Annotated in this window: 48 protein-coding genes, 1 tRNA gene and 1 pseudogene (1 of these 50 running past the window's edge); 27 read left to right on the forward strand and 23 right to left on the reverse strand. The window is 58.7% G+C overall.

All coding sequences use genetic code 11. The annotated features are described in order from the left end of the window. On the forward strand, positions 1-870 hold an 870-nt coding region (gene rfbA, locus ACYU8T_RS16965; protein ID WP_461160407.1), incomplete at its 5' end, for a glucose-1-phosphate thymidylyltransferase RfbA. An 89-nt stretch (positions 871-959) separates the two neighbouring features. Further along, on the forward strand, positions 960-1,241 hold the full coding sequence (locus ACYU8T_RS16970) for a hypothetical protein (RefSeq protein WP_461160408.1): 282 nt from the start codon (positions 960-962) through the stop codon (positions 1,239-1,241). A 207-nt stretch (positions 1,242-1,448) separates the two neighbouring features. Here the strand turns inward: ACYU8T_RS16970 and ACYU8T_RS16975 are convergent, their stop codons facing one another. The 3 genes and pseudogenes from ACYU8T_RS16975 to ACYU8T_RS16985 all read right to left on the reverse strand — a co-directional run. After that, positions 1,449-3,005: a type IV secretory system conjugative DNA transfer family protein gene (locus tag ACYU8T_RS16975; RefSeq protein ID WP_461160409.1), complete on the reverse strand. Its 1,557-nt coding sequence runs from the start codon at positions 3,003-3,005 to the stop codon at positions 1,449-1,451. A gap of 36 nt (positions 3,006-3,041) precedes the next feature. After that, positions 3,042-3,260, reverse strand: a complete 219-nt coding sequence (locus ACYU8T_RS16980) for a conjugal transfer protein TraD (protein WP_461160458.1) — start codon at positions 3,258-3,260, stop codon at positions 3,042-3,044. A gap of 94 nt (positions 3,261-3,354) precedes the next feature. Further along, positions 3,355-3,540 (reverse strand): annotated as a pseudogene (locus tag ACYU8T_RS16985) (conjugal transfer protein TraD); the annotation flags it as partial. A gap of 28 nt (positions 3,541-3,568) precedes the next feature. Between ACYU8T_RS16985 and traA the strand changes: the two are divergent. Next, positions 3,569-6,442, forward strand: coding sequence for a Ti-type conjugative transfer relaxase TraA (gene traA, locus ACYU8T_RS16990; RefSeq protein WP_461160410.1), 2,874 nt, complete (start codon positions 3,569-3,571; stop codon positions 6,440-6,442). 8 nt (positions 6,443-6,450) lie between these two features. After that, complete coding sequence (locus ACYU8T_RS16995) at positions 6,451-7,146, forward strand: DUF6118 family protein (protein WP_461160411.1); 696 nt, start codon at positions 6,451-6,453, stop codon at positions 7,144-7,146. Positions 7,147-7,153: 7 nt separating this feature from the next. Here the strand turns inward: ACYU8T_RS16995 and ACYU8T_RS17000 are convergent, their stop codons facing one another. From ACYU8T_RS17000 to ACYU8T_RS17010, 3 genes are all read right to left on the reverse strand, one after another. Beyond that, positions 7,154-8,293, reverse strand: coding sequence for an ATP-binding protein (locus tag ACYU8T_RS17000; protein WP_461160412.1), 1,140 nt, complete (start codon positions 8,291-8,293; stop codon positions 7,154-7,156). 45 nt (positions 8,294-8,338) lie between these two features. Further along, positions 8,339-9,589, reverse strand: a complete 1,251-nt coding sequence (locus tag ACYU8T_RS17005) for a Fic family protein (protein ID WP_461160413.1) — start codon at positions 9,587-9,589, stop codon at positions 8,339-8,341. 95 nt (positions 9,590-9,684) lie between these two features. Continuing rightward, complete coding sequence (locus tag ACYU8T_RS17010) at positions 9,685-10,632, reverse strand: tyrosine-type recombinase/integrase (protein WP_461160414.1); 948 nt, start codon at positions 10,630-10,632, stop codon at positions 9,685-9,687. 202 nt (positions 10,633-10,834) lie between these two features. Here ACYU8T_RS17010 and ACYU8T_RS17015 point away from each other — a divergent pair, with 202 nt between their 5' ends. The 6 genes from ACYU8T_RS17015 (at position 10,835) to ACYU8T_RS17040 (ending at position 13,452) form a co-directional block, all read left to right on the forward strand. Continuing rightward, entirely contained in the window at positions 10,835-11,080 is a 246-nt protein-coding gene (locus ACYU8T_RS17015) for an AbrB/MazE/SpoVT family DNA-binding domain-containing protein (protein ID WP_461160415.1), read from the forward strand. Continuing rightward, positions 11,077-11,487, forward strand: a complete 411-nt coding sequence (locus ACYU8T_RS17020) for a type II toxin-antitoxin system VapC family toxin (RefSeq protein ID WP_461160416.1) — start codon at positions 11,077-11,079, stop codon at positions 11,485-11,487. Before ACYU8T_RS17015 ends, ACYU8T_RS17020 begins: the two co-directional genes overlap by 4 nt. 138 nt (positions 11,488-11,625) lie before the next feature. Next, positions 11,626-11,868 carry an AbrB/MazE/SpoVT family DNA-binding domain-containing protein gene (locus tag ACYU8T_RS17025; RefSeq protein WP_201516681.1) on the forward strand — a complete coding sequence of 81 codons (243 nt, stop codon included), beginning with the start codon at positions 11,626-11,628 and terminating at the stop codon, positions 11,866-11,868. After that, on the forward strand, positions 11,868-12,200 hold the full coding sequence (gene mazF / locus ACYU8T_RS17030; RefSeq protein ID WP_201516682.1) for an endoribonuclease MazF: 333 nt from the start codon (positions 11,868-11,870) through the stop codon (positions 12,198-12,200). Before ACYU8T_RS17025 ends, mazF begins: the two co-directional genes overlap by 1 nt. Positions 12,201-12,265: 65 nt before the next feature. Then, on the forward strand, positions 12,266-12,781 hold the full coding sequence (locus tag ACYU8T_RS17035; protein WP_461160417.1) for an MbcA/ParS/Xre antitoxin family protein: 516 nt from the start codon (positions 12,266-12,268) through the stop codon (positions 12,779-12,781). Further along, the gene (locus ACYU8T_RS17040; RefSeq protein ID WP_461160418.1) at positions 12,778-13,452 is read left to right on the forward strand and encodes an RES family NAD+ phosphorylase; all 675 of its coding nucleotides are present in this window, start codon (positions 12,778-12,780) and stop codon (positions 13,450-13,452) included. Before ACYU8T_RS17035 ends, ACYU8T_RS17040 begins: the two co-directional genes overlap by 4 nt. Positions 13,453-13,466: 14 nt before the next feature. On the opposite strand, the gene ACYU8T_RS17045 is transcribed toward ACYU8T_RS17040, so the two are convergent. Further along, entirely contained in the window at positions 13,467-13,754 is a 288-nt protein-coding gene (locus ACYU8T_RS17045; protein WP_461160419.1) for a WGR domain-containing protein, read from the reverse strand. A gap of 142 nt (positions 13,755-13,896) precedes the next feature. Here ACYU8T_RS17045 and ACYU8T_RS17050 point away from each other — a divergent pair. After that, a tRNA-Gly gene (locus tag ACYU8T_RS17050) sits at positions 13,897-13,970 on the forward strand. Positions 13,971-14,011: 41 nt separating this feature from the next. Here the strand turns inward: ACYU8T_RS17050 and ACYU8T_RS17055 are convergent. Together ACYU8T_RS17055 and ACYU8T_RS17060 are read right to left on the reverse strand one after the other, a co-directional pair. Continuing rightward, on the reverse strand, positions 14,012-14,200 hold the full coding sequence (locus ACYU8T_RS17055; protein ID WP_461160420.1) for a hypothetical protein: 189 nt from the start codon (positions 14,198-14,200) through the stop codon (positions 14,012-14,014). Further along, positions 14,201-14,548 carry a helix-turn-helix domain-containing protein gene (locus tag ACYU8T_RS17060; protein ID WP_461160421.1) on the reverse strand — a complete coding sequence of 116 codons (348 nt, stop codon included), beginning with the start codon at positions 14,546-14,548 and terminating at the stop codon, positions 14,201-14,203. Between the two features lie 319 nt (positions 14,549-14,867). Here ACYU8T_RS17060 and ACYU8T_RS17065 point away from each other — a divergent pair, with 319 nt between their 5' ends. Beyond that, complete coding sequence (locus tag ACYU8T_RS17065) at positions 14,868-16,070, forward strand: TIM44-like domain-containing protein (protein WP_461160422.1); 1,203 nt, start codon at positions 14,868-14,870, stop codon at positions 16,068-16,070. A 25-nt stretch (positions 16,071-16,095) separates the two neighbouring features. Here the strand turns inward: ACYU8T_RS17065 and ACYU8T_RS17070 are convergent, their stop codons facing one another. From ACYU8T_RS17070 to tnpA, 4 genes are all read right to left on the reverse strand, one after another. Further along, positions 16,096-16,269: a hypothetical protein gene (locus ACYU8T_RS17070; protein ID WP_461160423.1), complete on the reverse strand. Its 174-nt coding sequence runs from the start codon at positions 16,267-16,269 to the stop codon at positions 16,096-16,098. A 97-nt stretch (positions 16,270-16,366) separates the two neighbouring features. Then, a complete protein-coding gene (gene tnpC, locus ACYU8T_RS17075; protein ID WP_461158394.1) occupies positions 16,367-17,920 on the reverse strand; it encodes an IS66 family transposase in 1,554 nt (517 codons plus the stop codon). A gap of 61 nt (positions 17,921-17,981) precedes the next feature. After that, positions 17,982-18,329 carry an IS66 family insertion sequence element accessory protein TnpB gene (gene tnpB, locus ACYU8T_RS17080; RefSeq protein ID WP_011950829.1) on the reverse strand — a complete coding sequence of 116 codons (348 nt, stop codon included), beginning with the start codon at positions 18,327-18,329 and terminating at the stop codon, positions 17,982-17,984. Then, positions 18,326-18,709 carry an IS66-like element accessory protein TnpA gene (gene tnpA, locus ACYU8T_RS17085; protein WP_041380262.1) on the reverse strand — a complete coding sequence of 128 codons (384 nt, stop codon included), beginning with the start codon at positions 18,707-18,709 and terminating at the stop codon, positions 18,326-18,328. The genes tnpB and tnpA overlap by 4 nt, the downstream gene beginning before the upstream one ends. Positions 18,710-19,631: 922 nt before the next feature. On the opposite strand from tnpA, the gene ACYU8T_RS17090 reads away from it, so the two are divergent. Further along, on the forward strand, positions 19,632-20,780 hold the full coding sequence (locus tag ACYU8T_RS17090; RefSeq protein ID WP_461160424.1) for a hypothetical protein: 1,149 nt from the start codon (positions 19,632-19,634) through the stop codon (positions 20,778-20,780). Positions 20,781-20,791: 11 nt separating this feature from the next. Here the strand turns inward: ACYU8T_RS17090 and ACYU8T_RS17095 are convergent, their stop codons facing one another. Together ACYU8T_RS17095 and ACYU8T_RS17100 are read right to left on the reverse strand one after the other, a co-directional pair. Beyond that, entirely contained in the window at positions 20,792-21,517 is a 726-nt protein-coding gene (locus ACYU8T_RS17095) for a class I SAM-dependent methyltransferase (RefSeq protein WP_461160425.1), read from the reverse strand. Next, the gene (locus ACYU8T_RS17100) at positions 21,490-22,506 is read right to left on the reverse strand and encodes a glycosyltransferase family 2 protein (RefSeq protein ID WP_461160426.1); all 1,017 of its coding nucleotides are present in this window, start codon (positions 22,504-22,506) and stop codon (positions 21,490-21,492) included. The genes ACYU8T_RS17095 and ACYU8T_RS17100 overlap by 28 nt, the downstream gene beginning before the upstream one ends. A gap of 117 nt (positions 22,507-22,623) precedes the next feature. Between ACYU8T_RS17100 and ACYU8T_RS17105 the strand changes: the two genes are divergently transcribed. From ACYU8T_RS17105 to ACYU8T_RS17115, 3 genes are all read left to right on the forward strand, one after another. Then, the gene (locus ACYU8T_RS17105; protein ID WP_461160427.1) at positions 22,624-24,147 is read left to right on the forward strand and encodes a YfhO family protein; all 1,524 of its coding nucleotides are present in this window, start codon (positions 22,624-22,626) and stop codon (positions 24,145-24,147) included. Between the two features lie 522 nt (positions 24,148-24,669). After that, complete coding sequence (locus ACYU8T_RS17110; protein ID WP_461160428.1) at positions 24,670-25,554, forward strand: replication initiator protein A; 885 nt, start codon at positions 24,670-24,672, stop codon at positions 25,552-25,554. Between the two features lie 483 nt (positions 25,555-26,037). Then, positions 26,038-26,886, forward strand: a complete 849-nt coding sequence (locus ACYU8T_RS17115) for a helix-turn-helix domain-containing protein (RefSeq protein WP_461160429.1) — start codon at positions 26,038-26,040, stop codon at positions 26,884-26,886. Positions 26,887-27,020: 134 nt separating this feature from the next. Here ACYU8T_RS17115 and ACYU8T_RS17120 read toward each other — a convergent pair whose 3' ends face one another. Beyond that, complete coding sequence (locus tag ACYU8T_RS17120; RefSeq protein ID WP_461160430.1) at positions 27,021-28,481, reverse strand: oligosaccharide flippase family protein; 1,461 nt, start codon at positions 28,479-28,481, stop codon at positions 27,021-27,023. 6 nt (positions 28,482-28,487) lie between these two features. Next, positions 28,488-29,468, reverse strand: a complete 981-nt coding sequence (locus ACYU8T_RS17125; RefSeq protein ID WP_461160431.1) for a glycosyltransferase family 2 protein — start codon at positions 29,466-29,468, stop codon at positions 28,488-28,490. 338 nt (positions 29,469-29,806) lie between these two features. On the opposite strand from ACYU8T_RS17125, the gene ACYU8T_RS17130 reads away from it, so the two are divergent. Further along, entirely contained in the window at positions 29,807-31,054 is a 1,248-nt protein-coding gene (locus ACYU8T_RS17130; protein WP_461160432.1) for a glycosyltransferase family 2 protein, read from the forward strand. A 52-nt stretch (positions 31,055-31,106) separates the two neighbouring features. After that, complete coding sequence (locus ACYU8T_RS17135; RefSeq protein ID WP_461160433.1) at positions 31,107-32,273, forward strand: glycosyltransferase family 4 protein; 1,167 nt, start codon at positions 31,107-31,109, stop codon at positions 32,271-32,273. Between the two features lie 11 nt (positions 32,274-32,284). Here the strand turns inward: ACYU8T_RS17135 and ACYU8T_RS17140 are convergent, their stop codons facing one another. Continuing rightward, complete coding sequence (locus ACYU8T_RS17140; protein ID WP_461160434.1) at positions 32,285-34,087, reverse strand: hypothetical protein; 1,803 nt, start codon at positions 34,085-34,087, stop codon at positions 32,285-32,287. Positions 34,088-34,285: 198 nt separating this feature from the next. Between ACYU8T_RS17140 and ACYU8T_RS17145 the strand changes: the two genes are divergently transcribed. The 4 genes from ACYU8T_RS17145 (at position 34,286) to ACYU8T_RS17160 (ending at position 43,534) form a co-directional block, all read left to right on the forward strand. Continuing rightward, complete coding sequence (locus tag ACYU8T_RS17145) at positions 34,286-34,870, forward strand: hypothetical protein (RefSeq protein WP_461160435.1); 585 nt, start codon at positions 34,286-34,288, stop codon at positions 34,868-34,870. Continuing rightward, positions 34,831-40,980, forward strand: a complete 6,150-nt coding sequence (locus ACYU8T_RS17150; protein ID WP_461160436.1) for an autotransporter domain-containing protein — start codon at positions 34,831-34,833, stop codon at positions 40,978-40,980. Before ACYU8T_RS17145 ends, ACYU8T_RS17150 begins: the two co-directional genes overlap by 40 nt. A 170-nt stretch (positions 40,981-41,150) precedes the next feature. Next, positions 41,151-42,107, forward strand: coding sequence for a methyltransferase domain-containing protein (locus ACYU8T_RS17155; protein WP_461160437.1), 957 nt, complete (start codon positions 41,151-41,153; stop codon positions 42,105-42,107). Between the two features lie 455 nt (positions 42,108-42,562). Continuing rightward, positions 42,563-43,534, forward strand: coding sequence for a hypothetical protein (locus tag ACYU8T_RS17160; protein ID WP_461160438.1), 972 nt, complete (start codon positions 42,563-42,565; stop codon positions 43,532-43,534). 101 nt (positions 43,535-43,635) lie between these two features. On the opposite strand, the gene ACYU8T_RS17165 is transcribed toward ACYU8T_RS17160, so the two are convergent. Together ACYU8T_RS17165 and ACYU8T_RS17170 are read right to left on the reverse strand one after the other, a co-directional pair. Continuing rightward, positions 43,636-43,998, reverse strand: coding sequence for a hypothetical protein (locus ACYU8T_RS17165; protein ID WP_461160439.1), 363 nt, complete (start codon positions 43,996-43,998; stop codon positions 43,636-43,638). Then, positions 43,998-44,693 carry a ParA family protein gene (locus ACYU8T_RS17170; protein WP_461160440.1) on the reverse strand — a complete coding sequence of 232 codons (696 nt, stop codon included), beginning with the start codon at positions 44,691-44,693 and terminating at the stop codon, positions 43,998-44,000. The genes ACYU8T_RS17165 and ACYU8T_RS17170 overlap by 1 nt, the downstream gene beginning before the upstream one ends. A 440-nt stretch (positions 44,694-45,133) precedes the next feature. Here ACYU8T_RS17170 and ACYU8T_RS17175 point away from each other — a divergent pair, with 440 nt between their 5' ends. The 5 genes from ACYU8T_RS17175 (at position 45,134) to ACYU8T_RS17195 (ending at position 54,040) form a co-directional block, all read left to right on the forward strand. Further along, positions 45,134-46,486, forward strand: a complete 1,353-nt coding sequence (locus ACYU8T_RS17175; protein ID WP_461160441.1) for a glycosyltransferase family 2 protein — start codon at positions 45,134-45,136, stop codon at positions 46,484-46,486. 6 nt (positions 46,487-46,492) lie between these two features. Further along, a complete protein-coding gene (locus tag ACYU8T_RS17180; protein WP_461160442.1) occupies positions 46,493-47,335 on the forward strand; it encodes a DUF5672 family protein in 843 nt (280 codons plus the stop codon). A 6-nt stretch (positions 47,336-47,341) separates the two neighbouring features. Continuing rightward, positions 47,342-48,289, forward strand: a complete 948-nt coding sequence (locus tag ACYU8T_RS17185; protein WP_461160443.1) for a phytanoyl-CoA dioxygenase family protein — start codon at positions 47,342-47,344, stop codon at positions 48,287-48,289. A gap of 42 nt (positions 48,290-48,331) precedes the next feature. Then, positions 48,332-52,240, forward strand: coding sequence for a glycosyltransferase (locus ACYU8T_RS17190; protein ID WP_461160444.1), 3,909 nt, complete (start codon positions 48,332-48,334; stop codon positions 52,238-52,240). Positions 52,241-52,339: 99 nt separating this feature from the next. Further along, positions 52,340-54,040: a capsular polysaccharide synthesis protein gene (locus ACYU8T_RS17195; protein ID WP_461160445.1), complete on the forward strand. Its 1,701-nt coding sequence runs from the start codon at positions 52,340-52,342 to the stop codon at positions 54,038-54,040. 147 nt (positions 54,041-54,187) lie between these two features. On the opposite strand, the gene ACYU8T_RS17200 is transcribed toward ACYU8T_RS17195, so the two are convergent. The 3 genes in view from ACYU8T_RS17200 to ACYU8T_RS17210 are tightly spaced (at most 15 nt apart) and all read right to left on the reverse strand, a layout consistent with a single transcriptional unit that may run on beyond the window. After that, positions 54,188-55,210, reverse strand: a complete 1,023-nt coding sequence (locus ACYU8T_RS17200; protein ID WP_461160446.1) for a hypothetical protein — start codon at positions 55,208-55,210, stop codon at positions 54,188-54,190. Further along, complete coding sequence (locus tag ACYU8T_RS17205) at positions 55,207-56,979, reverse strand: glycosyltransferase family protein (RefSeq protein ID WP_461160447.1); 1,773 nt, start codon at positions 56,977-56,979, stop codon at positions 55,207-55,209. Before ACYU8T_RS17205 ends, ACYU8T_RS17200 begins: the two co-directional genes overlap by 4 nt. Positions 56,980-56,994: 15 nt before the next feature. After that, a protein-coding gene (locus ACYU8T_RS17210) for a sulfotransferase family protein (protein ID WP_461160448.1) crosses the window boundary here: on the reverse strand, positions 56,995-57,671 show its 3' end. Its footprint extends 1,306 nt past the window's final position; the window shows 677 of its 1,983 coding nt (coding positions 1,307-1,983); its start codon lies off the right edge, out of view; the stop codon is at positions 56,995-56,997.

A 57,671-nucleotide genomic window follows, 5' to 3' on the forward strand; every position in this document is an offset into this window, starting at 1 on the left:
ATGAAGGGCATTATCCTCGCCGGTGGCAGCGGCACCCGCCTTTATCCGATGACGCTGTCGATATCGAAGCAGCTCATGCCGGTCTATGACAAGCCGATGATCTATTATCCGCTGAGCACGCTGATGCTGGCGGGTATTCGCGAAGTGCTGATCATCTCCACGCCGCGCGACCTGCCCGCCTTTCAGGCGCTGCTGGGCGATGGATCGCAATGGGGCATGCGCTTCGAATTCGCCGAGCAGCCGAGCCCTGATGGCTTGGCGCAGGCCTATATCATTGGCGCGGATTTCGTGGCGGGCCAGCAGTCGGCGCTGATCCTGGGGGACAATATCTATCATGGCCACGGTCTGCCGGAACTGCTTGCTAGCGCCTCGTCGCGTAAGCAGGGGGCAAGCGTCTTTGCCTATCATGTCCACGACCCCGAACGGTATGGCGTGGTGAGCTTTGATGAATCCAAAAGGGCCATCAGCATTGAGGAGAAGCCGACGCTTCCCAAATCCAACTGCGCCGTCACCGGTCTGTATTTCTATGACGAGCAGGTGGTGGACATCGCCGCCAATTTGGAGCCGTCACCACGCGGCGAATTGGAGATCACCGACGTCAACCGCGTCTATCTCGAGCGTGGGCAGCTGAATGTAGAGATCATGGGCCGCGGGTTTGCTTGGCTTGATACGGGCACGCCTGACAGCCTGCTTGATGCGGCGGAATTCGTCCGCGTTCTGGAGAAGCGGCAAGGGTTTAAGATCGCCAGCCCGGAGGAAATCTCATTCCGGCAAGGCTTTATCGGTGCGGCTCAGCTGGAGCAGGCGATCGCCAAGCTCGGCAAGTCAGATTACGGCCGCTATTTGCAGGGGATATTGACCGAGGCCTGAAGAGCTACCAGCGGTGTGAAATAATTTAGAAGGCGTAGATCAGAGTTGCGGCTCTTGACCAAGACGCTTGCCGCTGCAACCTTCTGAGCATGACGCCGATAGAACGCGCAGCTCGCGCCCTGTGCAAACTCGATGGCCACGCCGATGATGATGAGCGCCAGGGAAAGTCCTTGTGGCGCAGCTATCTGCCACAGGCGCAGGCCGTGCTGGAAGCGATCCATGAGCCGAGCCTGCGCATGACGGAGGCGGGAGCCGCAGTTATCCGATATGTCGGTCCAGAGGAATCGCAGTCAGGCTATCAGGGCGATGCGGCGAATGTTTGGCGCTTCATGATCGACGCGATGCGTGAGGATATTTCGCCGAAGCTCTGACTGGATCAACGAATTAAATCGCAGCGGTAACCCTCAGAGCGCCAATATGGCCGCTATTTTCGATCCCAAGAGCTTGGCGATTAGAAGGCCGAACCCTGCCGCTCGGAGATGGTCTATGCTCATCTCAGCGCGCTTCATGACGTAAAGAGTCGCCCTTCCTACGGCGAAACAGGCGATTAGGCTGTTACAGACGGATCGGCTCGGGCCTTAGCTGGGATCTGCCAGTCCAGAAAATTCGCGCTGGTCGTAATATCGGATCTTCTCCACGAGCAACGGAGGCTGCCCCTGGAGCATCAGCAGTTGGTCGGTGGGCCGCATCCGCATGATTTCGTCAGCGCTCATAAGGTTGCGGGCGCTGATCTGCGTGTTGACCGAGCGGGTGAGCTTGCCGCCGTCGATCATGCTGGCCCTGGAATAACCCGCCGTCTGATATTCGAGGGTTTCCTGGCCCAGCGTCTTGGACAGCAGTTCGGCCGTGGCGAGGTCGTTCACCCCGAACGCCTGAAACACCCCGGCGTTTGACAGGAAGGTGCCCGCCCGCTCGCCATAGAGGGCACGCAACTGGTGCATGTCCTGCAAGATCGGCCAGAGCTGCACTCCATATCCGGCCATCAAGCCCATGGCGCGCTCGACAGGCTCCAGCCTGCCCAAGGCGGCAAACTCATCAAGCAGGAACAGGACGGGCCACGCCGGTTTGGCGGGCGAGCGGGCCATGTCGGTGAGCGCCTGGCCGACCAGCAGGCGTAGCCAGCGAGAATAGGCGTCGAGCCGGTCAGGAGGGAGGCACAGAAACACCGTGGAAACCCCTTCCTTCAACTCTGCGAAGGTGAAGTCCGATGCCGCTGTGCTGGCGACGATCCGGGGGCTGTCGAGAAAATGGGTGTGCCGCTGGGCCGAGGACAACACCCCTGCGGCCTCGCGATCGGACTTGCCGAGTTGGCGGTTGGCGGCACGGGCGATCAGGCCACCCGCGCCGCGGCTGTCCTGCATGAGGGTGAGCAGATCGGCGAACGCCTTAGGGGCGAGCGTCAGATAGTCCCGCACGGTCGCCAGGGTGCGATGCTCGCGCTCTTCATGGACCACGGCATAGAGGATCAACCCGGCGATCAGCGCCTTGGCTTCCTCATTCCAATGGGCATCGCCGCCTTGTCCCGCTGGATCATGCACCAGGGCGTCGGCCAGCGTCATCGCATCTTCGGCCAGGTCGAGGCTGGCGGGGTCGAGTCGGTCGAGCGGATTGTATCGGGCAGGGGGTTGCCCGGAAACTTCGAACGGGTCGAGACACCAGACCGTGCCCTTGGTGGCGCGCGCCCTGGCGGTAACGCGGGCATTCTCCCCCTTGGGATCAATGCAGATCACCGAGCGGTCGAGGGTGAGCAGATTGGGAATGATGGTGCCCACGCCCTTGCCGCTGCGTGTCGGGGCCATGGTCAGCAGATGGGCCGGACCATCATAGCGCAGCAGCTTGCCGGATTTCGCCGATCGCCCGATGAGCAGATCACCGCCGTTGGTTTCAAGGCCGCGCACATCGGCCCGCGATCCGAAGGAAGCGGAGCCGAGCAGATCGTTGCGGCGCATCCCCTGGTTGAACTTCCAGACCGCGACCCCGAAGGCGACCAGCGCGGCCCAGGCGATGGTGCTGGCGATGGATTCCGGGAGCAGCTTGCTGAGCAACCATTGCGTGCCGATCAGAACAATAATGCCGCCGCCGACCGCGAAGCCGCCGCTGATACCCCGTTCACCCCCGACCAGCGGCACCGCCATCATTCCTTCTCCTTCAATCGCTTGAGCAGAGGGCCATCAGCATGGCGCGCTCAGTTCCGCTTCCGTATCGAATGCGCGGTGGCCGCGCCGCTTCCAGAGCGCCAAAATGTTCCCATCCTCCCGCGCTTTGGCGGCCAGATCGAGCAGCGCGCCATAAAGCGTCGCCCGGTCATCATCAGCGAGATCGACAAGTCCCGCTTTCTGAACAAGCCCGCCCAGTTCAATCAGGTGGCGCGTGCGCTCCCTCCGCTGCATCACCCACTCCCGCGTATCAGTGCGGCGCTGGGCGGCTTCAGCCCGGCGAACGGCGCGCTGCGTTCGCACCATTGTCTTGTCGGTTGCCGCAATCTCATGCGCGAGCCTTCTTCCGCCGCTGTTGAAAAAAAGCTTCGCCCCTCGCGCGCCACGCCTCCCTTGTTTCCGCATCGGGCGCTTCTACCGCCGCAATGAGGGCGCCGGCGAGCACATGAACATCAAGCATATCGGCCCCGGTCACCGTCACCAGCTGGCCGAGCTGCTCGACCTTTTTCGCCTTGCTGCTAAGCTGCGAGAATCATTAGGTAATGGCGATCTACCATTTCTCAGCCAAGGTCATCAGCCGTGCCAATGGGTCAAGCGCGGTGGCGTCGGCCGCCTATCGTTCGGCGTCCGAATTGCAGGACGAGCGGCTTGGGCGTGCCCATGATTTCTCGAACAAGGCAGGCGTCGTTCATTCCGAAGTGCTGCTGCCCCAAGGGGCGCCCGAGCGCCTGACGGACCGCGCGACCTTGTGGAATGAAGTCGAGGCAGGGGAGAAGCGCAAGGATGCGCAGCTGGCGCGCGAAGTGGAGTTCGCTATCCCGCGCGAGATGAACCAGGCACAGGGCGTTCAGCTCGCCCGTGATTTCGTCGAAAAGCAGTTCGTCAAACGCGGCATGGTCGCAGACCTCAACGTGCATTGGGACATAGGCAAGGACGGTCAGCCCAAGCCGCACGCTCATGTGATGTTGTCGATGCGCGAAGTGGGGCCCGATGGCTTCGGCAAGAAGGTGCGTGAGTGGAACGGTACGGAGCTGCTGAAGGAGTGGCGGGAGGCATGGGAAGACCATGTGAACGAGCGCCTTGCCGAACTGGATATCGATGCGCGGATTGATCATCGGACGCTGGCGGCGCAGGGGATCGACCTTGAGCCGCAGCACAAGATCGGCCCTGCGGGATCGCGGCGATTGGAGCGTGGCGAGGGCGCCGAACGGGCCGAAGATCATGTCCGGATCGCGCGGGAGAATGGCGAGAAAATCATCGCCAATCCGTCGATCGCCCTGGACGCGATTACGCGGCAACAAGCCACTTTCACGACACGCGATCTCGCCATGTTCGTGCACCGGCACAGCGACGGGAAGGCGCAGTTCGATGAGGCTCTAAGAGCGGTGCGGTCCAGCCCCGAACTGGTGGCATTGGGGATCGACGGGAAGGGAAATGACCGCTTCACGTCCCGCGACATGATTGCGGCTGAGCAGCGGTTGGAAGGGGCCGCCGATCGGCTCGGAGGCCAGGCGCAACATGGCCTCGCCGATCGGCACAGCCACGACGCATTGGCGGCCGCCGAAGCGCGGGGGCTTGTCCTTTCCACGGAGCAGCGCGGAGCGCTGGAGCATATCACCGGCAGGGAGGGGCTGGCGTCTGTCGTCGGCTATGCCGGGACGGGCAAATCGGCGATGCTGGGCGTGGCGCGCGAGGCTTGGGAGGGTGCGGGCTATCAGGTCTACGGCGTGGCACTTTCGGGCATTGCGGCGGAAAATCTGGAGAGCGGTTCGGACATTGCCTCCCGCACGATCGCGAGCATGGAATATCAGTGGGAACAGGGGCGCGATCAGCTGGGTCCGCGTGACGTGCTGGTGATCGATGAGGCGGGAATGATCGGCACGCGCCAGATGGAGCGGGTGCTGTCCCATGCCGCCGACGCCGGGGCCAAGGTGGTGCTGGTCGGCGACCCTGAGCAGTTACAGGCGATCGAGGCGGGTGCGGCCTTCCGCAGCCTGGCCGAGCGCCATGGCTGGGCCGAGATTGGCGAGATACGCCGACAGCGCGATCCATGGCAGCGAGACGCGACCAAGGCGCTGGCGACAGGTCGGACGGGCGAGGCAGTCCATGCCTATGAGCAGGGCGGCATGGTCCATGCGGCGGAGACGCGTGAGCTGGCGCGGGCTGAGCTGATCGACCGCTGGGATGCACAGCGGCGCGTCGATCCCCACCAGAGCCGGATCATCCTCACCCACACAAATGCCGAGGTGCGCGACCTTAATCTCGCCGCGCGTGAGCGGCTGCGCGATGCTGGTGAACTTGGCGCGGATGTGGGCGTAGCGGCCGAGCGGGGCGCGCGCGATTTCGCCAGCGGCGACCGCATCATGTTCCTGAAGAATGAGCGCGGGCTGGGCGTGAAGAATGGCACGCTGGGGCGGATCGAAACCGTGTCGCCGGAGCGCATGGCGGTGCGGCTCGATGACGGGCGCAGGCTAGCCTTTGACTTCAAGGATTACGCCCATGTCGACCATGGCTATGCCGCCACCATCCACAAATCGCAGGGGGTGACGGTCGATCGCACCCATGTGCTGGCGACCCCCGGCATGGACCGCCATTCGGCCTATGTGGCGCTGTCGCGGCACCGCGATGGGGTGCAGCTTCATTATGGCCGTGACGATTTTGCCGACCAGCGCCAGCTTGTGCGCACGCTCGGCCGTGAGCGGACCAAGGATATGGCGTCGGATTATGCCCGCGATGCCGACGGGCTGCGTCGCGCTTTTGCTGGCCTGCGCGGGCTGTCGGGTGAGATCCGCTTGCCCGATGCGCGGCCCGAGCGGCGTGGCATGTTCGACGGCTTGCGGCTGTCGCGTGCTGCCTCACCGACGATGGAGCCACCCGCCGCTGACCGGACGCGGGTGCGGGCGGTGGAGCGTGTGGCGCGGGCCACAGAGGCCATATCCCAGGCGCAGGAGAAGGGCGCGCCCGTTCTGGAGCATCAGAAAGTCGCGCTGGAGCAGGCGCGCACAGCGCTCGATCAGGTCCAGCCCAATGCGTCACGCGACATGAGCGCGGTGATCGAGCGCAATCCTGGCTTGGTCCGCGAGGCAGCATCGGGGCGTAGCGGCCCCATGCTCGCCGCCATGACGCAGGAGGCGCGCTTGCGGGCCGATCCGCATCTGCGCGCCGCACAGTTCGTGAAACGCTGGCAGGGGCTTCAAGCAGAGTATCGCACTGGCGACAGGGCAGGCCGCGAGAAGGCAGGCGAGGCTATGGCCGGCATGGCGAAAAGCCTGGAGCGCGACCCGCAAATGGAGGCGGTGCTGCGCGGGCGGGCGCGGGAGCTGGGGCTCGAAATGGGCATGGACCGTGGGCGTAACCTCGGCCGCCAGCTGACCCAAGGATTGGGGCTGGGCCGGGATCGCGGCCTCGAACGATAGGAGGAAGAATGGACCAGTATCGCGAGGTCGAGCAGGACGACCCGGTCGCGGCGTTTGAGCAGCTGCGCGGCGAGGTGGCGTTGCTGCGCCGGGCGGTGGAAGGGCTGACGGCCGCGCGCGAGTCCATCGACATTCCCGATTATGAGCCGACCCTGGCCCGCACCGAGAAGCTGCTGGGCATACTGGTGACGCAGGTCGATGCTATGCGCAAAAGCCCCGCCATGACGCTGACGCCCGAGACGATCGGGAGCCGACTGAACACCTCCGTCAAGGAAGCGGTGAACGCGGTGCAGGGTCAGGCGCAGGCGTCGAAAGCGGCGCTGGATGGCGCGGTCGGCGATCTGCGCAGGCTGGCAGGCTCGGTGCGTCAGGCGAAAGAGCAGATGCGTTGGCTACTCATTTCCGGTGTCGTTGGACTGGCATTGGGTCTGTTGCTCTATGCTGCGCTGGCGGGGCCGATTGCGCGAATGATGCCTGCAAGCTGGCACTGGCCCGAGCGCATGGCCGCGCGGGTGCTAGGCAAAGACACAATCTGGAACGCAGGACAGCATCTCATGGCCAGTGTCTCGCAACCGAGTTGGGATGCCATCGCCGACGCCGCCAATCTCGTCCGTGACAATCGCGAAACGATCGAGAGGTGCCGCAAAGCCGCCGTCAAGGCGGAGAAGGCCGTGCGCTGCACAATCGAGGTGAAGGGCGAGTAGGTCCCTCTTACTGATCATGCCCAAGAGCATGCGCGGCCGTCGACAGCGACATCACCTCGATGCCATTTCCCAGCGGGAAAGTCTCAGATCCGGGATAAATCAGGATACGGCGGTCGGGACTCAGATCTTCGCAGGCCGAGTGGAAGCCGCGTTCGACCTTGGGCGAGAGGCTGCGCTTGACATCGAACACCCATAGGCGGCCATCGGGGTGCCGAAGGAGCAGGTCGATCTCCGCGCCGACGGATGTGCGGTAAAAATAGGTTTCCGTCCCCTCCGGCGCCGCGGCCACCAGGCTTTCAATTACAAAGCCTTCCCAACTCGCGCCTGCAACGGGGTGGCCAAGGACCGCTTCCCGATCCGTCAGGCCGAGCAAAGTATGAACAAGCCCGCTGTCCCGGACATAGACACGGGGCGACTTCACTAGGCGCTTGGCGCCGTTGCTGTGCCAGGGGGCAAGTCGGCGGACGAGCAATAGATCGACAAGCAGGTCGAGATAATTGGCGACCGTCTGGGATGTGACCCCGAGGCTGCGGGCGAATTCCGAAGCATTGAGCAGGCCGGATTGATGATGAGCCAGCATTGTCCAGAAGCGGCGCAAGGTTTCTGCCGGGATTCGCGGACCTATCGCCGGGATCTCCCGTTCGAGATAGGTTCGTATGAAATCCTGCCGCCAGCGTTGGCTCGATCGGTCCGATCCTGCCAGATAGCTGTCGGGAAACCCGCCTCTGATCCAGAGCCGTTCGATATCTGGCCCCGCTATTTCCAGCGCGTCCAGCGGCCCCATTTCCAGATAGCTGATCCGCCCGGCCAAACTTTCACCCGACTGAGCAAGAAGGTTCATGGATGCCGAGCCCAGGAGCAGGAATTGCCCCGCTCGCAATCCCTTGCGTCGCCCGCGGTCGATAAGGCCGCGCAAAAGCCGGAAAAGCTCGGGCACCCTATGCACCTCATCAAGGATGACGAGCTTGTCCTCATGGGCGGAAAGATAGAGTTCCGGTTCGGTCAATTTTGCCCTGTCAGCCTCTGATTCCAGGTCGAGATAGAGCGATGGCCGGGCTTCGCCGACCTCTTGCGCCAGCGTTGTCTTGCCCACCTGCCTTGGGCCGAGCAGCGCGACGGCAGGGCTATGGGCAAGGCGATCAACCAACTGTGTTTTGATATGACGCTCAATCATTCTTGCAATATTCAATCTTCAATTGAAATTTGGAAGGATAATGCGAAGCTCCATTCGCGGCGCTTTGGGGCTCTTAAAGGCAAGATCGCCATCGATGAACGTTTCGACGAGCCGTTCCTCAATGAGGAGCTTGTTGGGATCTGGCTTGAGGTTCCCAGATGCATTCGTGCTGATCACGAGATGATAGCGGGCATAACGGCGCTCACCAGTCCGCTGTAGCGCACCCAGTTCGACGAGTTCAGCCAGATCGCGGGTGGCGGTTGCCGATGTGGCGTCGGTGATCGTGCGATAATTATGTGCACTCAAGCCGCCAATGAAGCCGTCAGGTCCTTCGGCCAGCATGCGAATAAGCGCCTTTTCCTGTCGCGCATTGATCTTGCCGCGCAGTCGCTCAAGCAGGCGGGTCTTCTCGATCAGGAAACGGATGCTCGCGATGGTGCGGGCCTGCGCTTCCAGAACGATGCTGGCAAACCAATATAACCAGTCATCAATCTGGTTGCTCTGACTGGCTCGTTGCAGCTCGGCATAATAGGCCTTCCTGTGTCGATTGATGGTAGCAGAGAGTGCTGTCAGCGTGGGCGCTTCTAAGCTTTGAGCTAGAGCCTTCTCGGCAATGGCGCGGCCCAGGCGACCGTTACCGTCCTCGAACGGATGGATCGTCTCGAACCAGAGATGCGCAATGCCCGCGCGCGTGATCGCTGGGAGGGGAGCAGAGCCTTGCGGGGAACTATCGTTGAACCAGGCGATAAATTGCACCATCTCCCCTGATACCTGATCTGATGGCGGCGCTTCAAAATGGACGCGCGGTGCGTGGAGCGCACCGGACACGATCTGCATGGCGTCGGCATGGGTGCGATAAGCGCTGATATCGGCCAGATCGCGACGACCGTTCATCAGCATGCTATGCCATTCAAACAGAAGCTGATCGCCTAACGGCTCGGCATATCGTCTATAGAGGTCCACCATAAGCTCTGCTGCCCCGGCTTCCGCGGGGTTTGACCGGCGCTTGGCCGAAGCAAAGCCAAGCTGTCGCGCGATGGAGGACTGGACGCTTGCGCGGTCCAGCACTTCTCCTTCGACAGCAGAGCTATCGACTATTTCTTGGGAAATCAGCTCGATCGCTATGCCTTGGCGCGCCTCGCCGTCGAGATGGTGCAGCGATCCAACGATAACGCCAGCCCCTTTTATGAAACGCTCTTCTGCGGCACGCAGGGACGACTGCTCGAAGCTGAACTGAGGCCAGTCGGACAGTTGCCAATTCCAAAGCATGATCGATGAAACACCTTTCTATCGATCACAATATCGCAGAAAATGATTGATAGAAAGCAACCCTGTCGATCGAAGCCTAATCGTATCGCCTCTCATTAAATCCGCACCCGCTCGACCTCGGCAAGGCTGATCTCATCCCTTCGCCGGTCGTAGATCTGCGTGGTGCGGGTCGAACTGTGATTAGCCATGGCGGCGGCGTTTTCTAGCGTTCCGCCATTCTTCAGATAAGTGGTGATCCCGGTTGCGCGGAAGCTGTGATTGCCGATGCGGGTTGCGATGCCCGCGGCCTTGGCGCGGCGGCGGACCATGGCGTGGGCGTCGGGTTGGGATAGTGGGGTTTCGCTCAGCCGCTTCGTCTCGCGACTGATGGTGCGGAACAGGGGCGCCTTGGCTTCGGTCAGTCCGCAGGTTTCGATATAGGCGAGCAGATATTCCTCCAACTGGTGGTGGCAGGGCATTTCATGCCGCTTGCCGCCCTTTTCATGCAGGCGCAGCCAATGGCGGCGGCCTTGGACGAACACATCCTCCCGCTTCATGGCGAGCGCCGCACCGACACGCGCGAAGCTGTAGACCATGAGGCCGATCAGCGCCCGATCGCGCAGGCCTGCTTGTGTCGAAATGTCGATCGCGTCGAGTAGCGCGCGGGCTTCCTCCGCCTCCAACACGGGGGTGCGTCCGGTGCGCGCGCTATGGGCGGGGCCGCGTACGCTCGACGCTGGATTGAAGGGGATGATCTGGCCGACCACCAGCCAGTCGAACAGGTTACGCACCGCGGCGAGGCGCAGCTTGACCGTGGGCGTAGATAGCGACTGACCCAGTTCTTCGATCCAGCCCGCGACATGAAGCGGCGCAATCTCGCCCAGGTCGCGCACGCCATGGCCGAAGCACCAGTTGAGGAAGTCGCTTGCAGCTCGCGCATAAGCGCGCCGCGTGTTGAGGTTGCGGATGTTCGCCGCGAAAAATTCAAGGAAGCGCATCCGCGTGGCTTGTGAAGCCTCGGCAATGATCACCGGCGCGGAGGAAAGAGAGATGAGGCCGGTCATCAGAGGCGCTTGGCGAACGGTTTCATGGCGCGGAGCCTAACTATCCATCATCCTCTGATAAAGGACATTATCAAAGGATGATGTACATTTATGCGCAAGCTGGTAAATCGCGTCATTGAATCGGGATAATGACATAAAATGCAAAGAGAGGCATAAACAGAAAAGAGGGCAAATTTGGTGGTTAGGGGTTTGGGTAGAAATTATGACCATACAGGTAAATGTCACCGCAAATGGCCGCATGAGCCTTCCAGCTGATGTTAGGAAACGTTTGGGCCTTACAGGCGGCGGGGCGCTGATCGTGGAGGAAACGCCTGATGGCGTCATTCTGCGCACGGTTGCCCAATCCGTCGCCCATGCGCGTGCGCTGGCCCGCAAATATACTGCTGACAAGCCGGAGGCATCGGTCGATAGCTTTCTCGCTAACCGTCGCACGGAAAGCGGCGAATGACGGCGATCGTTCTGGACGCCTCGGCCTTGCTCGCCATGCTGCGCGATGAGCCGGGCGGTGACAAGGTGGCGGGTGCACTCATTGGCTCACGCATGTGCACTGTAAATCTTGCCGAGGTGATTAGCCACTTTGTGCATAATGGCATGCCTCCCCAAGAAGCGGACGCGATGTTGCGGCCCCTGCCCGTCACCTGGGTGGAGGCGGATGCGGAGCTCGCGAAAATCGCAGGCCATCTGCGCGCCGCAGCGTCCGAAGCAGGATTGTCGCTCGGTGATCGCTTCTGTCTGGCCTTGGCTATTCGTGACAGTCTGCCAGCCTGGACGGCAGACCGACAGTGGGCCTCAATTGCCGAGACAATCGGCGCCAAGGTGAAGATCGTTCGTTCTCTTAAACGATCAAGCCAATGATCCAGCAGAGCGCCTTATTCTGCTTCTGCTGGTCCGTTCGTGTGAACTCGCACGAGCAGCACCCTTAAGCATGTAGAGACAAATGTCGACACGCGAAATGTTGGGGCGTATCGTAAATGTCGATACATGGAGGTAGGAATGCGAGTTCAGGTCAAGAAGTGGGGCAACAGCGCTTCCGTTCGTATTCCGGCATCGATCATGGCTGCGACGGCGCTCCACATTGATCAGGAGGTCGATATACGAGAGGAAGAAGGGCGAATTGTAATCGAGCCTGTCCTATCACCAGCCTATGACTTGGACGCCCTTCTGGCTCGAATGACGCCAGATACTTTTCCCGAACCTGTCGAGTTCGGTTCACCTGTCGGAAATGAATTCTGGTAATGGCCGCTTATGTGCCGGATATCGGCGATATCGTTTGGCTGGAATTCGATCCGCAGGCTGGCCATGAACAGGCGGGCCATCGCCCGGCGCTTGTACTGTCGCCGGCGAAATACAACGGTTTGAGAGGAATGATGATCTGCTGTCCGATGACAACGCGGATCAAAGGATATCCCTTTGAAGTTGTTGAGAGCCGCGACCCTCCCAGCGTCGTCCTCGCCGATCAGGTGAAGCGTCTGGACTGGCGTGCTCGTCGAGCGACCAAAAAAGGCAAAGTGTCCAAGGCCACACTGGCTGATACTCAAGCTAAAATCCGTGCCCTCCTCGTCCTATAGAGATATCATTCAAATTTGAATGATTTTCCTCCAGATGTGGACTATATCCAGATCTGGAGGGAGTTATGCCGCACTTATCGCATGACGTAAGCTCGACCGAGCCTGTTCTAGACCTTTCTCGTTTCGAGCCGTCGAACCGGCGCCGCCTTAGCGCCCCTGCCCTGCGCACCTTCCTGGCAATTGCCGATCTCTGGGGCTTGAACGAGGAACAGCGACGGCTGATGCTGGGCTATCCGTCGCGCTCTACCTTCCATAGCTGGTGCAAGCAGGCGCGGGAGCATGGGTCCATTACGCTCGATGTCGATGTGCTGACCCGAATCTCAGCTGTGCTCGGCATTCACCAGGCGCTCACGGTGCTTTTCAGCGAAGAGCGTGACGCCGTTGCCTGGCTCTGTCAGCCGCATGATGCGCGCGTTTTCGGGGGCAGGCCACCGCTCACGCTCGCTACCAATGGGACGCAGGATGGCTTGATGACGGTTCGCCGCTTTCTGGATGCGGCGCGGGGCGGCCTTTATATGCCCCCCACTGCGGCAGAGGCCGACTTCGCACCTTATGAGGATGATGAGATCCTCTTTCAGTGACGGAGATATTCGCCGCAGCGCCGTACCCAAGTTATCGGCTGATCCCATCACGCTTTCCGCCGATCGGGCTGTTCGACACGGTTGCGACGGCAGCGGATGCGCAGGCTGTCATGGAGCTTGCCGGTTGGACCAACGACCGCCTTGTCGCTGATCGACTGCACCGCTTGCCACAAGCCCATTGGGTCTATGGCCGACCCAATAGCAGCGTCGTCATGGCGGCATTTTTACATACTGCGCCCGACGGCTTGCGCTTCAATGGGCCGGAACTGGGCGCATGGTATGCTTCCAAGGAAATCGAAACGGCCGCCGCTGAGGTCGGGCATCACCTCCGCCGCGAAGCCATCGCCCGCAATGTGCCAGGCATGAGCCGAACCTACAGGGCTTATTCGGCCAAGCTGGCGGGTGAGGATTATCGCGACATAAGAGGGCTACAGAGCAATCATTCCGATCTTTACCGTCCCGACAGCTATGCCGCCGCGCAGCTCTTTGGCGAACAGGTCCGATCCGAAGGAAAAGCAGGCATCATCTTTGACAGCGTGCGGCGTCGAGGCGGCACCAACATGGTGGCCTTTATTCCGCCCCAGATCACGAATGTCATGCAGACCGACCATTTCGAGATTAGCGTGGAAGCCCGCGCGCGGGCCATCAACGTCCGCCGCTTGCGCCTGTAGCAAGGACAGGCCCCCTACCCTGTTGCAACGGCCATAAGCCGGTACTCCACCCCGATCCGTCGCCGCGCGCCGCGCCGCTTCCTGACTATCGCCCGGACATGGTGCCGCGCGGAGGACGCGTCCGGAAAGCTGCGCCTTTGCCGCTGTCCCTTGGCGCCGATCCGTCCCCAGCAGGTTTCGACCACATAGTTGCCGAACAGGTCGATGCTCATCCAGATGCTATAGTCGCGCGCGATATTATGGGCCGGGTCCAAGGCGCGCAGGTGGATCAGGCGGGAAGGAAACGCGTGCTCCATCGCCATAGGATAGGCATAAGCGCCCTACCCGTCTTACGACTTGTCTGACTCAGTGCCGGTCCATTGATTCACTGTCCCGATCAGCGGAACCGCAGCAGTTGGATATTGCAGAGCCTCCGAAAAGATGGCAGGGCGCATGGCCTGACGGGCGGGTATAGCTCAATGGTAGAGCACTAGCCTTCCAAGCTTGTGATGCGGGTTCGATCCCCGCTACCCGCTCCAGTCTGAATCCGGGTTTCCAATCCCGACAGCTTTCGCCTTCATCAGCAAGTCGCTGTTTCAACTCCGATCTTGGCTACCAGCGTCATTGCGCCATGTTCGGCTTCCGGAAGTCCGCGATAGGTATCGCTCGCTACCTTGATGATGCAGTGGCCCGTGAGCGTCCCGATATTCACTGGCCCAAGCTTTGCATCGAGCAGGTGAACACCAAGGATCGCGGCAGCCTTCGCCATCTAGCGATCCTCCTCTTCGTCCTCACCAAGATCGACGAACAACTCGTCGAACGTCGAGCGCACCGGTTGATTGAAGTCGATGCCCCGCGTGCCTTCGACCTGATCACGAATGGCGCTTGCTTGAGACCTTGGCACCAAGAGGGGCACCAGATCGAGCGCATCGCAGATTTCGGCGAATAGTGTCAGGCGGTCGCGGCCTTGGCGTCCGCCGATCAGATCACGTTCCAACTCAGAAATGCGTGCGCGATCGCGACCAAGCCGCTGCGCCAAACCCAGTTGACTCATCGAGCGCCGCTCGCGGCAGCAGCGCAACTGCTCTCCCAAGAGAGCAAATATATCCTTCTGCATGCGGAATTCCGCTCGAACTACAAGACTGTGCGGAATATCGCTACATATTATCAGAAACTCAAGCGGAATTCCGCTCACTTACCGCTAAGGGCGGCATTAGGCTCAAGCATGCCTTTTATGGAGGCCTTGACGATGTGCTAAGCTGCCGGATCGGGTTTCTTTGTCGTGATGGCTGGGCACGGCTTCAGCGGACGCTGGAACAGGCGCGCCCTGTTTCCCCTCCTCCCGCAGAGCCTTGGCTACAGAACAGCGCCTGTTGCTTTTGCAGGATGCCATGCATATCCTGCACATATGCGGGCCGGGCCCCTCTGGCGATTGCTTGAACAGCGATCGTGATGTCGGACCGCATCGAGCGCGCTCGATGCTGGTCGATTACTATAGTGCCCGATCACTCAAAGCCGCTCGTTGTCTGGACTGGAACGAGGAGGCTCATGGAATGCCCGAAGATCGCGACCTTATCGTCGTTGCTCCGCTTGGGCGTCTCGCCGATCGCAAAGCGGCAAGCGTCCTCATCGGTCCTGCACCTGAGAAACTCGGCCAATGGGCAAAAGGATTTCCGATGATTGGAACTAAGTTTCGCACCGCCGGCGCGCTCGCCATGAGCCTGGCAGTCGCCGTCATGATCGCAAGCCCCGCCGATGCACGGCGCGGGGGCAGCGCCGGTAGCAGAGGCTCGCGAACTGCGATCGCGCCGCCGGTAACGAAGACCGCGCCTAATCAGGCGGCGCCGGTACAGCGGACCATGACCGATAAGCCTGCTCCCGGGCAGGCGAATGCTGCGGCCGCTCGTCCGGGAGCTACGAACAGCCCGAGCCGGTTCGGCAATATGGCAAAAGGCCTGATCGGCGGCCTCGTCATGGGCGGTCTTATCGGGATGTTGCTCGGCAACGGCTTTGGCGCCTTGGCTGGCAGCGGGATGCTGATGGCTTTGCTCCAGATCGCCCTGATAGGTGGACTCATCTGGTTCGGGATCAAAATATTCCGTCGCCGGTCCCAATTGGCCCCTGCCGGGATGCCCGCTTCTTCCCAATATTCCGCAAATGCTTTCACCGGCGCGCCGCAACAGCCGCTTTCGGCGTCGGCCTTCCCCTTGCGTCCGGTTGAACCCCAGACCCACGAGATTGCGATCACGAGGGAGGATCAGCAGAGCTTCGAACGTCTGCTGACGGATGTGCAGGATGCGTTCGGACGTGAGGATTATACGCAGCTGCGCGCCTACACCACGCCGGAAATCATGTCCTACCTTGCCGAGGAACTGAGCCAGAACGCCACAAAGGGCCAGCGGAACGAGGTGTCCGCAACCGAACTGCTTGATGCCGAAGTCGCAGAGGCCTGGAGCGAAGATGGCTCAGACTATGCGACCATAGCGATGCGCTACCAGAGCATCGACATCATGCGTGACCGGAATAGCGGCGAGGTGATTTCTGGTGATCCGCATCAGCCGAGCGTGACGACCGAGCTTTGGACCTTCGTCAGAGACGCCCGCAATCCCTGGCGTCTGTCGGCGATCCAGGAGGCGTAATTTACAGACCTGACCGTCGCGATGGTCAGGTCAAAATTTGCGTGGTGCGGCGACGCTTAGCTGGTGGCGAAATGCCGCAGGTCATCCAGTGTGCAAGCGTTCCATAGGTCGCAAGCTTTTCCAGAAGTTCGCCTGAAGCGGCTCCTTCGCCAAAGCCGAGCTGACGCCAGTATTCTGCCGCCCCTTCGACAGCAACCAATTCCACGCTGCCTAAGCGCGCGCGCGCAATGAGCTGCCGGCCGACCTTTAGCCCGCGTTTCGCTGGCGCAAAGTAAGCGTGGGCTGGAGGCCGCAGATCAGGCGGCTTCGGCGATCGGTTGCTGATCTGGTCGCCAATTCCACGGCATGAGTTCATCCCAGCGAGCGGCAGGCCAGTTGCCGGCGATCTTGGCGATAACGTCGGCAATATAGGCCTGTGGTTCGAGGCCGTTGAGCTTTGCGGTCTCGATAACGGAGTAGATGGCCGCCGCCCGATCGCCGCCTGCCTTTGATCCGGCGAACAGCCAGTTTTTACGGCCCAAGGCCACGCATCGCATGGCACGCTCCGCAATGTTGTTATCGATCTCCAGACGCCCATCATCGAGGAAGCGCGTGAGCGCCACCCAGCGCTTGCGGCCATAGGCGATCGCTTTCGCCATCTCGGACTTGGGCGAGAGGCGGCGCAGGGCATCGTCAAGTGCTTGCCGCAGATCATCGATCAACGGCTGAGTGCGGTCGTGCCGGCTTCGTCGGCGGATCTCGGGTTGCTGGCCTTGAACCTCTGCCTCGATCTCATAGAGTTGGCCGATGCGTTCTAGCAGGTCGGTGGTGAGCGGCGTCGGCTTGGTGGCGTGGATGTCGAATATCTTCCGCCGGAAATGCGCCCAGCAAGCAACCTCGGTGACGCGGTTCGTGTCGTAGAGCTTGTCATAACCGGCGTAACCATCAGCCTGCAGGTAGCCGGCGAAGTTGGCCAGCTGACGCTGGGGATGCGCACCGGTGCGATCGGTGGTGAACTCATACCAGACGAGCGAGGGGGTCGTAGCGCCCGAGCCACGATCATCGACGGCGTAAGCCCAAAGCCTGCCGGTGGCCGTCTTGCCCCGGCCCGGATCAAGCATGGGAACAGGCGTATCGTCGGTATGGATCTTTGAGGCGGTGAGGCCCACCTCGCGAATGCGACTGACGATCGGGTCGAGCAGCACGGATGCCTGTCCTACCCAGCCCGCCAGTGTCGATCGGTCGATCTCGACCCCCTGCGCAGCCATGATCTCGGCCTGGCGGTAAAGCGGCAGATGATGGTCGAACTTGGAGACGACAACGTGGGCCAGCGTGCCGAAGGTCGCCTTGCCGCGCGCTATCGCCTTTACCGGCACGGGCGCCTGGACGATCTTCTCGCAGGACCGGCAGCTATACTTGGGCCGGATGGTCCGAACGACACGCCATTGCACTGGCACGGCATCGAGCATCTCGTCGCTATCCTGCCCCAGAGGCCGCAGCGCTCCGCCGCAATCTGGACAGGTGCAACTGCCCTGTTCGGGCTCGATCCGCTGTTCCTCCCGCGGCAGATGAGCAGGCAGCGCACGAACAGGCGACGGCCGATCAACCTCTGCCGGATCGGCCCGGCGGGCGGCGGCGACGATGGCCTCGCCTTCGAGCTCTTCGAGCGCAAGCTCAAGCTGTGCGATCTGAGTGTCGAGCTTCTCGGACGACTTGCCGAACTGCATCCGCTTGAGGCGCGCGATCTGCACGCGCAGCGTGTCGATCAGGATGTCTCGGGCAGAAATATCGGCATGGGCGGCCGCCAAAGCAGCTTCGAGCTCGGCGATCCGAGCGTCTTTATCAGCGGTGGAAAGGCCTGCGTCCGACACCGCGACCCTATAGCGGAACAGACGCCGCAATGCCAGAAAAAGCGCCGGAAAATGGGCGTTTTTAGCCCGCGAGTGATGGGGTGAAAGTGCGTTCCGGCCGCCGCCAGTCGATGCCTTCCAGAAGCATGGAAAGCTGGGCCGCCGTCATCACCACCGAACCGGTCTTGGTCGATGGCCAAATGAACCGGCCTCGGTCCATCCGCTTGGAGAAAAGGCACATGCCCTGACCGTCATACCAGAGCAGCTTTACCAGATCACCGCGCTTCCCTCGAAAGGCGAACAGCGCACCGGAATGCGGGCTCTGCTCCAGAACTTGCTGCGTCATCACAGCCAAGCCGTCAAAACCCTTACGCATATCTGTTGCGCCGCAGGCCAGGAATATCCGCGTTGAGGGCGGCAGCGGGATCATTGCGTCAGGACGCCGATCACCCGCGACAGGGCATCGGCATCGACGGTGGCGTCCACGTTCACCCTGATGCCAGACGGCAGCTCGATGCCGATCACTCCCTCGCTGCGTGCTGCGACCGTTGGCCCAGGCAAGGCCAGCTGATCGCTGATCTGCACCTCCGCAAAGGCAGGCTTGATCGACTTGCGCACCCCGGCGAGCTCACCGGACATCGCCTGTCGCCGCCATGTGTAGATCGAGCCGCTGCCGACGTCATGGCGTTCACAGGCCGCGCGCACGCAGCCCTCCGGGCCGAATGCATCCTGCAGCACGGCCAGCTTCTGCTCTACCGTCCACCGCCGCCGGCCTGACACCCGGCTAACGATCTCTATCCGACTACTCATACGACCGCTCGTATGAGTAGTCGCTGCGCTGCTCGCTGAATCTTCAATCTCGTCCGACACCGGCCACCCCGCTTAAAGAGCGGCAATCATCCCGGCTAATGGGCGCTGCGCAAGGCGGTCGCCAGACCCCGCTTACGGCGCAAAATCATGTATGAAGAGCGCTTCGCGGATAGCCAGTGCCTGCTCAGCGACATTGATGCTTTCGTGGAACGCCTCGTAAGCCCGTACTACCAGAGAGAAAGATCAGGTCGGCATTACGGAGAGCTCATCCGATCAGTGTCAAAGCCGTTGCTTCCCGGAACCGCAGCGATCAGGCGTTCTCTCACTCGGGGGTCTGGAGGCGCATGACGCCTTCAACGCTGTCCGACCTAGAGCCTACTGCGCCGATTCTCTTAATCCGCCAAGCCGGAGATTACCGCATACGCCCGCACCGTAATCTAAAACGATATCCTGTGGATATCCTTTCAGTATCCTTGTTATGCAGGAACATCAGTATTTCTAATCGACCTATGGCGGCATATCTTTAAGAGCTAGAGAAATGGGGGAAACATCGATCTCGACCAGGCGCGTTGACCCATTGGTCAGCCCTAAGTCCGAAGGGGCGAGTGGTTGGCACGCCATGTCTATTCCATCAGGCTGGATCTGGACGTTCCTTGTTGCTTGGTTGGGCGGCAGCCAGCTGCTGCTGTGGCGGTTTCTCGATATCGCGCCGGCTTGGGCCTACGCTCTTGGTGGCACGGTCATAGCGGGGCTCTGCATCTTCACGGTCAGGATCATCAGGGACATAGGGCACGCCCGCATCAGCCTGGGTACGCTGCTGACCTGCTTCCTAATCGCGCTCGGTCTGCTCGTGTTGAGCGGCGAAGGCCGTTTCTTCTACGCCAATGCGGACTGGCAGGTGCGCTTTGCCGTTCTGCGGGACATGGCCGTCAATCCGTGGCCGTTCGTATACACGGCGAGGCCAGAGCCGGATCTGCTGCGCGCCCCGATCGGCATGTTCCTGGTGCCCGCGCTGGCCTTCAAGGCCTTTGGCTCCCGCGCTGGCGATATTGTCCTGCTGATGCAGAATGCAGCCTTGGTTGCGTCATTGCTCGCCTTGGGAAGCCAGCTCTTTTCAGGTCGGCGCGCCCAGTTCATCGTGCTCGCTGTCTTTCTCTGCTTTTCCGGCATGGATGCGGTTGGCAACCTGCTGCTGCAAGGAAAACTTGCCGATCACATGGAGCAATGGGCGGGGATTCAATATTCCTCAACCATCACCCTGCTTTTCTGGGTACCGCAGCACGCTGTTTCAGGATGGGTGGGCGCAATCGGTTATATGCTTTGGCGCGATGGGCGTCTGCCGTTGGCGCCCTGGCTGGCGCTGCTGCCGTTGACTGCGCTTTGGTCGCCTTTGGGGCTGATGGGCACTATGCCATTTGTAGCGTTGGCGGGGATGCGGACGTTGATGGCTCGCGCGCTGCATTGGCAGGATGTGGCGATCCCCGCGATTGCGTTTCTCTTATGTCTGCCGACGCTTGTTTATCTAGGTGCAGCAGGAGACGGTGTCGGTGTCCGCTTTTTGTCGATCCCGTTGGGGCGCTGGCAAGTTTTTCAGGCGATCGAAACGCTTCCCTTCCTCATCCCCTTGATACTCGCCGGCAAAGCAGTCCGCTTTGGCAGGGAAAGCCTGTGGCTAGCAGGTGCATGGCTGATGCTCATCCCATTCGTGCAGATCGGGTGGTCTATCGACTTCATGATGCGGGGATCAATCACAGCGCTAGCCATCGTTGCGATCATGGTAGGCGATCTACTGGTGCAGCGACATGCGATGCGGCTCTGGCTTGGTACCGTGCTGGCGATCGGCAGTCTCACAGGCCTGGCGGAGATCCGTCGCGCGCTGGTCAGACCGGCGGCACCGACAGTGCATTGCACTTTCTTCAAGGCTTGGGACCAGAACTTTTCCGCTTTCCCTAAAGGTTCCTATCTGGCCCCAATAACCAAGGTGCCGCCCCTTATCCGCCCTGCGTATCCTGCCCCTGCCCCAGCCAAGGAACCAGCACGATGCTGGGACGGGCCGTGGCCTTTACGTTAAGCTGGACGCTGTCAGGATGACAAAATGGCGTAGAGCGACAAGCCCAGTGGGAAAGAGATGCGGTTTAAAAGGTGCCGCTCTGCGGCAAATACCCGCTGGAGCGCAGCGTTGACGAGCGGCGATGGGCGCGCGTCCAACGGCGTGTTGCGCCGTAACAGCTGATGCGCTGCCCGCTGCGCGACCGCGAGTGGGAAGAGCAGGCTGTTGAAATGGCCCGAAGCCTCGATCTTCAGACCTGCACCTTCAGCAACCTTCTGCAGCCCCTCCAGCGTATAGCGGCGCTTGTGGTGGTGCAGCACGTCATGATCGGACCAGAGCCAAGGCGCGGCGGGAACCGTGAGCAGGATGCGACCCTCTGGGGAAAGCCTCGCGCCCAAGGCCTTTAGCGACGCTTCGTCGGCATCGATATGTTCCAGCACGTCGAGCAGCGCGATCATGTCGTAGCGATTGTCGCCAAAGCCGATGGCGTCAGGCAAAGCGCCTGCTTCTACCCGGCAAAGTCCGCGCGCGGCGGCCAGGGCGCGGGCCTCCGCGTCATATTCCATCGCGTCGAGCTCACCATATTGCGCCAGTAGGCTCAAATTGCCGCCCGTCCCGCAGCCTGCTTCGAGAATCCGGGCACCAGACGGCAGTCGAACATGGGAGCGAACCAGACTGTCGATGATCGCGCGCCGGGCGACGAACCACCAATGATCCTGCTCCTGTGCGCTCATGCTCGCATAGGCTGAGCGGTCCATCTTTCTTCTTCCTTCAGTTGGGGTTGGATCGCGGGCGGCGCTGCAGGCTCGCTTTCCTCGGCCACAACATAGAGCGGCCGATTGCGTACTTCCTGTGCGACACGGCCCAGATATTCGCCGATGATGCCAAGGCTCATCAGGTTAAGGCCGCCCAGCATCAGCACGGCGACCATGATAGAGGCATAGCCCGGCGTATCCACCCCAGTAAGCAGCGTGTGCAGCACCAGGAAGGCGGCATAGGCAAAGGCCATCAAGGCGATGCCACCGCCAATATAGGACCAGATGCGCAAGGGCATGGTGGTGGAGGCAGTGATACCGTCAATCGCAAGTCCCCAGAGCTTGCTGACCCGCCACTTGCTTGTTCCGGCTTCGCGAGGCGCGCGTTCATAATCGACAGTGGCGACGCGGAAACCCACCCAAGAAAAAAGCCCTTTGGTGAAGCGGGCCTGCTCGCCAAGCTGCTTGATGACATCGACGGCCTGTCGGTCGAGCAACCGGAAATCACCAACATTTTCAGGGATGGGATGCTCGGAAAGGCGATTGATCAGGCGATAAAAGCCTTGCGCGCTCCAACGCTTGAACCAGTCGTCGCTCGACCGGTCCGAGCGGCGCGCGTTGACCACCTTTGCGCCTGCCAGCCAATGTCGCGCCATCGCGACGATGACTTCGGGTGGATCCTGCAGATCGACGTCAATCGGGATAACGGCATCCCCCCTCGCCCGATCGATACCGGCGGCGAGTGCAGCTTCCTTACCGAAATTGCGAGACAAGGTGACATGGCGGACGTCGGGGTTCAGTCGTGAAAGAACCGTCAATATGTCGGCGGTCCGGTCCGTGCTGCCATCGTTGACGAACAGGAATTCGGCGCAGGCATCGGGTCCGATGAGCTCGAGAGCTTGGGCTACGGCGGGGCGCGCTACATCCAGGAACAGCGAGATGCTCTCCTGCTCATTGAAGACTGGAACGACGATCGACAGCGAAATGCGCATGATATTGCTTGGCCCCGCCCGAAAACAGCCCCTGCTATCGGCCAGAATGGTTAACGGATGGTGAGGGCCAGTCTCAGGTTAAAGGCAAAATTTACCATGAGCGTGGCATGAGAGGGCATGTCCGGTTTCAGAGTCATCATCGTCCGGCCCGTTGTCGCTCTGACGCTGACAGGCATCGCCTTGTTGCTGCCCAGCTTGCTTTGGGGGCCTGGCGCAACTCATTCCCATCTTTATAACGCCATGTGGATCAGCCATTTCGGCGATCAAATGGCGGCGGGCCACTTCTATGAGCGGTGGCTGCCCGAAAGTTTTGAGGGGCTTGGCAGCCCCACCTTCTATTTCTATCCGCCGCTTGCCTATTGGGTGGCAGGCGGGCTCCACGCGATAGGCCTTAGCATCTTTCAGGCGATAAACGGCGCGGGCTTGCTGATGCTGATCGCATCGGGCCTCGCTATGTATTGCTGGCTTTCGGCACGAGGAACGCATCCGCTGCTGGGTGCCACTCTCTACATGGCTGCCCCCTATCATCTGTGTGACTTCTATGTACGCGGCGCGCTAGCCGAGTTCGCGGCCTTCATCTGGCTGCCGCTGATCGCGCTTGGGATAGAGCGCCTACCGCAGCGGCGCGGCCTTCTCCTTCTGGCGCTGTCATATGCGGGGCTCGTCATCACCCATTTACCGCTGGCCGTGCTGACCGGTATCTTCCTGATCGCGCCGATGATGGTCCGCCGGGGCTGGCAGGAGCCGAGGGCGCTTTTGTCCGGGGCATCGGCGGGACTGATTGCGCTTGGCTTGTCCGCCTTCTTTCTGCTGCCGGCGGCGACGCTGCAGGAACATATCTCGACCGCCATCCTGTGGACCCAAGGTTATCGGGCGACCGATTGGTCGATCTGGAACGCAAGCTTCCAGCTGTTTCCCTGTCTTGCGCTAGCGCTCATCATACTGGCTTGGCCGGCGCGTTCCTTTTGGTCAGTGCTGACGGTCGTTAGTGCACTGGTGGCCGTTCGGCTCATACCATTTCTCTGGGACATCCCCCTGCTCAACAAGGCACAATTTCCTTGGCGGCTAATGTGCATCGTGGAATTTACCGCTATCACCGCACTTCTTTCCTGCCGACTGCCGCTGAGGAATTTTGCCGTTGGAGGGTTGCTGCTCGCTTTTCCCTACAGCGTGACGGCTTTGGCGACCCAGGCGATGCTTAAGCTTCCCGTCGATTATGCCCTAATCGACCGGGTGAGGCCCGATGCACCGGAATATCTGCCCAACGGCTTTGATGTCGGACTGGTGGAACCGCAATATCGCTGGACCGATCTGCAAGCCTTCCGGACCCTGCCGCGCGGCGACACAATACAGGTGAAAGAGACTGGGCGCATGACGCTCCACCATGCTGACTTCCCGATATGGCGCATTACGCAGGATGGCTCGCCTATCCCGCACCGAGGGCCCTTGATCAACTTCGATGCCCAGCCCGGCCTTTATCGGGTCGAGCGCGTGACGATCTGGCAGGAGAAGGTTGGCGCGATGATCAGTTTGCTAGCGGCGCTGCTGTTGATACTGACGCAGTTCCCAGTGCGCGCATCAATATTGCTCGTTAAGCCTGATTATAGGCGTGTTCCACCACCTCCATCCTATGGTATCTAGTAGATATCTAACAAGTATCCAGAAATAGAGCAGGTGACCGCCATAAGCATGTGTCGGGCGGGACGAGCAGTAGTGAGGGACACGTGCGCAGGAATATCCTCAGTGCCGCAATCTGCCCTAAGGTAGCTCGAGATGCGCACAAATTGACGATCTGCTATGATCCTGCTGGTGCAGGTTGCCACGCATAAGGAAGGCAGGGGAAGGCTTAAGCGGCCTACTTTCCTCGTCGTAGGTTGACGATGCCTGTGCGTAGTTGAGGAGGCTGGCGGCATTATGATGCTCATCGGTGCAAAAATGACAGCAGGCCACCTGTGTGCAAGCTATGGTGCGATCCGGTTGTAAAATTTACCGCTCACCTCCTCCTTCCGCTGAAAACGATCAGGCGATATTGGACGAAGGCGGCAAGCTACGACTGCGGGCAGTTTATTCAGGCTGGAGGCTGCCAACCTGATAGCGGCGGAACAAATTCGTGCTTTCGAGTAGAAATTGCCAGAGCGGCATAATGGGCAAGGAACGATCATAATGGGCACCCCGCAAGGCGAACTGTTCAAGCTCGACAGCCCCCTTGTCGGCGAGATCCGCGGCGAACGGTCGCTGATGGCCTTCCCCTTCTTTGCGCTCAGCAAAAATGCCTGGATGAAGCCCCTCGCCTACGCGACATCCACCGTTTCGATCGAGGTACGCCCGAGCGCACGGGGCGTGGCGACCATCTACGATAAGGAAATCGTCCTCTACATCGCCAGCCTCATGGCGTCGAAAATCGACGAAGGTGCCGCGGTCTCCCAGGATTTCACCTTCACCGCCCACGACCTGTTCAGCGTCACAGGATCCAACCACAGCGCTCGTTCCTACTCGCGTCTGGCCGATGCGCTGGAGAGGCTGCAGGGCACGCAGATCAAGACGAATATCGAGGCTGGAGGCGAAGGCGAGGACGGATTTTTCTCCTGGTTGTCCGAAGCACGGCTGCAATATGCGCGTTCGGGCAAGGGCGAAAAGCGGCTGAAGGCGGTCAAGGTTCGGCTGTGCGACTGGCTGTTCCGTGCAATCCTGCGCGACCGGCAAGTGCTTGATTATGCGTCGACTTATTTCCAGCTGGGCCCGATTGAGCGCCGCATCTACGAAGTAGCGCGCTCGACCTGCGTTGATGGCGAGCCGCTGGAAATGGACCTCCAGACGCTGAAACTGCAGATCGGTTTTCAGAACCCGCTTTCCAACTTCCGCATCGCCATGCGCCAGATCGCGGCGGCGAATGCCATCCCCGACTATGACATCAGCCTGATCGAGGACGCACCGGCAGACGACGCCCCCCGCAAGGTGGGACGTAGGCCCGCCAAGGCGCGGGTCATCCTCTCCCGTCGCCCGCAGGGTCCTGAACTGATGATCGAGGATCAGGTCGAAGAGGCCTGAAAGCTCCCTTTCCTACCATCGACTTGCAAAGGCTTTGCTCAGCCCTTCCTGATTCGCACCTGCATGCTTTTGGCGGGCTAATTCCTACTCGAAAGCACGAATTGGACCGGTCTAATTCTACTCGAAAGCACGAATTGAGGGGCAATTCCTACTCGAAAGCACGAATCAAACAGGACGAATTTTCGCTTTCCTACTCGAAAGCACGAACCGTAAAGCCTTCCACCACGCGGATATTACTGCGAATATGTTGCAGCTGGCCATGGGGGCTGAGCTGAGATGACTGAAGGGGTGGCTGTGACCACATAATAGAAAGCCCGGCACGAAGGCCGGGCATCCATTTGGGTAGTGGAGCGACGTCGCCAAACGTCGAACCGGATATAACCGTTCCTCCTCCCTACGCCAGATCGAACGCCGTTTCAAGGATGCGCGCTTCGCGCCACGGTATCTTTTTGTCTGGTGACGGCCTTCCGCATGGAGGGACGAATGGGAACGCTTGGCTTTGGCGAGGCGATGGTGTCCGCGCTTGCGCCGGTAAAAGCGCCGCGTCAGACAGGGCGCGCACGGGTGCGATCCAGTGCGCCGCATCGGACGGGTGCGCCGGTGCTGCGCGACAGTGTGGAAGCGGGAACCTTCGAACATGTCTTCTTCGTCGCCCCTGCCAAGGGTGAGACCGACCGTCTGCTGCGCGCCGCCCGCCGTATCCTGGACGCAGGCCGTCAGCTGAGGAGCGAGGCCCGGTGTAATGGGCGCGAACTGACCCCGGCGGAGCGCCTACTCACAACGCTCACCAGCGCCAGCGTCCGGGTATTCGAGGAAATCCTAACCCTTTCCCGCCTTAACAAGGGCCATGTCTTCCCAAGCTACGATCACCTCGCTCAGGCGACCAGCCTGGGCCGCGCTACGGTAGCCCGGGGCTTACGTATCCTCGAAGGCATCGGCTTCCTTGTGCGCCAGCGCCGTTTCAAGCGCGTCGAAGGCGAGGGCCCCGGACCCCGCTACGAACAGACATCCAACGCCTATCGCGCCTTCCTGCCGAAGATCGTCCAGGCCTATCTGCCGCGCTGGATGCGCCCTGCCCCAATCCCTGATGACGAGCTTCAGCGCCAGGCCGACCGGATTGAGGATCTGGGCCATATGCACGCATGCCCCTCACGCAGCGAGCGGGCCGAAGCGGCACTCAAAGGCCCTCTCGCCAAGGTCCTCGCCCGCCTCGACGCTGCGCTGGAGCGCAAAGAGCGTGAGTCTCAAAAGGACCCTCAACCGCTACTGGATTCATTTATAAGAGAGACCAGCGGAGTTGGCCTAACCGGCCAACAACGTTATTCAACCTGAAACCCCGGCTTCGCCCTCCTCCCACTCGCCAACACAAACACAATCCGGCAAGAACTGAACGCACCGCTACGCGGCGCGAATGCTCCCCAGCGGGAGCAAGCGGCTTGGGCAGTTCTCCAAATTGGAGGTCGTGCCTAAGGCACAGGACTTTCCTGCTCTGTTTTAGGTGATGGATCTCGCACCAGCTGTCTGACTTCGTCAAACAACGGATGATCTGTGGCATAGAGGGTAAGGAGCCAACACCCAACTCCGGCAATAATGGCAATTGCGACCTGAGTGATGGACGTCACAACAGACCAATCCGAAAGAACCATCAACAGAAAAGCTGGTCCGACTGCAACGACAACAAGGATGGGACTTCCCTCGTAAGCCTCTCTCAGTTCGGTCAGTGTCGCTTGCGCCATTTGAGCCATTTTGGGCCGGTACATCAGGTAACCCAAAAACGCTTCGACGATGCGGCTCGCCGTTGCGATCGGGAGACTGAACACTGCACCGATGGAGAAGAGGGAGAGCCCGATGAGCGCGCGCGCCGCTTCGGTCCGGGCCTGCCACCCGGTGCGACCGGTAAGAACGCACAATTCCCAGTTCATCGCAAAGCCAATCGCGATGAACTGGCCTGCCATGAGGAAAGCAAGCGGTAGCGCCGCCCCATCCCATCTGGCGCCATAGAGTAGATGGACGATCGGGCCCGCCAGCACGGCGATGCCGGCCATGATCGGCCACATGACTGCCGTAAGTAGTTTCGTTGCGCGCAAAAATATTTCTTTGAGCGACCCCTGTTCCCGCAGTTCGGCTGCCATCTGCACGTAAATCACGCGGGTCGACAGGCCATAGGCACCTTCCCAGACCATGGCTGCTAGGCCAGATGCCCGGGTATACAGGCCCAGTACGGCCAGCCCCAACATTTGCGCTATGATCAGTTCGGCAAGACGCGCCGCAAGGATGGAAACGCCGCCAGCAAAGACCATCTGCACGGCAAAGACGACGATAGTCCCCCCTCCCCTAAGCGACAGCCGAAGGCTGACGTGGCGCCCCCCCAAGATACTGAATCCCAATGCGCCGAAAGCGGCACCTGTTACCGTGCCAAAGACAGGGCTGAGATAACTCCATCCCGCATGGGCGAAGCCGATCATGGTAGCGGCATTGACGGTGGATTTGCCCAGCTGAAGCAGCGAAGTCGTCCCGAACCGCATGTTGCGGGTGAGCAGCGTCGCCGGGAGAAACTCGAAAATTCCTGCCAGCGGCACGAGCGCAAACCATTGGAGCACAAGAGGGATGGCTGGGTCTGTGAACAGCTGCCGACCCATCGTACCCAGAAGCCAGAGCAGGACGCTGACAGCGATGTTCAGGATAGCGTTGACGGTGAAGCCGGTCGCGATCGTGCCGTTAGAAAGCTCATTGTCGCGGATAAGGTAATTGGCCACGCCAAACAGGGAAAATGTGCTCAATATGGCCGAGATGGCGGCACCAACGCCGAAAACGCCCAGTTCGCGGGGCGTCAGCAGGCGTGACATGATGATGGCGCTGCCGAAGGTGACGGCAAAGATGAGCAGATGCGTCCCATAATTCCAGAGAAGGGATTTGCGGATCGACATTCCGGCTCAGTACCAGCCAGCCAGGATCAGACATCGCACCACCACACTGCCCAGAAGGTCGCGATGTATCACTGGACCTGATAGCGCATAGGCCAGACGGGCTGGGAAGGAACGTTTAGAATTAACGAGCCGATCAAGCCAGGCGCGCTGTCGCGGGGAAAGGCGGGCACCGAAAAGCCTGAGACATTCGGTAGCCTGCGCGTGTATCGAGTAGAAGGCGCGTCTTTGCCGTAGCAGTCGGGAAATCTGCTTCATCTTTTGCGCGGCCCAGCTGGCGTCCAGCCCGACCACGTTTCCCCCATGCTGCCGGTAGAGAATGCGGGGCTGCGGATCATAATGCACGCGTCCCAAAGCGGAGACGATGAGCGCGCACCACCAGTCATGCATCATGATGGCACCGTTCGCAGGCGGGCAATTGTTGATCAGGGCACGTGCGGCGGGATTGAGAAGGATGGTGCAGCCCGTAGCGAAATTTTCGAACAGCAGATGTTCGAACCGGAGATCGCGATGGGGCGATGGCACACCGATAATGCCGAGATCGGCGTCAACGAGTGTCATGTTCGAACAATAGAGGGCAGGTCCCTCTTCATGTGCCAGAGCCGTGACTGCGCGCGCCAGCTTGTCCGGTAGCCAGACGTCATCCTGGTCGCAAAAGGCGTAATAGTCGGCATCCGGGGCGGTCCGCAGCAGTTGAAGAAAGCTGGCGGATACGCCTAGGTTCGGGCCTGAAGAAAATTCAGCTGGCTCGCCCAAGACTTCGGGAAAACGCTGCAAGATGGCGCAAGTATCGTCGGTGGAACCGTCGTCGCGCGCATGTAGATGTACTAAAACGCCTTCTTGCGCGCGCAGGCTTTCCAGCTGCTCCTGTAGATAGGCTGCGCCATTATATGTCGACAGCAGGACGACGACGTGTGGGAGCCGTTCCGACACCGGACCAGTAGAGGCGTCTGATTGATCCTTGGTATTGTCGGCTGTGCCATCAGCCACAATTTTAATGCCCCCAAATATGTTGCCTGTGGAGTTGCTTAAGATGACGGACTCATACTGTCCATTGTGCATAGCGAAATGACATTTGTGGATATCGGATAGCTACTAGATATCCATGCTGTCACACGGGTTTGATACTCGTCCTGTTAGATCAAGGCGGAACCAATATATTCGGGCGGAAATACCGGGTAATTGTCTTTGCTGAAGATTACCAAATACCGTGCTGTTTGCATCAAGTCGAAGCAGGCGGATGCCACGAAGAGCACGGCATCTTTCTTGCCATTAATTTTTAGTTTACCACTTTTTCCTAGTGTCTGGTACTCCGGGGGAAAGCCAGAATGTTTCAGTCGCCAGAGACGGGCGGGAATAATGTCGATGTTTCGATCGTCATGCCCTGCCTCAATGAAATTCTGTCTCTTCCTCACTGCATCTCCAATGCCAGCAATGCCTTGGCCCGGATCGCCCTCGCTTACGGATTTACCGGCGAGATCGTTATAGCAGACAATGGTTCGATCGACGGAAGCCAGGCTCTGGCGGCCAGTCTTGGAGCCCGCGTCGTTCCCGTTATCCGAAAAGGCTATGGCGCGGCACTAATTGGCGGGTGCGAGAACGCGTATGGCCGCTACATCCTGATGGGGGATTGCGACGGCAGCTATGACTTCACCGATGGCGTGGAGATGATCGGCCATCTCGCCGAAGGCAGCGCCCTTTGCATGGGTTCGCGCTTTGACGGGGGAATCGCACCCGGTGCCATGCCTTGGAAGAACCGCTATATCGGCAATCCGGTGCTGACTGGCATTCTAAACCTGTTTTTTCGTTCAGGTATTGGCGATGCGCATTGCGGTCTGAGGGCTATCCGCAAGGATGTCTTTTCCCAACTGGGCCTTGCCAGCGACGGCATGGAATTCGCTAGCGAGATGATCATCAAGGCGTCTCTGCTGGGCTTCGACATTCGTCAGGTTCCAGCGACGCTGTCCCCCGACTTGCGGAATCGGCCACCCCACCTTCGCCCCTGGCGCGATGGATGGCGCCACTTGCGCTATCTTTTCATGCTTAGCCCTACATGGGTTTTCGGTGTTCCCGCGCTGTGCTCCATGATGTTGGCAGCTCTTATCTTGATGGGGGCAACCCTGCACCAGCTGCGCTTTTTGCCCGCTTTGGGGTATTTTGGCGATAGCTGGGTGATCGTCGGCGGGTTTCTGGCAACGCTGGCTCATCTCTCGATGGTTATGGCCTTGGCCACGCATCTTCATGGTGTGAACCAGGGCTATCGTCGATTACGCCCCCTGTTGGAGCGCCATGGATCGAAATTGACGCTGGAAACAGCGCTGCTGACGGGCTCTGCTTTAATTGGCCTGTCTGTGATCGGCTTTGGGTTGACGGGTTGGTATTGGGCCAAGGGTGGGTTCGTTGCGCTAGGATCGGTTCTGCCGGTGATTCTGTCGGCCGTCAGCGGCAGCATTGGCGCGCAGACCATTTTGGGCGGCTTTTTGCTGTCCATCATTGCTGGTCACAAGGCACGGGTTATCGAGACGATCATCGTTCCGTCTCTGACTGAAATTCAGGTCAGCGATTTGGCGGCGTAAGGCCGCATGCAATGCCGTCTGACCATCTGGAAGACCTTAAGGAACAGGCTGCATGCGCATCCTCATCGTCTCCCATTTTTTCCTCGCACATGGAGGAGGTATTGAACGGGTCGCTGCCCATATGGCTCGGCACCTTTCGGTTCAGGGGCATCATGTGGAATGGGCGGCAAGCATGTCAGATGATCTGCCGCTGACCCCGGATTTCACTTCGGTCCCGCTGGGCTGTGTCAATCCCACGGAAGCGCTGACCGGACTGCCCATGCCCATTCCCGGGCCGCAGGCGCTTGCGCGCATCTGGAAAGCCATTGGCCAGGCCGAAATTGTCGTCATCCACGATGCGCTTTATTGCACCTCGATTGCGGCGATGGCGATCGCCAGGATGCGGCGCAAGCCCGTAATCCTCATTCAGCATGTAGCGCAGATCGCCTTCGCGAGTGCGTTGATGCGTGGAGTGATGGCATTAGCCAACCGCATGGTCACGCGTCCAATGCTGCGCATGGCCGACCAGACCATTTTCATCAGCGAAACCGTGCGGTCCTTCTTCGCCTCGCTCCCTATGCGCCAACCGGCATTGCTCCAGTTCAACGGCGTAAACACATGTCTGTTTCGGCCCGGACTAGGGGATTACGACCACTTTGCCATGGTTGATGAGAAGGTCCCTCTGATTGCTTTTGTCGGTCGTTTCGTGGAAAAAAAGGGGCTGGAGATCATAAGGGCGCTAGCTCGCCTGCGTCCGTCTGTGCATTTCGTGCTGGTTGGTGCCGGACCGATAGACCCCCGACAATGGAATTTGCCCAATGTCCATGTGTGCGATCCTTTGCCACCCGCCGACATCGCCGCATTGTTTCGCCAAGCGGACTATTTGCTGTTGCCTAGCGTGGGCGAGGGATATCCGCTGGTAATCCAGGAAGCGATGGCAACCGGATTACCTGTGATCTGCGGCGAAGAGAGTGCCCGGGCTGACCCCGGCGCGAGCCAGTGGCTGCGCGGGATAGAGATCGACCTCCGTGATGTAGATGGGAGCGCTTTGCGTGCTGCCGAAGCGCTCGATCAACCGCCCCTTGATGCGCAGGATCGCGCAGCCATGGCTTGCCATGCGCGGGACCATTATAGCTGGGAAGCATTTGCCACACGCATCAGCGAAGTGGCAAAGTTGCTGATTGCGCCACGAGATAGGCGTCCTTCCGAGTATGGCAGCACCGGATCCCAGACGCCCTGAAGCCGAAGTAGCTAGACGCCAGCGTCGATCGGCCGAAGGCATGGCCCATCCTTGATTGAACCCATTAGTCGTATGAATTGCGGGCTGTCCAACGGGGTGTTGGGCGCAAAGCCTACCTTGCGCATGTCGTTGTGGGTCACGACGGAAACGGTGCCGCGGCGGCAGATTTCCTGAAGCATTGGTGGCGTCATATTCCTGCTGGAAAAGCGTAAGGGCACATTATCCAGATCGGGCGAATTACGGACGTGATCGATGGCGCTCGCCGCCCAGCGCCCGTTGGTACTGGAAGCTATTTCCGTATCGATGAGGACGAAACGAGTGTTCTGCCGTGCAATGAGATGCTCAAGAGACACGTGCGGAGACACAAATTCATGGGCTCTCCACAGCAGAAACGGAAGTGACAGGCATAATGTCAGACAGCTTAGGGCGATGACCATTCCGTCCGCTCTTCCGCCAATGTTCCGCGCCAGCCTCTGGTATCCAAAGCCGCCCAGCAACGCGAAACTGCCAAGAAAGCCATGGAGATAGCGATAGCCCCAGCCATGGCCCTGATAGGGCAGGATGATGGCCACAAACAGGATCAGGCCGAAAATGCCCCAAAATAGCGGTCCGGCCAATGTTCTTTCCCGCCAGCACAGCGGAAAGGCGGCGATGAGTAAAGGCAGGAGGGCAAAATTCTGCCACGCGAAAAATCGCAGCAGGTTGAGCTGCATGAGGGGAATGGTGCTGGCTTCGTGCGTAAAAAGAAGCCCCGTCACCTTGCTGATGATGTTGCCATGCTGCTCATTGCCTAGCTTCGGAGTCTCGGTGAGGTGCGCGACAAAGGGCTGATAGAGCGTCCACCAGCCAAATACGGAGAAATAGGCCGCACCATAGAGAAGAACGATCCGCCACTGCCCCTGACGCAGGCGCCAGAGGAGGAATGGAGCTGCAAAAAGCGGGTGGAAAACCAGCTGGTGCAATCCAGTGGCCAAAAACGCGACTGCTATCGCGACGGCATGACCGGCTTTCCCGCCGCGCAGAAACGCGGCCAGCCATACCAGATTGAGCACCATATGCGCTGTCATCGCATAAGCCGTCATTGCGGTCGCGAGCATCTGCGATGAAAGCCCATATATCAGCAAAACGACCCAGCGTGCGCGCATGTCCGCGCCAAATATCTGTCGCGAGAGGTCGAACAGCGCCATTCCGCCGATCAGGATCAGGCAGGGATTGAAGAATGCAGGGTCGCCGAGCCGCGAAAAAGCGAGCCGCAGCATCGCGTTCACGGGCAGATAATCAGATACCAGAGCAAGGGGGTGGCTGGAGTTGATCAGGAAGTCGGGCACAAGCGCTTGGGCGTAATCGCGCCATTCAGGTGCAAGCGGCGCCACCACCCTGCCTTTGCTGAACACGGCCATGTCGAACATCACCATATGTTCGTCACGCGAAAGCGGGAAATTGCCCATGAGCCGGTAACTCCCCCATCCTAGCAGCAGAACCAGAACCGCTCCCAACGCTAGAAGCAGCCGGGAAGGCATTTTCATTGGCAGGAACAGATGAGGTGAGAAGCGGCCCACGAAAGCCAGCAGGATCGCTAGGCAAAACAGAACCGGCAAATCTTGGCTGCGCGCCAGGTAGAGGGTCAGGGAGCCCCCTTTCGTTAATGTAGCGGACAATGTTTGCACGCCAATCAGAAGGGCAGCCCACAAAGCTTCGCGCGGAATAGGTCGACTTTGAGTCTTGGTGCTTCTGACTTGCGCTCTTTGGTGCATTTTTAAAAAAAATCCTGACCGCCGATGATGCGGCATCCCACGGAATGCAGCGGAACGCATCGCTTTTGATCGAGCATGCTAGATTTTTAGTTAAACATCCTTGGAAATGGGCACTCCCGAGACTGCCAAATAATAATACCAAAAGATACCATATAGCTATCGGATATCTTTTATCGAGGCCGGTTTTCGCGCCGTATAATTCCTTGAACTTTCTGGATTTACCCCTAACCCCAAAGCGGGGTTTAACGGGGGTGGAATATGTATCTGAAGAACTACGCGTCGAAATGGACGCTGCTTGCTGGCGCCAGTGTGATCGCTGCGCTCGCCATGAGTTCTTCCGCCCAGGCTGCCTGCACCACCGCTGTGAGCGGCAGCATCACCTGCACCGGCGATAACCAGCCTTTCACCGTCACCTTTGACGCCCAGACCACCGTTGCCGAAGGGGCGACCGTTACAGGATCGGGTTTGTCGGCAATCCGGTTGAACAGCGCTAATGCTAACTTGCGAATAGACGGCATGATCAGCGCGACCGGCGCGGCCGCCCTCACCGTTCAGAATGGGTTGCCCGTCCTGAACTATGATCCCTATGCCGGCGTTGGGTTTCCCAATGGAAATTATTCTTACCCCTATCTCTACCCCAACGGCCAGGCCACGATCGTGGTGGGAGAGCAGGGCAGGATCAGCGGCGATGTCGGGATCTGGATCGAGCGGTCGAGCAGCAATTACTTGGGCGGTTCCACGGAGAGCAGGGCAGGATCAGCGGCGATGTCGGGATCTGGATCGAGCGGTCGAGCAGCAATTACTTGGGCGGTTCCACCGCCACGCTCGACAATAGCGGCCTGATCACGGCAACATCGGGCGCTGCTATCCGTGGACCCGCGATCAATGGCATCAGCTATCCATCGATCACCAACCGGGCAAGCGGGACGATACACGGCATCGCTGCAGTGGTTGGAAGCATCGCCAATGCGGGCCTCATGGACGGACGCGATCAGGCTGCGATCACCTTTCTTCCCAGTACAAATCCTTATTTCGGAGGGTTGGATAACGCCAGCCTCACCAACAGCGGAACGATCAGTTCCGCTGCTCCCGCGACGATTCTGAGCCAGCAGAATATCCTGTCGCTCAGCAACAGCGGCACCATTGTGAACAGCAATGGGGGCCTGTCCATCGACGCGGCGAACGGACTTTATCTGGTTAATTCCGGGACGATCCAAGGCAATATCGTCGCCCACACGACGACCAGCATCGACAGCAGCCAAGGCACTATTGCTGGCGACGTGCTGTTGGGCAGCGGCGACGACATAATCGTTGCCGCTATTGGCGGTAATGGCGAACTGAGGACCGGCATTACAGGTCTTGTCTATGGCGGCGCGGGCATCAATGCCGTTGCGCTTGTGGTGAACGTCGACGCCAAGCTGACCGGCGCTCCAGTCCTCCCGACCAATTTCTCCCTGCTGCGCATGGCGTTGGATAATCAGGCGCAGTTGACGCTTGATGAGGGCTTCGCCGGAGCGGCCAAAATCTATGCCTATGGCAGCGGCACGCTGCTCAATCAGGGCCGGATCGAGACGCAAGGACGCGCTCTGGAAGCGCTGGGCTTCGGCTATCCCGCATCGCTGAACCTGATCAATGAGGGTACCGTCAGGGCAAGCCTGTCGAGCCCAACGGATGCAGCCGTGTCGATCGACGCAGCCACCCTCGCCAACAAGAGCAGTATCGATGTGACAGGCGGCGTCGGCGTCCTGCTGAAGTTCGGTTACGGCACCGCCCTTGTCAACAGCGGCAGGATCAGCGCCACCGGCGCCCCGGCAGTGCTGTTCGGCGGCGGCTACGCCAGCAGCGGCACGGTGGAAAATAAGGCGGGCGGCGTCATCCAGGGCGACACTATCGCCATCGCCATCCTGCCCGACAGCAGTCCCTATAGCTATAGCGCCACCAGCATCACCAATGCCGGGTCGATCATCGGCCATGTGGACCTTACCGGCAGCAACAGCACGGACCGCTTCCTCATGCAGCAGGGCGGCAGCGTCACGGGCGACGTCCGCCTGGGCGCAGGCAATGACAGCTATTATTTCGAAGGCCAGATGGGCTCTGATGGGTTCCTGACCGGCATTTCAGGTGTGCTCGACGGTGGCGAAGGCAATGATCAATTGCTTGCCCGGCTTACTGGCGACAGCGCGGTCACGCTTGGCAATGCCGTGAATTTCGAAACGGTCGGCCTCGATATCGCTGCAGGCAAGCTCGTCACTGTCACGGGCAGCACTGGCGGCGCGCAGCTTAGCCTCTATGGCAAGGGCAGTGTGGATCTGTCGCTGTCGATCTCCGGCCAGAATGCCAACCTGATCAACGCCTCGGGCTACGGCTTTGCCTTCCCCGGCGACAGCGCCAGCAGCTACGTCCAGACCGGCACGACGATCATCAGCCGGGGCGCGCTTACCGCCGCCTTCGACAGCAGCGTCTATGGCGGCAGCGCCGTGCAGCTCGACCAACTCGATCGCTTCACGAACGAAGGCGTCATCACGCTCACCCAGGCGACCAACCCCTATGGGGCAAGGGCAAGCGCGATCAATGGCGGGCTTGAGGTCGTCAACAAGGGCGAGATCATCCTGGATGGCGGCGCCGCGATTGCCGGCGTGCTGACGGTGGTCAACAGCGGCACGATCCGCGAAGCAACAGGTGGCGCGCCAGCGGTCGGCATCTCCAGCGTCCGCGACCTCATCAACAGCGGCTCCATCAGCACGACCGACATCGCAGTCTACACCTATGACGGGATGCCTGCCTCCATCATCAACAGCGGCACGATCCAAAGCAGCGCGGCGCAGGCGATCCGCAGCGGCTATTCCTCGCCCGCGGTGATCGTCAACCAGGCGGGCGGCACCATCACCGCAGGATCCGGGTTTGAAGCCATTGCCCTCTCCAGGGGCGGTGCGATCAGCAATGTCGGCACCATCAACGGCAATGTCAATCTTGCCTATTCGCCCTACAGCGGTCCCAACTATGCCAGCGGCGCCTATGTGGACCGGGGCGGCACGCTGAACGGCGACTTGTTGTTCGGGGCGGGTGACGATATCCTGGTCACCACCGGCGATACGCTGGGCATAACCGGCACGATCGATGCGGGTGAGGGCATGGACAGCTTCGTTCGCGCTTATGCGGCGAGCCGGACCGTCGATCTTGCCGCTCTCCCGGCCCTTCCCACCAGCTTTGAACGGCAGGGCATCGGCGCTTTGGGCAGCGGCACGGTGGTGACGCTGACGGCCGATGGCGCGTTCCGCCAGTCCCTCATCCTTGTCGGCGACGGCACGATCGTCAATCTGGCCAATATCAGCGCGGATGCGGGCGCGCCTGAAAGGCTGCTGACGCTCGGCACATCGGCTGACCCGCTCAATCTGGCTGGCGCAGGATCGACCTTGCGCTTCATCAATCGCGGGACGATTGGTGACGGCATCAGCGGCTATGCCGCCCGCTTCGAAAATGAAGGCGTGATCGCCAACAGCCTCAACGGCACTACAGCCGTTCTGCTGACCGCCAGCGGGGATGACAGCTTTGCCTTCCGCAACAGCGGCACCATCAGCTCCGCCGACAATGACCCCTATTTCTACTACACGCCCGGCGTCGCCATCTCGGGCGCGACGGGCACCCAGCTGATCGGCGCGGCCTCGATCGCCAATAGCGGCACGATCGACGGCGGCATGTCGCTATCGCTGAATGCAAAGGATTTCAGCTTCAGCAATGATGGCAGCATCAACCGTGCCAATGCGGTTTCGCCGTCCGTCGCGCTTTCGCTGGGCCAAGGTTATTATTATGACGGCACTGACCTCAATGCCGACCGCGCGACCATCGGCAACAGCGGCGCTTTGGGCAACGGCATGGTCGCCAATGTGGCGGCAAAGGCGCTGACCTTCACCAACAGCGGCACGCTTGGTTCCCCCCTCTATGGGATCGCCCTGGACCTCGCCCAATCGCCCCATCAGACCGGCGGCACGACGCAGGGCCTCTACGGCGCGATCGATCAGGAAAGCTTCTCCTTCGCCAATAGCGGAACGATCGACGGGTCGGCCTATCTTGGTTCCAATTCTGCGGCGACGTCGGCGACCAACAGCGGAACGATCAACCGCCTGTCCGTCGAAGGGAGCAGCCTTGGCAACCAGTCGATGGCCATCGCCAATAGCGGGCGAATCGGCACCGACGCTCTGGGCGCTTCTGCCCTGTCGATCAGCAGCATAGCGCTTTCAGCCGAACAACAGCTGACCGGCTTCGATCCGGCGACAGGACCGGTTGATGGCGGGCCGACGACGATGGTGACCCTCACCAACAGCGGCGCTCTGAGCGCCGATGGCGGGGCCAGCTATCGTCCGGCGAGCCCCCCACCCTTCCCCTGGTATCCCCCAATGCCGGAAAGCCTCGATTCCGTCACCGCGCTCAATATCGATGCCACGAGCGGCGGCCTTTCCAGCATCAAGGTCACGAACGAAGCTGACGGCATAATTTCCGCCATCGGCGCGACGCGAAACGCAGCCGATGTGCAAAATCCATTGGTAACCGGGCTTGAGGCGATCGGATCGACAGCCTTCGTGGGGTCAGCGAACCAGATCAGCCTGATCAATGCCGGGACGATCCGCGGACTTGAGGGCGGAATCGTGCCTGATACGCTGGCAAATGGCCTTTCCGGCCAGTTCATGGCGGGCGCGATCCAGACTTTCAACTCCGCCGACACGGTCACCAACTTGGCCAGTGGCGTCATCACAGGATCGGTGGATCTCGGCGCACGCGATGACCAGATGACCAATTATGGCACCATCAACGGTAATGTGTATCTGGGCGATGGCAATGACCGCTTCACCCATGGCCTTGGCGCAACGCTGAACGGGATTGTCGACGGCGGAGCGGGCACCGATGCGCTGATCATCGACATCACCGGCGGCGGCCTGCTGAGCCAAGCCACCTTCGACAAGTTCGTCAGCTTCGAAAGCCAATCGATCACCGGCAACGGCAGGATCAGCACCAATGGTCCGCTCAGCATCGACAGCCTGGTCCTGCGCGACGCGCAGTTGACGCTGGGTGAAGGGCAGACGCTGGAAACGGCGAGTGGGACCAGCATCGTCTTTGCCGAGGGCACCAACAGCCTCACCAATCTCGGCACGATCAAGGGCGCGCTGAGTTTCGCGGGTGGAACGAACAGCTTCGTCAATCTCGGCAGCATCGCCGGGCCGGTCACCCTGGACGGCGGCAGCAACAGCTTCACCATTGGCGCGGGTTCTTCTGTGACAGGTCCGGTCACCGCCAATGGCAGCGACGACCTGCTGATCCTGGCGACGGGCGGCACCGACGCCGCCCCCCAGGAACTGCGCCTCGCTGGCTTTACCGGGTTCGAACGTACCCGGCAGGATAGCGGTACGTTGGCCCTGTCAGGCGACTTCACCACCGGCGCGCTGACGATCGCGGGCGGTCGCTTCATCGGCCGCACCGGGTCGGTGATCACCGCGGGTTCCATCCTGGTGAATCAGGGCGCGACCTTCGGCAGCGCAGGTACGGTCAACGGCGATATCGCGGTCCAGGGCACGCTCTCGCCTGGCGCCTCGCCGGGGACGATGGTCGTCAACGGCAATGTCGCGCTGGCGGGCAGCTCGACGACCCTGTTCGAGATGACGCCGACGGTCAGCGACGCACTGGTCGTCAACGGAAGCTTGAACATCGCGCCGGGCGCCACGCTGCGCATCACTGGTAATCGCCCGCTCACCCCGGGCGTCACCTATGAGCTGATCACCACCACCAGCGGCATCGTGGGTAGCTTCACCACGATCGACAAGGCGTCGAGCGTTGTCGGCTTTGTCCGGCAGGGCAACCGCAGCATCGACCTTCTGGGCCAGTTCGTGCTTGGCAGTGGCGCCAGCAGGCAGATTACGCAGACGGTCGATTATCTGAACGGCCTGCTGATCGCGGGCACCGCCACCAGCGGCATCCTGGCCGCCGCGCCCTCGCTGCTGCTAGCTGACGGCTCGGTCAATCAGGCCGCGGTCGCTCGCCTCAATGGCGAAGCCTATGCCTCCGCCTCGCAGATCGGGATTGAGAACGGCCTCGCCATCGCGACGGCGCTGCGCACTGCCTCGACTAGCATGCAGGGCGAAGAGGCAGGCCTCTTCACCTTCGGTCAGGTGCTGGGTGGCTGGCGCCATCTGCCGGGAGACGCATCGCTTGGCACGTCGCGCGCCAATGTCTCGACCCATGGCGCGCTTGCTGGCATTGGCTTTGGCACGAAGGATGCCTTGATCGGCGCCTATGTGGGTTATATCGATGCACGGCAGCAGATTGCGGGGGTGCAGGCCCGCACCGAAGCGGACGGCATGCTCGCCGGTGTCATCGCTCAAGGCGCGGCAGGCGGGTTCCAGATCGCTGCATCACTGAGCTATGACGGCAGCAAGGCCGACACCGACCGTACCCTCTTTGGTGGCAGCAAGGTCAGCAGCCATTATCGCCTCCGCAGCTGGACCGCAGACCTCTCTCTTGGCCACGCTTTCGCCTTGGATCAGAACTGGACGATAGCGCCCGAGATCGGCATCACCCACATCTCCTCCCGCCGCAGTGGTGCGAACGAGAGCGGCGATGCAGTCTGGGCCCTCGACGTCGAAGCACGTCGGACCAAGGCGACCTTCCTGCGCGGCGCACTGGAACTGCGTGGTTCGGCAGAGGCCCAGATCAGCCCCTGGCTCTCCGCAGGCGTCTTGCATCAGCTAAGCGGCAGGCGGACCTTCTCCACCGCCGCCTATGCTGGCGTAGCTGATGGCCTGACCGTCGCAGGCGCGGGACGCAGCGAAACCCTTGCCGCCGTCGGCGCGGGAGCAAGCCTGAAGGTGTCGCCGACCGCTGCCCTCTTCTTCGGGGTAAACAGCGAATTCGGCGCAGAAAGTAGCGGCCAGAGCGGGATCGTAGGCTTCAGGGCTCGCTTCTAGCCAAAGAAGCGCCCTGTTCTGGCGGATCAGGGACTATTTCCTTTTTAGTAGATATCTTTTGGAACCCATACAGTATCCAGGGTTGAGGCGAGACAGTTGTGCAAACTCTAATTCATGGGTACGGTCATTTAATTCGCTGATGAAGCGTATCCTGCGGCAGGAGAGTGAATATGACTGTTTCGCGCGAAGAAGTGATATGGGCCTATCGCGCGTTACTGGGCAGGGAACCCGAGAATGATGAAGTAATAGAGAATCACACAGCTACGGCTAATTTCTCTACGCTCCGAAATGATTTTATATTGAGCGATGAATTCAGAGCGAGTTCTCCTATTCTCAAGGTCGGTCGGCATCGCGGCGTTGAGACCATCGACGTTGAAACAACATGTCGCCCCGCAGAACTGGAGCAGATGGCGGAGAATATCGCGCGCGAATGGCGCCACTTCGGCGAGACGGAGCCGCATTGGTCTGTGGTGACAGGCGACGAATTCAGGCCGGGCAATATCGAAAAAAATATTGATGCCTTTTATGATTTGGGCCGAAATGATATTTTTCACATTGTTGCTGCACTGAAAAGAAATGGGGCATGGAAGGCCGACGGCATCAGGGCGCTAGACTTCGGTTGCGGCGTCGGTCGTCTGAGCCTAGCGCTTGCACCGCATGTGACGCACGTTACGGGCATAGACATCTCCCCTGCCCATCTTGTTCATGCGAGACAAAGGGCGGAGCAGATGAGCGTCGGTAACGTGTCGTTCAGTCCCATCGGCATCATTCAGGACATCGACGCGCTACCGAAATTCGATCTAATAATCAGTCTGATCGTGCTTCAGCACAATCCGCCGCCTGTGATGGTCGAACTGCTCAGGAAGCTTCTGTCCCGACTAGCTCCCGACGGCACGGCAGTGATCCAGATGCCCACCTACCTCTCGGGCCAGCGCTTCACGGTTGCAGATTATCTGTCCAATGAGCAGCCCAGCATGGAGATGAACGCCGTTCCCCAGCGGGTGATTTACGAGGTAATCGATCAGACTAATTGTAAAGTCCTCGAGGTTCGGGAAGACGAATATATGGGTAGCTTTGATATCGGACTTTCCCATACCTTTGTGATCCAGCGTCGATCGGATAGGTGATCAACTGCATGCTGGCGGATAAGCAAGGTTCGCCGTAGGTTATCTAATAAACCGTAGGCGGTTTAGTTGCTGATAGATTAAGATCGGCGGACAATATTTTTTAGGGAAATCTGGCGGAATGCTAAATAGGACTGTTAGAATATTTGATATTCTTTGAAACAGTAGATAACGTTTATAGTTATTGCAGTTGCCGATGGCATTGCAGAGCGGCATCTTCCTCTGCTTTCAAGGTAAAGACATATCTGCTTGTTGATCCCTATGTTGCAGCGGATGGAATAGATCCGCCATCCTATACTGACAAATGGGAGACAACGACGATTCCAGATGATTCCTTTATGCTGCCAAAGGTGGCGAGGCGTTTTTGGCTACGCTATCCCTCGGAGCGGCTTCCAATCTTTCTTGCAAATGATCCTATCGCCGGGCATGCCGGGAAAATCTAAATATGGGATTTATAAATGACTGACAGGGCGGTGGAGCGACTTGCGGTTCTTGACGGGGTGCTCATTGCTGTCGGTTACTGCCCAGCGGACGAAACACCTGTGCTGGTCATGGCTGGCGCTGAGCTCCCCAATCAAATCTGCACCCGCGAGCCACGGCTTGATGTCGAGCATATTATGGGAACCAGTCATACGGGATACCGAGTTGCCGCCGTTACCGGACATCAACCGGACAATTCGTTGTTCGGGGTACGGTTTGGCCAAGGCGGCCCAATTCTCAGGCGCACACTTCCTAACACCGAAGACGCCCATATTATGCTAAACGAGTTCGCGGCGATAGTCGCGGCGAACCCCGGTGGCAGTATGATCGAATTAGGGTCACGGGCACGGTCAGGGAATGTTTACACCGACCTCTTCCCTTCACTCAGCCGTTACGTCGGAACGGATATCATGGCAGGGCCAAACGTCGACGTCGTAGCTGATGCGCATACGCTTTCCCGCTCCGTTGGAGAGCAGTTCGATTACGCGTTCTCGGTGTCGGTGTTCGAGCATTTGATTATGCCATGGGTTGCCGCTTACGAGTTAAACAAAACCTTGAAACTAGGCGGTTTGATCTACATGCAATCCCATCCCGCCTATCCCCTTCATGACGAGCCTTGGGATTTCTTTCGTTTTTCGGAGAACGCCTGGACCGGATTATTCAACAAGTTCACCGGCTTCGAAGTGATTAAGACAGGCTATTCCACACCCGCAACGGTTGTCCCGCAAAATGCCTCTAACGGCGCGCTTCAGGGTTTAGATATGGCCGTCACCTATCTAAATTCGGCCGTCATTGCGAAGAAGGTCGGCGATCCGGTGGTGGACTGGTCTGCTGACCCGACGATCATTGCAGACCTTAATTATTCACACGGCGAAGTTACGCCTAGAAAAGTTGCACCGTCGACCATCCGCGCCAAATCGCTTCTACGGCGGCTCGGCATTGGGCGATAGCATCCAGCTTGGCAGGACGGCAGCTATTTTTGGGAACGCCCTCTTCTGAAAAGATCATCTGGTAACTAATGGATAGCTACCAGTATAATTTCTTGGTTGCCTTATTCAGCCGTCCTTTCCCCGGTTGCTGGCCTCTGGTCGACCAATGCCGCCAAGGCGTGTTCCAAGACGGCGCCGAGCGGGAGATTCAAGTCGTCGGCAATATCGTAAAGCTTCGAGATCGTTTGTTCGGTCGCCTTGATGTTGATCTGGCGGTTCCGTCCTGTGGTGTGGCGCCGCTGCTGTCGCTTCGGCGGGGTGACCGATGTGCCCTCCCCCTCTCCTTCCTTTTTTTCCCCTCGCGCCTTGCGGCTTGGAAACCCGCTTGTTTCGGAAAGCTTATTAATCGTCTCGGCCGCAACCGGCTTCGAGGAAGCATGGGGTGCAAAATCGTCAAGATCGCTGAAAGGATTGGCCCGGCTCATTATGCGACCTCCGCCTTAATTGCTGTTGCGGTGCGGCTCTCGCGCAGCCGTTCGATGACTTCGACGGCGAATTGTTCGGCATTGGCCATCGCCTTGTGGAGATTAGGCACATCCTTCTCGTCCAGTTTTTCAAGCGTCTGTTTGAAGGAAAACATGGCTCGGAACGCCTCGCGCTCATGAAGCTGGGAGGTGAAAACGGGTACCCCCGCATCGACGAGCCCGCTTTGAATATGCCCCATGGTGCGGGTGCGAATTATCGGACTGGTGCGGGTCAGCAGCACGCCATAGGGCACCGTCCTGCCTGTCATCTTTTCATGCTGCTTGAGGACGCGGATCGCGCGACCAGCCTGTTCGGCATCGAGTTGCGACCCCTGCATGGGGATCACCACCAGATCGGACTGGCTGACTGCGAGCAGCACGATCTTGGCGGCTGTGCCTTCCAGATCGACGATGACGAAAGGCGTCCTTGCGGCGGCTTCTTCGATCCGGTCGAGAATATTATCCTCATCGACATCGGCAACGATCGAGAGATTGTCGGGAAGTTCTGTCCCTTTCGCCCAAGCCTGTATCGGATGGTTTGGATCAGCGTCGATAACCGTCACTTGCGCGCCACGCGCGATTTCCGATGCGAGCAGAAGCGTTGCGGTCGTTTTGCCGACGCCTCCCTTAGGACTGACAAATGCAATTGTGGGCATGAAATCTCCCCCGTCAGCTATCATCTAGCTATCTGGTATCCTCCAGGTCAAGGATATCATCATGATAGCGGGAGGATAGCCATGGAGCTGGCCTGACAGCCATGTTTGCCGCAGAGGACAGCGAAGGCGCTTTTCCTTTGTCGATTTCCTGCAATCCGCTAATCGGAGCGGGCATGAAATCGGCTCAGACAGATTCCTATTCCTCGAGACGTACAGGATTTTGGCTGACCCTCTCTGTCCACTCTGATGCTTTTTGCTCGTCCCCTCGTGCCTATCTCGAAGCCCTATGGTGGCGCCTTCGCCGTAAAAGGCTGCGCTCCCGCAGCCAGTTTGCCCGGTTGCTGGGTAATTCGAGAAGAGCCTATGATTTTTGGCTGTTGCAGGAACATGTCATACCGCCCACAGGAGAAGGCAGTGAAGCCGCACCGCCCATTATAGCTTTGATCGATGGCAGCGCAGGGCAGCGGGGGCTGCAGGAAACGCTAAGCAGTCTGGATGCCGAAGGAATAGCAGCGCTGCGGATCGATGAAGATCATCTGTCCGCAGCGGCCGAAATGGCCCGGCAGATCGATTGGAGTCAGGATCCATGGCTGATGCCGATCGCGGCAGGAGACAGGATCGCACCGGGCACGGCAGCAGCCTACCGCAAGGCGATGTCTGATACGGAAGTCCATCTCATCTATGCCGATGACGATCTGCTGGACAAGGCGGGTCGGCGTGTCACGCCGCACTTCAAGCCGGACTGGAACAGTGAATTATTCCTTCATTTCGACTATTTGTCAGGCGCCTGTATCCTGCGGACCGCAGGGCAAGATATGGCAGCACTGGCTTCAACGGAGGATTGGGGGCGTGAGCTTGTACTTCGCGCGGTGGGGAAGGGTACGCCGCTGCATATCCGCAAAGTGCTGCATCATCGCCGGAGGCGTCCCAGCCCGAAGGCACCTGACCTCGCTCCCGTTCAGGCGCGGGATTTGCCGCCTGTCACCGTCATCGTGCCGACGCGCAATCGTCTAGACCTGCTAGAAACATGCCTCCGGGGCCTAACGGCGACGGATTATCCCGATATTGAGGTGATCGTGGTCGATAATGACAGCGACGATCCCGCGACGCTGGAATTTCTGTCTCAACTCGATCCCAGACGCCATCGCGTTCTGCGGCATGCAGGCCCGTTCAACTATTCTGCGATCAACAATCGCGCCGTCGCAGGGGCGCGAGGCCAGTTATTATGTCTGCTGAACAACGATATTGAGGTAATAGAGCCGGGCTGGCTTGCCACCATGGCTGCTCAGGCCTTGCGCGACGATGTCGGCGCGGTGGGCGCCCGGCTTCTCTATCCCGATGGTCGTATTCAGCATGCTGGGGTCGTGATCGGCATGGGCGGAGCGGCGGGACATGCCCATCGTTTCCTCCACCCGAAGGAGGAGGGCTATTTCCAGCGTCATGCGCTGCCGCAATTTGCCTCGGCTGTCACTGCCGCCTGCCTGGTAGTGAAGCGGGATCGCTTCCTCGCCGTCGGTGGGCTGGACGAGCGCCATTTCTCGGTGGCTTTCAATGATGTGGACTTGTGCCTGCGATTGAACCGAGAGGGCTGGCAGTCGCTTTATGAACCGCGAGCAACGTTGATTCACCATGAATCGGTGTCGCGCGGTTTTGATCGCGATCCCAGAGGAGCTGCTCGCTTTGCGGGAGAATTGGCAGCGCTCCAGCAGCGGTGGGGCACGCAAGAGGCCATCGATCCATTCCATCATCCTGAGCTGAGCCGTGCCAGTGAACGCTTTGTGATAAGGCTGTAGAGAGGCATGCTGTCCCAGCGCACAACCCGTTTCTCTGACCTGCTTGCCCTGCCGCAGGTGACCCTGTGCGCGGCGACATCGGTGAATGTGAAGGCGACGGTGCGGGCGCTGGAGGCAAGCTTGGCGCAAATTGATTTCGCGGCGTGCAAGCTGTTTACGGATGCGACTATTAAGCCTGACAATTCCGCCATTTCGGTTGTGCCAATCCCCCGGCTCACTTCCTCCGCCGCCTATTCGAAATTTCTCCTGTCGCAGATGGTCGATCATGTCGACACATCCCATTGCCTGATAATACAATGGGATGGCCATGTGCTCGATGCGGGGCGATGGCGCCCTGAATTTCTCAATTACGATTATATCGGGGCGAGGTGGCCGCAGTTCGATGACGGCCAGGATGTCGGCAATGGCGGCTTTTCCTTGCGCAGCCGGCGGTTGATGGAGGCATGTCGAGACCCGCAATTCGAGGCAACGCATCCCGAAGACGTCGCCATAGGGCGAACCAACCGCTATTGGCTGGAGGGGGGGGGAATGCGCTTTGCGCCGCCCGAGCTCGCGGACCTGTTCGCAATCGAACGTACCGGCGATCTGCAGACCAGCTTTGGCTACCATGGCGTATGGAACATGCCCCGCGCCATCGGAACTGATGCTTTCTGGCGGGTTTATTGCGAACTTGATGACCGTGGCACGGTAAGCCATGATTTTTCATGCATCCTGAACGATGTAAGGCATGGCCCACGTGGATCATTGCGCATGCTCCGGATGATCGCCGACCATATGAAACATCGCTTTAGCCGGGCAAAAGGTGATAAATGCCCTAATTCCTCCCAATTGTCCTACAGAAAGGCTTGATGGGCAGTGTCCAATCTTTTTCCCGGTATGCCGCTGATTGAGTCTCCGATTTTTCCTCAACTCAAGGCTGATTGGGGACTGAGTCCGGAGGAAGAGCGGATCGCCGATGATCTGCATGAGAAGGGCTTTGCCATCTTCGATTTTCCGGACAGCAATCTGGACGGCCGCATCGACCGCATTCGGCACCATCTGGGACCACGCTATGGTATCGATTTCGATACAGCGGGTAGCGACAAGACGGTCGGTGAGCGGCGTATTCAGGATGCGTGGCAATATGACGAGGATGTCCGCGCCATCGCCGCCAACTCAGCCGTGATTAATCTGCTGAGCAAGCTCTACGGCCGCAATGCCTTTCCATTTCAGACGCTGAATTTCCCGGTTGGTACGCAGCAGGCGGCGCATTCAGATTCCGTCCATTTTTCCAGTTTGCCTGAGCGTTTCATGTGCGGCGTGTGGCTGGCGCTGGAAGATATTGGGCCGGACTCAGGACCACTCTTTTACTATCCGGGTTCCCACCGGTGGCCGATAATGACCAATGTGCTGATCGGCCGCCGAGGTCACGGTAGCGATCTGATCTCTGCTCAGGATCCCTATGCTCTGGCTTGGCGTGCCTTATGCAACGCCCATGGCGCAAGGGAGGAGATCTTCCTAGCACGCAAGGGACAAGCACTTATCTGGTGCGCGAACCTGCTGCATGGCGGCAGCAGCCAGAACAACCCGACGCTGACCCGTTGGTCCCAAGTGACGCATTATTATTTCGATGACTGCATATACTATACGCCTGCGTTTTCGGATGAGGCGTTGGGAAAGCTAGATTTGCGGAACTTAGTGTCGATCAGCGATGGTGAACGCAGATCTAACCAATATTTGGGGGAGGAGGTTAAGGAAAAACCTTCGCTTGGCGTTGCTAACAATCCATCATTTAGAAAGCGGCTGAGAAATCTATTTAGGTAAATATAGTCATATACGAGATATAATTTAAATCAGGAAGCAATTATGAGCTTGGGTGGCAACATAAAAAGGGCAATATTCCGTACAAAACGCAGAAAAATCGAAAAGCGTCGGCGGCAATTCGAGCGAATTCAATCCATTATCGCTACTGATGAAAATCTCACGAATGGTTTGTTTGATGCCAAATGGTATGAAAAAAACAATCCAGATATTAGTGCTGATAACCAGAGCGCATTACAGCATTATTTGAATCATGGATATAAGGAAGGCCGCGACCCAGGGCCGAACTTTGACACGCGATTTTACACAACGAAGTACCCGGATGTTGGCGTATCTGGACTCAATCCACTTTTGCACTATGTCCTGCATGGACGTGCCGAGGGGCGCCAGTGCAAGAGGACCGGCCCTTATAATGCGGGGCAGCCCAGAGGCTTGCGTCACGTCATCGTCAAGGAACTGAACCTTGTTCCAGGCGATGATGCGGCGATCCTTGTCACCCATGCGCCGGCAGGCCGACTGAAGCCCCATGTGTTGCCTTATATCAAGCAACTTTCTGGCACCGGCTTATCTGTTCTGCTTGTCGTCGTTGCCGATCAGCCGCTGGAATTGTTCGACAAGGAAGTGAATGCCGCTTCTGGCATCATCGTGCGCGATAATGCCGGATATGATTTCGGCGCTTGGGCGCATGCCTTCCAACTTTTTCCCACGCTGTTTGGGGCAGGCCTGCTTGTGATGACGAATGACAGCGTCATTCCCACGGCCGATGCCGACATTTTCGGAGACATGATGACCCGCGTGCGCGCATGCCCCGCCGACATCGTGGCGCTGACGGCCAGCCACGAATATGGCTGGCATGTTCAAAGCTATTTCCTAGGTTTAAAACCCAAGGCGCTGAGCTCCTGGGGGTTCCAGCATTTTATCCGTGACCTTCGCAGGATCGATGACAAGGATGAGGTCATCCGCACCTATGAAGTGCCTTTCGCCTCCCAAATGCAGACCGCAGGCCTCACTGTTCAGGCATTATATGCGGGGTCCTTTTCAGCAAATCCCACCTTCTTCAGTTGGCGCGAACTTATCGAGCAGGGATTTCCGTTCATTAAGCTCCTGATGCTGCGTGACAAATTTGCGGAAGTCACCGATCAGCTCGACGTGCTCAAGGAAGTGCGCAAGCAATGGCCGCACGTCCTGAAGAAGGCAGGCTTCGACATAGAGCTCGTACGCGCGACGCTCCGGGCCGCCGAAATATCCTCGGTGCCCCCGGGACCTAATACCGATCTTCTCGTCAATGCGCGGCAGTTCGACGCCATAACCGGCGACCATCCGCTTCGTATCGCCTTCTTTGGGCCGTGGAATTATGAAAATGGCCTAGGCACGGCCAGCCGCGAGATGCTAAGTGCGATCCGACACACCGATGCGCGTGTAAACGCCTATCCGGTCGTCAAACCTTTTCATATCCATCGGCGGATATGCCCCCCTGTCGAAACGATCGATTTCAACGGCCGTCCCGACATTGCGATCGTCCATCTGAACCCAGATTCCTGGAACGTCCTGACCGACGAACAGCGCGCCATCATCAGGTCGGCGAAGCAGCGCATCGGATATTGGGTCTGGGAAACCGATACATTGCCGGCGGCTTGGCAGCAGGAGTTGCATTCGGTTGACCGGATTTGGGCGCCAAGCACCTATTGCGCAGATATCTTCTCCGCCGAAGTGGGCGTGCCGGTCGATGTTGTCCCCCATCCCGTGCGGGTGCCAGCGCGGATTGCATCCGATAGGGAAACCACGCTGCGCCGGTTCGGGATCGATCCGAGCCTGAAGGTGATTCTCTATATCTTCGATGGCGCGAGCTATCTTGTCCGCAAAAATCCCGATGGCCTCATCCGTGCCTTTGCGGCATCCGGCCTGGCGGAACAGAGCTGGACGCTGGTTCTCAAGACGAAGCATCTCCATGATCGACCTGAAGCGGGTGAGGCCCTGACCAAGCTTGCGGAGACAACGCCTGGTGTCCGCATTCTTGAAGTTTCCCTTTATTCCGACGAGGTCACCAGCCTGATGGCGGCGGCGGATATTTATGCCTCCCCTCATTGTTCCGAAGGGTTTGGTCTGACGGTTGCGGAGGCCATGGCAGTCGGTAAGCCTGTTGTTGCGACCGATTATGCAGGAACCAAGGATTTTATAGACGAGAAGTGCGGCTACCCCGTCCCGGCAAAAATTTGGATGCTCGATCAGAATTACGGCCATTATCTTGCCGGCCATAGCTGGGCGAAGGTAGACGAGGACGCCTTTGCTGCCGCGCTTGTGGAAGCGGCACAAGCCATCATGTCCGGTGATCATTCCATTGGTCATGCGGCAAAGGCGAATGTTGAGCGTCTCTTGTCCTACGAAGCCGTGGCAGAGGCCATCAAGGTGAGCATTTCCGGAGCGATCGAAAATTCAGCCGTTCCGCAAGGCATTACTCCGCAGTCGAGAAAAATAGCCGATCTTCCCCCTCCCCCCCCAATCGATCCTAATTTTTCATCTACGAAGAAATTCAGCGATTTTTCTCGGTCGGAGGGCCTTGTCCCCGTTCCGCTGGAAGACGATCTGTCTTGGGATGGAACCGCGATCCCGGAAGGTGATCCGAACGACTGGATCCTGTTTGCACCCCGTAATGCCCGAGTTTCTCCAGATGCGCGACATTTCGTCCTGAGTTCCTCGACGAACAGGCCAGATGTGTCGCTTTTTTACGCTGACGATGTTGCAGCGGGTGAAAACATGCTCAATCGGCTCAATCTCAAGCCCGATTTCAATCAAGCGCTGCTTGTCGCGCAAGATTATATTGGTGCGCCGATCGCGGTGCGGCGCAAGATGCTGACAAATGTCGGCGGGTTGGACCCAGCAAGGGGTACGGCTGTACTCTACGATCTGATATTGCGCGTTTCCGAAGCGGGGGGCACCATTTCACGGATCACGGAAGTCCTGATCGGCTATGAAGGTAAGCGCCCAGTTGCCGACATCGTGGCGCGCCGCGCTGCACTTACAGCATGTAAAGGGTTTAGCGATATCGTGCTTGTCGAAGGAGACGCACCCGGATTGCTGCTCCAGCGGCGGCGGTTTGTGGGTGAAGACTATCCTGCCGTGACAATCGTCATCCCCACACGGCGAACGCTTCGGCCGAAGTCAGTAGAATCTTATATCGAAGCTTTGCTGGCTAGCATTACACAGGCGGCATGGCCGATGGACCGGCTCACCGTAATCGTGGGGGACGATGTCGTAGGAGAGCCTGATTGGGCCAAGCAGTCATGGCCGTTCAAGCTAAGGCGGATCGAAACGCCGCGGGATCCCGGCGAACCGTTTAATTATTCCCGCAAGATGAACCGATTGTGGCGCGAAGCGACGGACGAGCAGATCATATTCCTAAATGATGATGCGGTCCCGACCACACCTGACTGGCTGTCCGCGCTTCTGAGTTTCGCGGTCGATGAAAGCGTCGGAGGCGTTGGCGCTCGCCTTTATTTTGATGACGGTAGTATCCAGCATGTCGGGATGTTCCCATCATTTCGCACAATCGTCCATGCTTGGCTTGGTTGGCCCGCCGAGGCGAAGACATATAATGATTGGGCTTTTGCGCAACGGGAATGGTCAGTTGTCACCGGCGCCGTTTTTGCAACCCGACTGTCGATTCTCAAGCAGATGAACGGTTTCGACGAACGCTTTAGCCTGGAATTCAACGACGTCGATCTGTGTCTGCGTATCCGCAACCTAGGGTACCGCATCGTCTATAATCCAGACGCGCAGTTCACCCACACCGAGAAGGCTTCACGTGGAGAAACCATCCCACCAGGCGCTGAAGTTGCGCTGTTCCTATCGCGCTGGGGGCAGTGGTTGGACAACGATCCCTCTTCCCACCCCAGCTTCTCAAGGGCGCGACTTGACCTTGTCGCTATGCCGACTGCGGGGGCTTGGTATTTGTGAGAAGGCATGACCTGCCCTCAGGATGGGCCGAGAATCGGGATTGCATTTCAAATTGATCACCTCTTCGTAGCAAAGTGACGAGTAAGTAAAGAGCGTTACATGGAAAACAATAACCTTGGGTTTCCTCCGAAAATAATCTGGATGTTGTGGCTTCAGGGTTGGGAGAATGCACCGCGAATAGCGCAAGCTTCCCGGATGAGCTGGCAGCGCCTCAATCCCAGCTGGACAGTGCAATGTCTCGACCTCCGCAGTCTCAAGCATTTCCTGCCGTCGAGCATAGTCGATGCGATCTTGTCTAAGCCGAAGGAAGCGGAGGCCATGAGTGATCAGATTCGACTGGAGCTATTGCATCGTTATGGGGGAGTATGGGCTGACGCGACCACAGTTTGCGCTAGGGGCCTCGACAGCTGGCTCTCCCAAATAATGCCGTTAGGGTTCTTCGCTTTCGCCCGCCCTGGCCCTGACCGGATGCTCTCGACTTGGTTCATCGCTGCAGAAAAGGGAACGTACATTATTGAGCGATGGCGTGAAGCGTCTTGGGCATATTGGTCTGAGAGGTCGGCGCGTGATGGCTACTTTTGGGTGCATACGCTGTTCGGTAATCTTTATGAAAGCGACCCGTCATTCCGCGAGCTTTGGGATCGGACACACCAAGTATCTGCCGTCCACCGCTTCCATTTTGGCCCGAATAGCCCGGATCTTCTTGCTACCGCTCCTGATAATATTGGCAGTGACTTGGCTAACCCGCCGGTTCCGGTGTTCAAACTCACCCATAAGCTCGACATGGTCCCCGATGCGAAGTCCTTATATTCGTGCATTTGCGAATTTGCTGAAGCGCTCCCCCCTTCTCCAAGTGTGTCAAAGCGTCAGCGTGTTCTGGTCAGCTGGTACGGGTCATTCCGGGGGCATGGGACGATTGGGGATCTGCGGTCGCTTGAGGCAGTTGTTTCCCATCTAGTTGGCAGAGGTCACGAGGTATTTCATGCAACTGCTGACCCAATCGACATATGCGGAGCAGTGCGAGTGGACTGGCAGGAGTTCGCGCCTGAGGCTTGTGATGCCGTTATATTCGTGTGTGGCCCCATCCTCTTGCACCATCCTGAAACAACGCCGTTCTTCGGAAGATTTTCAGAGTCCGAATTGATCGGGATCGGTGTCAGTCTGCTTCGTCCAGAGTATCCAAACTATTTCAACCCGTTCAAAAAGGTCTTCGCGCGACAGGGCGGCGAAAAGGCTTACGGCGATGTGGCAGCATCAGCCCCAAAGCCGATACGAACCCGCAGCTTAACCTGTTTCGGAGATGAGAAAGTCATAGGCCTCGCGTTGCGGGGCGAGCAGCATGAATATGGTGTCGATCTTTGTATGTGGCAGGAAGCCCGCCAGAAGTTTGAAGCGCTGACTGATGTTCTGGGTCAGCATAGGCCTCTGCGGGTTGTAGAAATCGAGAACCACTTAGTCCGTTCCGGGGTAACACCTGATGAAATTGAAGAGCAATATACCAATTGTGATCTAATTCTGACCACGCGCTTCCATGGAGCCGTTATGGCGCTGCGGCAGCGTGTGCCGTTCGTCGCACTTGATCATATTCAAGGCGGGGCAAAGGTCTATCCATTGCTTAACGGGCTGGGCTGGAACGATGTCTATAAAGCTGAGGACGTTGACGCTATTGATGTTATCAGGCGCGGCCTGTGGCTCCTCGAGTCTCCACAAAAATTGAGCCTTGTTAAAGCCATGGGGCGGCACGTCCGGGAAGCTAATCGAACCTTGGCACACTTAGATCATTGGCTCGACCGAGCGTAAAACGGCGTTACTATATGACAGCCATCACTCCTCGACATTTCCACCGATCAGTTCCGGCACGATGATGCAAGAGAGGGGCGCCCTTCAGCGTCCCTCTTGCAGCTTTCTTTTGCTTCGTATGCTGGACGGTAACCCGCGGAGCCAATCCTATTCCTTCAGCCCTTCGGTTTGTAACCATTCCGAAAATTCTTTTTGGAATGGGTTCGGAAAGGCGTCCTGCAAATCTTGACGATGGCGGTAGAGTAGCCGGTGCGACCGTTCGATAGGTGCGCCGTCTTCGAAATGACCAAAGGCCCAGTAGCGCTCGGGAATACCCAACGATGTGGCTTTTGAAATCTGCTGGCGATACCAGCGCCATAATTCATAAACAACAATTTGATCCCGAGCGTAGCGGCGTGTCATCGTGTCGCCCAATGGGCCTAATTTAGTAAAGTGCCAGAAACGCAGCAGTGCACCATTGGAGCAGACATTGCCGTCTTCGTTGATCGTGATGCGACGCTGATTCACATTCCAACTGGCGGTATTGTACCCCGGATCTTTCAAAATATGTACTCTATCGAAGAACACTGGCACATGGTCGCACCAACGCTGATCGACGAAAAGGCCGTTGGCTGGATCATCGTGGCAATAAACCTCTAGCCGGTCGCTCCACCATTTTGCGAACCGTACGCCTTCACCAGTTGTCCTGATTGCAACAAAGCCCAAATTGAAAATACCTGCCCACAAGGGGCAGATTTCGTTGTCGACGATCGCCATTGGGTCCGTTTCCGGCTCTAGCAGATGCGGCGTCAGCACAATGTCGTGCGCTTCAAGCAGCTCCAGCAGAGGCGTCAGCGGATTGAAAAGGCATGTATCGGGATCAAGGTAGATGACCGCGTCATAACCAAGCTGCGTCGCCTTGTAGAGATAGGGGCCCTTCACCGCAGTACAGATTTCGACGATATCATGCTTGAACAGCCAACCTTCAACACCCTCTATGCCTAGCTGGTCCTGCCACACGACTTCGTCGAATGGCTCGTCCTCCACATTGAAGGCGAAGCCCTTGGGTAGCTTATCGGTCATCAGTGCGACCAAATGCCAGTCAGGATGGAAACGCCGCACGCTTTGGAACAATACACGAGCACGATTAAGATAGCTGAAACTAAAACTCGTGAAGCATAGTGTTTTCATGGCTGATGCTCCAAGCACGTAACAGTCAGTTTACTATATGCTATATCAAAATGTCTCACATCTCTATGGGCGCGGGAAAGTTTCAGTATGTCGCCACTCTTGAATAGCTCTAGCAATTGTTTTTCATCATCTAACACGAGCCCGTTTCCTGTTTTTTCGGCGAGGTCACATACGTTACCCGCAGCCTTGTTAGTGAGGATCGCTGCGCCACCGGCCAATGCCTCATAGGCGATCAAGCAGAAGGTTTCGGGCCACAGCGACCAGATGAGCGCAACATCCAACTCCTCCAACTCAACCGCTTCGCGCATGCGGTCCGGCCGCGCTTCGTCGGCCTGTACGTCCCGCCAGGATATCGGCAATCCATTGCCACGGCCGCTGCCAATATGATGGAATTCGTAACGGCTATCTTGAGCAAGCGCGACCACCAGCTCTCTAAAGACTGGCCAGCCTTTATGATCGGCAGGATGGCCAAGATAGCCGATTTTGAGTGGCGTGTCCTTGCCCCCAACTTGTGCGGGCAGAATGGATCGCCTTTCCTGCAACGCGCAATGCTCGATCACCCTACTGGAATTGGGCTGCAAAGCTTCAGCCTTTTTCCAGATATCCAGCGCAGACTGTGAAGGCGCGATCAGGTTGATTGTAAATCTATCAAACAGTTTTGCGCATTCATCTCGATGAGAAAAATCTGCACGGGCGTATTCGCACAACTGCCAAGCCATGGTACCAATTCTAGGAATTCCGCTATATTCTACGTCATTACGCATTAACTTGTAGTTATTGTAAAGTGGTGCGAAATCATGAATCCAGAAATGACCAGACTGTGCGCCAGATGCTTCAAGGATTCCGATCACCTGTTCTACATTGTGCCCGAGTAGATTATGTACAGCAAAAGTTGGCTCGCTTTTGAAACGAGAGGCGCGCATGGCTTTGACCACGTCGCTGGATCGATAAGCGCCGATGGGTACGCCGTCTATCGTTGCGGCAACCAGAACATCCTCACCTGAGGTATCCATGAAAGCCAGAGGATAGACCGGGTGGAAGTTGAGCTGGAGGATATTCTGTTCCTGCAGCAATTTCAGTTCTCGACGCAGCAGCAACTGCACACCGCCGACATGGGTTTGGAAATCATCGTGTGAAAAAGACAGGATTACGCTCGCCCGATTCGCCATAGCCTTTGCTATGGCGGCGCATAGCGTGTCTGGCGTTTTGGTTTGTATGGGCTGGCGGCTAGCCTTGGCGATAGCAATTTGCTCGGCGACGGGTTGGAGCCTCGAGAGGATGTCATAGCGGAAGCCAAGCTCATGCTTGGACGTCCGACCTTCGGCTTTCCCACTCACTAGAAAATGGTAGAAAGGATTTACACCCGCGTCGCCTATGTCAGGATAAGTTTCCAAGTAATAGCGCGTTGAAAAGTTGAGCGAGGGATCGCGCCCTTCCATCCATCCTGAAATGGCATAATGCCAGACCGGATCGACTCCGGCATCCCTTATATCCGGATAGGAGGATAAGTAGAAATTGATGTCGAATGCTGATGCGATGACATCGTAGACATGTGGATCGACGCCATCACGGCACGGTTGCACGGCCTTGATCTTGTCGCCGGAATGCGCGCGGCCAAGATTCCTGCCAATAGACAGATAATGCCGGGCGGGATCTATGTTCGATATTTTTACATCGGCGTATTCATTAACATACCATTGTTCGTCAAAGATACCAGATTGTAAAAATGCTTCAACTTCCTCGTCACTCACCATTACCATCGCTTCCATATATTTATTATCCCGTTACCAAGAACGCCCTTCACGAAGCCCGTGGCGAACATAGTGGAGCAGCGGGTCATCACCTGATTCAGCCACGTCGGGGTTTTTCTCTAAATAGGATTCAGGATCGAACAGGTCTGACGCCTTGAGCAGATCCCTGCTGTATCGCCGGCGTGCGCTCGACAGCAGGAGGGCGCGAAGTCTCGGCTTTTTTTGCAAAAGAGTGGTTGCGTCCTGAAGCCATTCGGCCTGGCGCCTAACGATTTCGACTTGATGGCTGGCCTGTTCGGCTGCCTGAAGGCGTTGAGAAAGGGCGACTATCTCTGAGCGGTAGGCGTTCACACGGGATGCGATTTCCTCCAGTTCACGTACCCGTTCTTGCGCGCTCATGTGCAACGTGGCAAGTTGCGCCAGCTCGCTGTTCGCGCGTGTAGAGCGATATTGAATCTGGCGCAACTCGGCACTTTTATTCTCTAAATCGAGTAGCAGCCTTTCATTCTGGCGGGTCAATTGTCCATTGGCGGTTTCGGCGTCACTCGCGCGGCGCTGGGCGTTCGCCAGCGCGCCGACATCCGCTCTAACGCGCTCGTCAATTGCTGCAAACTGGGCGATTAGCTCTTCAACCTGCCTCGTTAGGCGCGTTTGTTCAGCGTCTGCCTTTTGGCGCAATTTTTCTTCGATTTCGGCCTTCGCCCAAGCTT

The sequence above is a fragment of the Sphingobium sp. TomMM35A genome (assembly GCF_054771735.1).

Excerpts from the sequence above, each read along its gene's own strand:
- traA (WP_461160410.1), top strand. The coding sequence starts at position 3,569 with ATGGCGATCTACCATTTCTCAGCCAAGGTCATCAGCCGTGCCAATGGG.
- ACYU8T_RS17165 (WP_461160439.1), bottom strand. The coding sequence starts at position 43,998 with ATGAGCCGGGCCAATCCTTTCAGCGATCTTGACGATTTTGCACCCCAT.
- ACYU8T_RS17190 (WP_461160444.1), top strand. The coding sequence starts at position 48,332 with ATGAGCTTGGGTGGCAACATAAAAAGGGCAATATTCCGTACAAAACGC.
- ACYU8T_RS17095 (WP_461160425.1), bottom strand. The coding sequence starts at position 21,517 with ATGGACCGCTCAGCCTATGCGAGCATGAGCGCACAGGAGCAGGATCAT.
- ACYU8T_RS17195 (WP_461160445.1), top strand. The coding sequence starts at position 52,340 with ATGGAAAACAATAACCTTGGGTTTCCTCCGAAAATAATCTGGATGTTG.
- ACYU8T_RS17110 (WP_461160428.1), top strand. The coding sequence starts at position 24,670 with ATGGGCACCCCGCAAGGCGAACTGTTCAAGCTCGACAGCCCCCTTGTC.
- ACYU8T_RS17055 (WP_461160420.1), bottom strand. The coding sequence starts at position 14,200 with ATGGCGAAGGCTGCCGCGATCCTTGGTGTTCACCTGCTCGATGCAAAG.
- ACYU8T_RS17005 (WP_461160413.1), bottom strand. The coding sequence starts at position 9,589 with ATGCTTTGGAATTGGCAACTGTCCGACTGGCCTCAGTTCAGCTTCGAG.
- ACYU8T_RS17045 (WP_461160419.1), bottom strand. The coding sequence starts at position 13,754 with ATGGCGATGGAGCACGCGTTTCCTTCCCGCCTGATCCACCTGCGCGCC.
- ACYU8T_RS17025 (WP_201516681.1), top strand. The coding sequence starts at position 11,626 with ATGCGAGTTCAGGTCAAGAAGTGGGGCAACAGCGCTTCCGTTCGTATT.
- ACYU8T_RS17180 (WP_461160442.1), top strand. The coding sequence starts at position 46,493 with ATGCTGTCCCAGCGCACAACCCGTTTCTCTGACCTGCTTGCCCTGCCG.
- ACYU8T_RS17135 (WP_461160433.1), top strand. The coding sequence starts at position 31,107 with ATGCGCATCCTCATCGTCTCCCATTTTTTCCTCGCACATGGAGGAGGT.
- ACYU8T_RS16975 (WP_461160409.1), bottom strand. The coding sequence starts at position 3,005 with ATGGCGGTGCCGCTGGTCGGGGGTGAACGGGGTATCAGCGGCGGCTTC.
- ACYU8T_RS17015 (WP_461160415.1), top strand. The coding sequence starts at position 10,835 with ATGACCATACAGGTAAATGTCACCGCAAATGGCCGCATGAGCCTTCCA.
- ACYU8T_RS17130 (WP_461160432.1), top strand. The coding sequence starts at position 29,807 with ATGTTTCAGTCGCCAGAGACGGGCGGGAATAATGTCGATGTTTCGATC.
- ACYU8T_RS17115 (WP_461160429.1), top strand. The coding sequence starts at position 26,038 with ATGGGAACGCTTGGCTTTGGCGAGGCGATGGTGTCCGCGCTTGCGCCG.
- ACYU8T_RS17035 (WP_461160417.1), top strand. The coding sequence starts at position 12,266 with ATGCCGCACTTATCGCATGACGTAAGCTCGACCGAGCCTGTTCTAGAC.
- tnpA (WP_041380262.1), bottom strand. The coding sequence starts at position 18,709 with ATGAGTAGTCGGATAGAGATCGTTAGCCGGGTGTCAGGCCGGCGGCGG.
- ACYU8T_RS17090 (WP_461160424.1), top strand. The coding sequence starts at position 19,632 with ATGGCCGTCAATCCGTGGCCGTTCGTATACACGGCGAGGCCAGAGCCG.
- ACYU8T_RS17170 (WP_461160440.1), bottom strand. The coding sequence starts at position 44,693 with ATGCCCACAATTGCATTTGTCAGTCCTAAGGGAGGCGTCGGCAAAACG.
- ACYU8T_RS17145 (WP_461160435.1), top strand. The coding sequence starts at position 34,286 with ATGTATCTGAAGAACTACGCGTCGAAATGGACGCTGCTTGCTGGCGCC.
- ACYU8T_RS17010 (WP_461160414.1), bottom strand. The coding sequence starts at position 10,632 with ATGACCGGCCTCATCTCTCTTTCCTCCGCGCCGGTGATCATTGCCGAG.
- ACYU8T_RS17060 (WP_461160421.1), bottom strand. The coding sequence starts at position 14,548 with ATGCAGAAGGATATATTTGCTCTCTTGGGAGAGCAGTTGCGCTGCTGC.
- ACYU8T_RS16995 (WP_461160411.1), top strand. The coding sequence starts at position 6,451 with ATGGACCAGTATCGCGAGGTCGAGCAGGACGACCCGGTCGCGGCGTTT.
- ACYU8T_RS17105 (WP_461160427.1), top strand. The coding sequence starts at position 22,624 with ATGTCCGGTTTCAGAGTCATCATCGTCCGGCCCGTTGTCGCTCTGACG.
- ACYU8T_RS17205 (WP_461160447.1), bottom strand. The coding sequence starts at position 56,979 with ATGGAAGCGATGGTAATGGTGAGTGACGAGGAAGTTGAAGCATTTTTA.
- mazF (WP_201516682.1), top strand. The coding sequence starts at position 11,868 with ATGGCCGCTTATGTGCCGGATATCGGCGATATCGTTTGGCTGGAATTC.
- ACYU8T_RS17140 (WP_461160434.1), bottom strand. The coding sequence starts at position 34,087 with ATGCGTTCCGCTGCATTCCGTGGGATGCCGCATCATCGGCGGTCAGGA.
- ACYU8T_RS17200 (WP_461160446.1), bottom strand. The coding sequence starts at position 55,210 with ATGAAAACACTATGCTTCACGAGTTTTAGTTTCAGCTATCTTAATCGT.
- ACYU8T_RS17100 (WP_461160426.1), bottom strand. The coding sequence starts at position 22,506 with ATGCGCATTTCGCTGTCGATCGTCGTTCCAGTCTTCAATGAGCAGGAG.
- ACYU8T_RS17120 (WP_461160430.1), bottom strand. The coding sequence starts at position 28,481 with ATGTCGATCCGCAAATCCCTTCTCTGGAATTATGGGACGCATCTGCTC.
- ACYU8T_RS17020 (WP_461160416.1), top strand. The coding sequence starts at position 11,077 with ATGACGGCGATCGTTCTGGACGCCTCGGCCTTGCTCGCCATGCTGCGC.
- ACYU8T_RS17160 (WP_461160438.1), top strand. The coding sequence starts at position 42,563 with ATGACTGACAGGGCGGTGGAGCGACTTGCGGTTCTTGACGGGGTGCTC.
- tnpB (WP_011950829.1), bottom strand. The coding sequence starts at position 18,329 with ATGATCCCGCTGCCGCCCTCAACGCGGATATTCCTGGCCTGCGGCGCA.
- ACYU8T_RS17155 (WP_461160437.1), top strand. The coding sequence starts at position 41,151 with ATGACTGTTTCGCGCGAAGAAGTGATATGGGCCTATCGCGCGTTACTG.
- ACYU8T_RS16980 (WP_461160458.1), bottom strand. The coding sequence starts at position 3,260 with ATGCAGCGGAGGGAGCGCACGCGCCACCTGATTGAACTGGGCGGGCTT.
- ACYU8T_RS16970 (WP_461160408.1), top strand. The coding sequence starts at position 960 with ATGACGCCGATAGAACGCGCAGCTCGCGCCCTGTGCAAACTCGATGGC.